43 protein-coding genes (1 of these 43 cut by a window edge) are annotated in these 47,770 nt (G+C 59.1%); 11 read left to right on the forward strand and 32 right to left on the reverse strand.

Annotation, left to right across the window (positions count from 1 at the left end; all coding sequences use genetic code 11):
* Positions 1–731: the 3' end of a MocR-like pyridoxine biosynthesis transcription factor PdxR gene (pdxR, locus tag AC1DIG_RS20760; RefSeq protein ID WP_477768787.1), read on the forward strand. 823 nt of this gene lie to the left of the window's left edge; 731 of the gene's 1,554 nt are visible here — the last part of the coding sequence; its start codon lies beyond the left edge, outside the window; it ends in the stop codon at positions 729–731.
* Between the two features lie 109 nt (positions 732–840).
* On the opposite strand, the gene AC1DIG_RS20765 is transcribed toward pdxR, so the two are convergent.
* From AC1DIG_RS20765 to AC1DIG_RS20790, 6 genes are all read right to left on the reverse strand, one after another.
* Positions 841–1,632: an ABC transporter ATP-binding protein gene (locus AC1DIG_RS20765; protein ID WP_477768788.1), complete on the reverse strand. Its 792-nt coding sequence runs from the start codon at positions 1,630–1,632 to the stop codon at positions 841–843.
* 18 nt (positions 1,633–1,650) lie between these two features.
* Entirely contained in the window at positions 1,651–2,388 is a 738-nt protein-coding gene (locus AC1DIG_RS20770; RefSeq protein WP_054596119.1) for an ABC transporter permease, read from the reverse strand.
* A gap of 21 nt (positions 2,389–2,409) precedes the next feature.
* Entirely contained in the window at positions 2,410–3,126 is a 717-nt protein-coding gene (locus AC1DIG_RS20775; protein WP_054596120.1) for an ABC transporter permease, read from the reverse strand.
* A 67-nt stretch (positions 3,127–3,193) separates the two neighbouring features.
* Complete coding sequence (locus AC1DIG_RS20780) at positions 3,194–3,958, reverse strand: transporter substrate-binding domain-containing protein (RefSeq protein WP_216743725.1); 765 nt, start codon at positions 3,956–3,958, stop codon at positions 3,194–3,196.
* Positions 3,959–4,573: 615 nt separating this feature from the next.
* Positions 4,574–6,112: a histidine ammonia-lyase gene (gene hutH / locus AC1DIG_RS20785; RefSeq protein WP_477768789.1), complete on the reverse strand. Its 1,539-nt coding sequence runs from the start codon at positions 6,110–6,112 to the stop codon at positions 4,574–4,576.
* 460 nt (positions 6,113–6,572) lie between these two features.
* A complete protein-coding gene (locus AC1DIG_RS20790) occupies positions 6,573–8,114 on the reverse strand; it encodes an HAL/PAL/TAL family ammonia-lyase (protein ID WP_477768790.1) in 1,542 nt (513 codons plus the stop codon).
* 92 nt (positions 8,115–8,206) lie between these two features.
* Between AC1DIG_RS20790 and AC1DIG_RS20795 the strand changes: the two genes are divergently transcribed.
* Positions 8,207–9,247 carry a LysR substrate-binding domain-containing protein gene (locus AC1DIG_RS20795; RefSeq protein ID WP_477768791.1) on the forward strand — a complete coding sequence of 347 codons (1,041 nt, stop codon included), beginning with the start codon at positions 8,207–8,209 and terminating at the stop codon, positions 9,245–9,247.
* 388 nt (positions 9,248–9,635) lie between these two features.
* Positions 9,636–10,934, forward strand: a complete 1,299-nt coding sequence (locus AC1DIG_RS20800) for a Wzz/FepE/Etk N-terminal domain-containing protein (RefSeq protein ID WP_477768792.1) — start codon at positions 9,636–9,638, stop codon at positions 10,932–10,934.
* Positions 10,935–11,007: 73 nt separating this feature from the next.
* Here AC1DIG_RS20800 and AC1DIG_RS20805 read toward each other — a convergent pair whose 3' ends face one another.
* Positions 11,008–12,426, reverse strand: coding sequence for an MFS transporter (locus tag AC1DIG_RS20805; protein WP_477768793.1), 1,419 nt, complete (start codon positions 12,424–12,426; stop codon positions 11,008–11,010).
* Positions 12,427–12,560: 134 nt separating this feature from the next.
* Between AC1DIG_RS20805 and AC1DIG_RS20810 the strand changes: the two genes are divergently transcribed.
* Positions 12,561–13,199, forward strand: a complete 639-nt coding sequence (locus tag AC1DIG_RS20810; RefSeq protein WP_477768794.1) for a helix-turn-helix transcriptional regulator — start codon at positions 12,561–12,563, stop codon at positions 13,197–13,199.
* Between the two features lie 16 nt (positions 13,200–13,215).
* Here AC1DIG_RS20810 and AC1DIG_RS20815 read toward each other — a convergent pair whose 3' ends face one another.
* From AC1DIG_RS20815 to AC1DIG_RS20885, 15 genes are all read right to left on the reverse strand, one after another.
* Positions 13,216–13,953 carry a class I SAM-dependent methyltransferase gene (locus tag AC1DIG_RS20815; protein WP_477768795.1) on the reverse strand — a complete coding sequence of 246 codons (738 nt, stop codon included), beginning with the start codon at positions 13,951–13,953 and terminating at the stop codon, positions 13,216–13,218.
* 91 nt (positions 13,954–14,044) lie between these two features.
* Positions 14,045–15,451, reverse strand: coding sequence for an amidase (locus tag AC1DIG_RS20820; protein ID WP_477768796.1), 1,407 nt, complete (start codon positions 15,449–15,451; stop codon positions 14,045–14,047).
* Positions 15,448–16,776 (reverse strand): aspartate aminotransferase family protein, encoded by a 1,329-nt coding sequence (locus AC1DIG_RS20825; protein WP_477768797.1) that lies wholly within the window; start codon positions 16,774–16,776, stop codon positions 15,448–15,450. The genes AC1DIG_RS20820 and AC1DIG_RS20825 overlap by 4 nt, the downstream gene beginning before the upstream one ends.
* Positions 16,766–17,899: an aminotransferase class III-fold pyridoxal phosphate-dependent enzyme gene (locus AC1DIG_RS20830; RefSeq protein WP_477768798.1), complete on the reverse strand. Its 1,134-nt coding sequence runs from the start codon at positions 17,897–17,899 to the stop codon at positions 16,766–16,768. Before AC1DIG_RS20830 ends, AC1DIG_RS20825 begins: the two co-directional genes overlap by 11 nt.
* Positions 17,899–18,768, reverse strand: coding sequence for a TauD/TfdA family dioxygenase (locus AC1DIG_RS20835; RefSeq protein WP_477768799.1), 870 nt, complete (start codon positions 18,766–18,768; stop codon positions 17,899–17,901). Before AC1DIG_RS20835 ends, AC1DIG_RS20830 begins: the two co-directional genes overlap by 1 nt.
* A 12-nt stretch (positions 18,769–18,780) precedes the next feature.
* Positions 18,781–20,313, reverse strand: a complete 1,533-nt coding sequence (locus AC1DIG_RS20840) for an AMP-binding protein (protein WP_477768800.1) — start codon at positions 20,311–20,313, stop codon at positions 18,781–18,783.
* Positions 20,310–20,918 carry a thermostable hemolysin gene (locus tag AC1DIG_RS20845; RefSeq protein ID WP_477768801.1) on the reverse strand — a complete coding sequence of 203 codons (609 nt, stop codon included), beginning with the start codon at positions 20,916–20,918 and terminating at the stop codon, positions 20,310–20,312. Before AC1DIG_RS20845 ends, AC1DIG_RS20840 begins: the two co-directional genes overlap by 4 nt.
* Before the next feature lie 582 nt (positions 20,919–21,500).
* Positions 21,501–22,370, reverse strand: coding sequence for a glutathione S-transferase C-terminal domain-containing protein (locus tag AC1DIG_RS20850; RefSeq protein ID WP_477768802.1), 870 nt, complete (start codon positions 22,368–22,370; stop codon positions 21,501–21,503).
* A gap of 1 nt (position 22,371) precedes the next feature.
* Positions 22,372–23,019, reverse strand: a complete 648-nt coding sequence (locus tag AC1DIG_RS20855; protein ID WP_477768803.1) for an FMN-dependent NADH-azoreductase — start codon at positions 23,017–23,019, stop codon at positions 22,372–22,374.
* Positions 23,020–23,240: 221 nt separating this feature from the next.
* Complete coding sequence (locus AC1DIG_RS20860; protein ID WP_477768804.1) at positions 23,241–23,678, reverse strand: PaaI family thioesterase; 438 nt, start codon at positions 23,676–23,678, stop codon at positions 23,241–23,243.
* Between the two features lie 10 nt (positions 23,679–23,688).
* Complete coding sequence (locus tag AC1DIG_RS20865) at positions 23,689–24,765, reverse strand: acyl-CoA dehydrogenase family protein (RefSeq protein ID WP_477768805.1); 1,077 nt, start codon at positions 24,763–24,765, stop codon at positions 23,689–23,691.
* A 10-nt stretch (positions 24,766–24,775) separates the two neighbouring features.
* On the reverse strand, positions 24,776–25,900 hold the full coding sequence (locus AC1DIG_RS20870) for an FAD-dependent monooxygenase (protein ID WP_477768806.1): 1,125 nt from the start codon (positions 25,898–25,900) through the stop codon (positions 24,776–24,778).
* The gene (asnB, locus tag AC1DIG_RS20875) at positions 25,897–27,843 is read right to left on the reverse strand and encodes an asparagine synthase (glutamine-hydrolyzing) (RefSeq protein ID WP_477768807.1); all 1,947 of its coding nucleotides are present in this window, start codon (positions 27,841–27,843) and stop codon (positions 25,897–25,899) included. Before asnB ends, AC1DIG_RS20870 begins: the two co-directional genes overlap by 4 nt.
* Before the next feature lie 99 nt (positions 27,844–27,942).
* On the reverse strand, positions 27,943–28,725 hold the full coding sequence (locus AC1DIG_RS20880; RefSeq protein ID WP_477768808.1) for an enoyl-CoA hydratase-related protein: 783 nt from the start codon (positions 28,723–28,725) through the stop codon (positions 27,943–27,945).
* Entirely contained in the window at positions 28,725–29,924 is a 1,200-nt protein-coding gene (locus AC1DIG_RS20885) for a hydroxymethylglutaryl-CoA synthase (protein ID WP_477768809.1), read from the reverse strand. Before AC1DIG_RS20885 ends, AC1DIG_RS20880 begins: the two co-directional genes overlap by 1 nt.
* Before the next feature lie 822 nt (positions 29,925–30,746).
* On the opposite strand from AC1DIG_RS20885, the gene AC1DIG_RS20890 reads away from it, so the two are divergent.
* Positions 30,747–31,670 (forward strand): LysR family transcriptional regulator, encoded by a 924-nt coding sequence (locus tag AC1DIG_RS20890; protein ID WP_477768810.1) that lies wholly within the window; start codon positions 30,747–30,749, stop codon positions 31,668–31,670.
* 192 nt (positions 31,671–31,862) lie between these two features.
* On the opposite strand, the gene AC1DIG_RS20895 is transcribed toward AC1DIG_RS20890, so the two are convergent.
* From AC1DIG_RS20895 to AC1DIG_RS20910, 4 genes are all read right to left on the reverse strand, one after another.
* Positions 31,863–33,251: a TolC family outer membrane protein gene (locus AC1DIG_RS20895; protein ID WP_477768811.1), complete on the reverse strand. Its 1,389-nt coding sequence runs from the start codon at positions 33,249–33,251 to the stop codon at positions 31,863–31,865.
* Between the two features lie 89 nt (positions 33,252–33,340).
* Complete coding sequence (locus tag AC1DIG_RS20900; RefSeq protein ID WP_477768812.1) at positions 33,341–36,427, reverse strand: MexW/MexI family multidrug efflux RND transporter permease subunit; 3,087 nt, start codon at positions 36,425–36,427, stop codon at positions 33,341–33,343.
* Between the two features lie 46 nt (positions 36,428–36,473).
* On the reverse strand, positions 36,474–37,589 hold the full coding sequence (locus tag AC1DIG_RS20905; protein ID WP_477768813.1) for an efflux RND transporter periplasmic adaptor subunit: 1,116 nt from the start codon (positions 37,587–37,589) through the stop codon (positions 36,474–36,476).
* A gap of 1 nt (position 37,590) precedes the next feature.
* A complete protein-coding gene (locus AC1DIG_RS20910) occupies positions 37,591–38,250 on the reverse strand; it encodes a DsbA family oxidoreductase (protein WP_477768814.1) in 660 nt (219 codons plus the stop codon).
* A gap of 41 nt (positions 38,251–38,291) precedes the next feature.
* On the opposite strand from AC1DIG_RS20910, the gene AC1DIG_RS20915 reads away from it, so the two are divergent.
* The 4 genes from AC1DIG_RS20915 to AC1DIG_RS20930 all read left to right on the forward strand — a co-directional run bounded on the left by AC1DIG_RS20915 (position 38,292) and on the right by AC1DIG_RS20930 (position 40,425).
* On the forward strand, positions 38,292–38,477 hold the full coding sequence (locus tag AC1DIG_RS20915; RefSeq protein ID WP_477768815.1) for a hypothetical protein: 186 nt from the start codon (positions 38,292–38,294) through the stop codon (positions 38,475–38,477).
* Positions 38,478–38,672: 195 nt separating this feature from the next.
* The gene (locus AC1DIG_RS20920) at positions 38,673–38,864 is read left to right on the forward strand and encodes a YegP family protein (RefSeq protein WP_477768816.1); all 192 of its coding nucleotides are present in this window, start codon (positions 38,673–38,675) and stop codon (positions 38,862–38,864) included.
* 153 nt (positions 38,865–39,017) lie between these two features.
* Complete coding sequence (locus tag AC1DIG_RS20925) at positions 39,018–39,962, forward strand: LysR substrate-binding domain-containing protein (protein WP_477768817.1); 945 nt, start codon at positions 39,018–39,020, stop codon at positions 39,960–39,962.
* Between the two features lie 97 nt (positions 39,963–40,059).
* Positions 40,060–40,425, forward strand: a complete 366-nt coding sequence (locus AC1DIG_RS20930; protein ID WP_477768818.1) for a 5-carboxymethyl-2-hydroxymuconate Delta-isomerase — start codon at positions 40,060–40,062, stop codon at positions 40,423–40,425.
* Positions 40,426–40,443: 18 nt separating this feature from the next.
* Here AC1DIG_RS20930 and AC1DIG_RS20935 read toward each other — a convergent pair whose 3' ends face one another.
* The 5 genes from AC1DIG_RS20935 to AC1DIG_RS20955 all read right to left on the reverse strand — a co-directional run bounded on the left by AC1DIG_RS20935 (position 40,444) and on the right by AC1DIG_RS20955 (position 45,035).
* Positions 40,444–41,379 carry a LysR family transcriptional regulator gene (locus AC1DIG_RS20935; RefSeq protein ID WP_477768819.1) on the reverse strand — a complete coding sequence of 312 codons (936 nt, stop codon included), beginning with the start codon at positions 41,377–41,379 and terminating at the stop codon, positions 40,444–40,446.
* A 196-nt stretch (positions 41,380–41,575) separates the two neighbouring features.
* Positions 41,576–42,487 carry a DMT family transporter gene (locus AC1DIG_RS20940; protein ID WP_477768820.1) on the reverse strand — a complete coding sequence of 304 codons (912 nt, stop codon included), beginning with the start codon at positions 42,485–42,487 and terminating at the stop codon, positions 41,576–41,578.
* A 14-nt stretch (positions 42,488–42,501) separates the two neighbouring features.
* A complete protein-coding gene (locus tag AC1DIG_RS20945) occupies positions 42,502–43,686 on the reverse strand; it encodes a cyanate transporter (RefSeq protein WP_477768821.1) in 1,185 nt (394 codons plus the stop codon).
* Positions 43,687–43,867: 181 nt separating this feature from the next.
* Positions 43,868–44,338, reverse strand: coding sequence for a cyanase (gene cynS / locus AC1DIG_RS20950; RefSeq protein WP_477768822.1), 471 nt, complete (start codon positions 44,336–44,338; stop codon positions 43,868–43,870).
* 37 nt (positions 44,339–44,375) lie between these two features.
* Positions 44,376–45,035, reverse strand: coding sequence for a carbonic anhydrase (locus tag AC1DIG_RS20955; protein WP_477768823.1), 660 nt, complete (start codon positions 45,033–45,035; stop codon positions 44,376–44,378).
* 109 nt (positions 45,036–45,144) lie between these two features.
* Here AC1DIG_RS20955 and cynR point away from each other — a divergent pair, with 109 nt between their 5' ends.
* Complete coding sequence (gene cynR, locus AC1DIG_RS20960) at positions 45,145–46,017, forward strand: transcriptional regulator CynR (protein WP_477768824.1); 873 nt, start codon at positions 45,145–45,147, stop codon at positions 46,015–46,017.
* On the opposite strand, the gene AC1DIG_RS20965 is transcribed toward cynR, so the two are convergent.
* Positions 46,011–46,796: a transporter substrate-binding domain-containing protein gene (locus AC1DIG_RS20965; protein ID WP_477768825.1), complete on the reverse strand. Its 786-nt coding sequence runs from the start codon at positions 46,794–46,796 to the stop codon at positions 46,011–46,013. The genes cynR and AC1DIG_RS20965 overlap by 7 nt on opposite strands.
* Before the next feature lie 282 nt (positions 46,797–47,078).
* Here AC1DIG_RS20965 and tssI point away from each other — a divergent pair.
* The coding region (tssI, locus tag AC1DIG_RS20970; protein ID WP_477768826.1) for a type VI secretion system tip protein TssI/VgrG at positions 47,079–47,770 on the forward strand (692 nt) is incomplete at its 3' end.

Here is a 47,770-nt window from a genome sequence, read left to right on the forward strand (position 1 = left end):
TGGGGGTGACTCTCTCGGTGTCGCGGCGCCTGGCCCTGCTGGACTGGGCCAGCCGGACCGATGCCTGGGTGGTGGAGGACGACTACGACAGCGAATTCAACTACAACAGCGCGCCATTGGCAGCCCTCAAGGCCCTGGACCGCGATGACCGGGTGATCTACTGCGGCAGCTTCAACAAGACGTTGTTCGCCGGGCTGCGCGTCGGTTTCATGCTGGTTCCCGGGGCGTTGCGCAATCGCCTGCTGGCGACCCTGCAGACCACCGGCCGCTCCGTTGGGGTCACCGAGCAGGCGGCGCTGGCGGAATACATGAGGAGCGGGGCGTTCGTGCGTTACCTGCGCTCGGCGCGCCAGGCTTATCAGGAGCGCCGTGACGCGCTGCTGGCCTGCCTGGAGGAACAGGCGCCGGGAGGTTATTCGGTTTCCGGGCAACATGCCGGTCTGCACTTCGTCCTGGTGTTGCCGGCGGGCAGCGACGAATCCGACTTCTGTCGCCGTGCCAACGCCATCGGGCTTACCTTGCAACCAGTCAGCGAGTTCTGTCAGGAGGTGCGACGGCCGGCGGCGGTGATGATCGGGTTCACCGCCCTGAGCCTGTCGCAGATCCGCTTCAGTGGCCGCAAGCTCGGGCAACTGCTGGCCGGGCAGGCGGAACTTCTCGCATCAGGCTCGGGCGTCGTCGATTCTGGCTGCCGGCGTGCTACTGAAGGCTTCCGGCGCTTTGGCGTATGACAAATCACCGGATGCTGTACGCAATACATGAAAAGCCCCGTAGCTGAACACGCTATGGGGCTTTTTCGGTTTTGGGTTTATGGCTTGGCGTGCTCTCCGCGGGCGGTGCTTATTCGGCACTTCTCTCATGATGGCTGGAGACGAATTGCCGAAAGCGTTCGGTGGGCAGGCCTTCGAATAGTTCCGTCGGTGTGCCCTGCACATCGATCAGACCGCCATGCATGAACACCACCCGATTTGACACGTGTCGGGCAAAGCCCATTTCGTGCGTGACCACCAGCATGGTGCGACCTTCTTCGGCCAGAGAGCGCATTACGCGCAACACCTCTCCAACGAGTTCAGGGTCAAGTGCCGAGGTTGGTTCGTCGAACAACATGACTTGTGGATTCATTGCCAGTGCGCGGGCTATCGCTACGCGTTGCTGCTGACCACCGGACAGGTGCGCCGGGTAATAGTCGCGGCGCTCATACAGGCCGACCTTGTGCAGCAGGGCTTCTGCTTCCTCAACGCATTCGGCACGGGAACGTTTGAGAACCCGCATCGGGCCTTCGATGACGTTTTGCAGCACCGTCATGTGCGACCAGAGGTTGAAGCTCTGGAACACCATACCCAGGCAACTGCGCATGCGCTCGACCTGGCGGCTGTTGCTTGGTGTCTGGCGGCCGTCGGCATGCTGCTTCATTTCGATCACTTCACCATTGACGCTGATGATGCCTTGATCGGGTGTTTCCAGGAGGTTGATGCAACGCAGGAAGGTACTTTTACCTGATCCACTTGCACCGAGGATCGAGATCACGTCGCCCTTGTGGGCCTCCAGGGAAATGCCCTTGAGGACATGTGCGCTGCCGAAGGACTTCTGAATGTTAGTTACCGACAAGGCTGAAGCGGGCTGAGTGCTCATGGCATGCTCCGTATCAAATCAGGAATGGGAAGGCAGCGAGGGGCTGGCTTTTTTGATGGCGTCAACTGGCCGCTCACGCAAGTGCGGCGAGAGGCGATACTCGAGCCAGGCGACAGCACGGACGACCAGGAAATTCAGCACCAGATAGATCAGGGCTGCGCAAATGAACACTTCCATCGTGCGATAGGTACGCTGGATGATCTGTTGCGCGACACCAGTGACGTCCCACACAGTCACCAGGCTAGCCAGAGCCGTGGACTTGACCAGCAAAATGGCTTCGGTGGAGTAGGCGGGCAGGGCCTGGCGCAGGGTGACCGGAGCAATGATCCGGAGTAGCAGTTCCCAGGGCGACATGCCCACGGCCTTGCCCGCCTCGATCTGTCCCTGTGGCACGCTAAGCAGCCCACCGCGAATAATTTCGGCGGTGTAACCGGCGGTACACAAGGCCAGTGAAAGCACCGCGCAGCCATAGGGTGATTTGAGCAGTACCCAGGCGAAGCTATCGCGAATGGCCGGGAACTGGCCCAACCCGTAGTAAATCAGGAACATTTGAATCAGCAGCGGCGTACCGCGAAACAACATAATGTAGAACCGCGCCGGATAGCTGAAAAACCACCAGCGGCTGACCCGCAGGCTGACAATGCCGACCGACAGGGTAAGGCCGATCACCAATGAGCTGAAAAACAGCGTCAGCGTTGTGGGCAGCGCTGCCAAAAGCTTGAGCATGGTGTCAGCGAGGAACGGAAAATCGATCATACGTAGCGCTCCCGACTCGAACTAGACTGGACTGCGCTGCCGCGTGCGACGCACACGAGCCTCAGCCATATTGAAAAGCCGACCGGACAAGCCGGTTAGAATGAGGTACACGGCGCCCCCGATGATGTAGAACGTGAAATATTGACGAGTGGAACCGGCCGCGACCTGGCTGGCACGCATCAATTCCACCAGGCCGATGACTGAAATCAGCGCCGAGTCTTTCAGGCTCATTTGCCAGACATTTCCCAGCCCGGGCAGCGCAAATCGCAGCACCTGGGGGACCAGAATACGTTTGAAGCGCATCGCACGGGACATGCCTATGGCCAGGCCGGCTTCCAGTTCGCCCCGCGATACCGCGAGAAAAGCGCCACGGTAGACTTCAGCCTGATAGGAGCCGGAAATCAGCCCGACTGCCAACGCGCCGACCAGAAAAGGCGGCACGTCGATGTAGCCTTCACCCCCGAACCAGTGGCCAACCGCCGTCACCACACTGGCTCCGCCAAAGTAGAACAGGTAGATCACCAGCAACTCGGGGATCCCCCTGAACAGTATCGAATACAGATCCCCCAGCCAGCGCAAACTGCGTCGACGGGATAGCTTGGCAGCCGCGACCAGGCTGCCAAATACCGCACCCACCAGCAGCGCTGCCAGGGTCAATATCACGGTCATGCCCGCTGCCTTGAGCAGCGCCATTCCCCAGCCTGAGTCACCAAAACTGAGTAGCTGCAAGAGGTTCATAGAGGCTCCCATTCTTGAGAAGGTTTAAGCAGCCCGGCAACCTTCACGGTGCCGGGCAATTCAGGGGTCAAGACTTAGGTGTGAGGTCTACTTTGAACCACTTCTCGCTAAGTGTCTTGATCGTGCCGTCAGCCATGGCTTCCTTGAGAGCTGCGTCGAACTTGGCTTTGAGCTCAGGGTCTGTCTGGCGGAAGCCCAGAGCTTCCCCTTCACCCCAGATCGGGCCTTTGATGACCGGGCCGGTAAAGGCCAGCGGTTTGTTCTCCGGCTTGTCCATCACCGAATTGAAAAAGGTCACGTCATCGAAAGCGACGTCAATGCGGCCGGCCAGCAGATCGAGAATGGCTTCGGCCGAGCTGCCGTATTCACGAATGGTCGCCACATCCTTGAAGTTCTGATCTATGAATGACGTGTAAATGGTGCCGGAGGCGATACCAATGGTCTTGCCCTTGAGTGCCTTGCGCAGCTCTTCAACGCCGGCGCGTACTTCCTTGGCATCGGTACCCAGAGTGATGGCGGCTTCGGCACCGGTTTTGCCCGGCAACAGATCGGCTTTCAGCGAGACGAAACTGGCAGGTGTCTGAGCGTAAGGAATCGAGAAGGCCATTACCTTTTGGCGCTCTTCGTTGATGACAATGGCGTCCATCAGCATGTCAAATTTACCGGCATTGAGGCTGGCGATCATCCCGTCCCAGTTCTGTACGACAATGTTGCACTTGAGCTTCATGCGCGGACAGATGATGTCCATCAGCTCCGGTTCGAAGCCGCCAATTTTTCCGCCTGGCAGAGTCACGTTCCAGGGCTCATAGGCGCCCTCGGTTGCAATATTCACCGAAGTCCATTCTTTGGCCTGCAGTGCCGGAGCACAGGCGAGAACCATTGCACTGAGCGCCACAGAACCCAACCAGCTTGATTTCTTCGACATCTTTATAATTCCTGCCTAATCAATGGAGTGTTGCGATCTGATCCGGCTCAGGCCGAATCTCCTGTGCGGGTATGCACATCTTTTTTTGTGCACACCGGACAAAGCAGTAAAAAACAGCCCAGGCAGCGGGCGAGCAAGCCCGTGCATGGCATTGCGTTACAAGCGAAATAGTGGCGGGTGCAAAGAGGTTCTCACGACTCTTACGCACACATACTTACTTGTACATACAAGAGTATGCAATCAAGCGGCCAACTTAATGGATCGCTGTCCTATAAGGCTCAAGGTTTTGCTGGAATGGCTTTGGGACAAGGGTTTGGCAGGAGGCAATTTTTTTTGAGAGATTTTTCGAAGGTGTGACGGCCGTTACTTGAACGTGGAATTGCGCCATGCCGGGGCGCTCGGTAACAAACTGAGAGATGTTGGTGCGCGATGGGGAACGATTGGGTGAGTGCTTTTGTGGCGATTATCCGCCGCAGCCACTTATGAATGGCTGCGGCTTGGCACGCTGTTTGGGAATCGATTTTAGTGCAGGCTCGGTAAAGCGGTTTGCAGCAATTGCGGGTCTTTCAAAATGCTGGCTGCACTGGCGATATCTGGCGCCAGCCAGCGGTCCTGGTCATAGGCCGGAACGCGCTCGCGCAGCAGCCGCCAAGCGACCTCCGTGCCGGCACCGAAGCATGGCCCCTTGAGAAAGTCGGCCTTGAGAAATTCGAAAGCCTGGGCCGCCAGCAGATACTCGATAGCGAGGATCTGCGTGCAGTTTTCCAGCGCCCGATGCAGCTTCAGGGCAGCGTTGGTGCCCATGCTCAGGTGGTCTTCCTGCAGGCCCGATGTGACGTAGTTGTCGAGCACCGCCGGTTGCGCCAACTGACGATTTTCCGCACACAGGGACGCGGCAACGTACTGGACGATCATCATTCCAGAGTTAACCCCAGGGTTGCTCACCAGAAAGGCCGGCAAGCCACTGACGTGCGGGTTGATCAAACGGTCCAGGCGACGCTCGGCGATCGAGCCGATCTCTGCCATGGCGATCGCCAGCAAGTCGGCAGCCAAGGCCACCGACTGGCCGTGCGGGTTGGCCTGAGACATCACCCGGTAGTTATCCGGTGTACCCAGAAGCAGCGGGTTGTCGGTGGCAGAGTTGAGTTCGGTTTCGATCTGCCGGGTCGCGTGGTCAAGTTGATCACGGGCCGCGCCATGTACTTGCGGGATCGAACGGATGCTCAGTGCATCTTGAGTACGAATGCCCTTGCTGCTGGCAATCACTTCACTGCCATCAAGCAGGCCGCGCAAGTTGATGCCGACTTGCTGCATTCCCGGATGCGGCTTGAGGGCGATGATTTCAGCATCGAATGCGTCGATCTGACCGCGCTGGGCTTCGAAGCTCATGGCACCGATCACGTCTGCCCACTGGATCAAGCGAGTTGCATCGGCGAGGGCGAGGCAGCTCAGGCCGGTCATGCACGGCGTACCGTTGACCAGGCACAGCCCGTCTTTCGCGCCCAACTGCACCGGCTTCAAGCCTTCTTCAGCCAAAGCTTGCTGCGCAGGGACGATCTGCCCGCGATAACTGACCTGGCCGACCCCCAGCAGACTGATGCCGATATGCGCCATGTGAGTCAGGTAGCCGACCGAACCCTGGGACGGTACTTGTGGGGTAATCCCGCGATTGAGCAAGGCCAATAGCGCTTCGACCACTTGCCGATGCAGACCGGATTTGCCGTGGCTGTAGTTTATGATCGCCGCGCACATGATCGACCGCGTCTGCTCATCGGTCAGTGGTGCACCGACGCCACAAGCATGGCTAAGCAATGTATTGCGCGACAACTGGCTCAGTTGTTCGCCTTGCAGCGAGACATTGCAGAGCGCACCCAAACCAGTATTGACGCCATACGCGCGCTCGCCGCTGACGACGATGTGCTGGACGATGGCCTGGGCGTTGTCGATCCGCGCCCAGGTTTGAGCCGACAATTCAAGCACAGCACCGTGCCGGGCAACTGCAACCACATCCTGCCAACGCAGCGGCGCATCGGCGATAACAATTTTTTTAGCCTGTGACATGTGAAGCCTCACGCAAGGGTTGTTGTCGAGTTGAACCTGTGGCCAGGGACTTGGTCCCTGGCCACATTGGATGCACGTCGTCCAGAAAACTCATTTCAAGCCAGGTGCAGCAGGGCGCTGTACGAAACGATCCACATAGTGGTCGGGGTTTTTGCGGCTCTTACGCACACATATTTACTTGTACATACAAGATCATGCAATCAAGCGGCCAACTTATTGGATCACTGTTCAATCAAGCTTAGGACTTGGCTGGAACACTTTTGGGGCAAGGGTTTGGTGGCAGGCGATTTTTTTGAGAGCTTTTGCGATGGTGTGATGGCTGTTACTTGAGCATGGAATTACGCCACGCCGGGACGCTCGGTAACAATTGGGTGTGCTTTGGAAACAGCCCTTCGGTCGTCAAGGTGCAGCGAACCGCATACCCTTGACAGCCAAAGGACAGCCTTGGAGTGCAACATATTTACTTCAGGTTTTTCAGCACCGTGGCAAGTACCTCACCGCTCCGTACCTGTTCGGTGACACTCACCATGTCCGAATAGAATGCACGATCGTTGTCGGCTACCGGTACTCGGCTGCGCACCAGATCATAAACCGCCTTGGTGACGCTGGAGGCCTTGTGTACATCATGGAAGTCCAACGCCTGACAACCCACCAGCAATTCAATCGCCAGTACGGACTCCAGCTTTTCGGAAACCTTGTAAGCCTTGATGGCGGCGTTGTAAGCGAGGCTGACCAGATCCTCCTGGTTGCCGCAGGTCGAGAAGCTGTCGACAGAGGAGGGGAATGACAGGGTTTTCATTTCCGCATACAGGCCAGCCGCCGTGTATTGAAGGATCATGTACCCGCTGTTAAGGCCCGGGTTGCGCACCAGGAATGCCGGCATTTCACTGAAGTGTGAGTTGACCATGCGGTCGATACGGCGCTCGGAAATCTTCGCCAGGTTGGCCAGCGCTACGCATAACGTATCCGCTGACATACCAATATAGGTGCCGTCGAAGTTGGCGCCTGAGATGGCAATGCCATCGCCGTCGTCAAGAGGGTAGATGACCGGGTTGTCGCCCGAGGAGTGAATTTCGTTCTCGATATTTTCGCGTGCGTAATCAATGAATTTTTTCGAAGCTCCATGCACCTGAGGAATGGCACGCAGGCTGTAGGCGTCCTGAAGCCGGTAATCGATGTTTTCGGCGATCAGTTGGCTATCGTGCAGCATCGCCTTTATATCCTTGGCGGTTTGCGCCTGCTCTTTGTGTGCTTTGACCGAGTGATAACGAGGGTCGAATGCGCGAATCGTGCCCTTTAACACTTCAAGCGAAAGCGCCGCGGCGACATCGGCAAGGGAGGCTGTCTGCATGGCGTTGTAGAGTGCCAGTATCGCGATGGCGGTCACGGACGTGGTGCCATTGAGCAGGGCCAGTCCTTCTTTGCACTGCAGGTCTGTCGGCTGCAGGCCAACCTGTTCAAGCGCGGTGGCGCCGTCCACCCATTCGCCGCCGTTGACCCTGGCTTTGCCTTCGCCAAGCAGTACCAATGCCAGGTGCCCCTCGACTGCCAAATAGCCCACCGAACCTTCGCCTGGCGCAAACGGAACGACTTCGTTGTTGAGCAGGCCTGCAATCAGCTCTAGCAACTCCAGGCGCACCCCCGAAAAACCTTTACCCAGGCTGACCAGAATCATCAACTGGATAGCACGAACCTGCTCACGCTTGAGCGGCTCGCCCACTGCGACGGCGTGGGAGCGCACGATGTTGACCTGGAGTTCCTTGGCATTCTGCGCAGAAATCACATGCCGAACGTTATCGCCAAACCCCGTGGTCACTCCATAGACCAAGCGATTCTCATCGAGGAAACGCTCAACCAAACCCCGGGATTTTTTCACGCGGTTCTTGTAGGTCTCGGAAAACGACACCCTGGCTGAATAACGGGAAACAGCGACGAACTCTTCGATGGAAGGTTCTCTATCGCCGAGGACGACCTGAGTGATTTGCTGAGGATGAGTTTTCATTGCGAACTCCCAAGAAACGAACTGATTGAGGGGGCTGGGCCGACTGAGCCATCGCTCGATTGAGCGTGCAAGAAGACTAAAGTGATTGTTGAGTGAAGAAAATATGGCAATTTCTGTTAGTTTTATTAGAATTTCTAAACTTAAAACGCTTTCGGGACCTTCGCATCGTCATGAGTCGTTTACCGCCGTTACGAGCCCTCCAAATATTTGAAACCGTCGGTCACTGCGGCGGTGTATCCCAAGCCGCAAAGCGATTGAACATTTCTGTGGGCGCTGTGAGTCAGCAGATGAAGTTGCTTGATGAGGCGCTGGGCATGAGCTTGACGGTCAAGGAGGGACAGCGTTTGCGGCTGAACGCCATTGGCCAGCGTTTTCATGCGCGGTGTTCTATAGCCTTTGAAGAGTTGAGAGCCGCCGTTTCCGAAGTAGAGCGGTCGAAAAACCCCAACCATTTGTATGTCAGTGGCCTGCCTTCTCTAATGACCAGGTGGCTGGCGCCTCTCACCTACGAATGGCAGCATGAGAATGGCGATCTCGACATCTATCTGGATGGCACGCTGGCGGATACGTCAGAGGAGGAAAACGCAGATTTTCGTATCGGTTATGGCGAACCTGGCAACTATGCCGAGCATAGCGTTGTACTGTTCCGCGATTGTGTGGTGCCGGCATGTTCACCGACACTTTTAGGTCATACAGGCCATGTGGAGCATGCCGGCGACCTGCTTCAATACCCACTCATCCGTATCGATTCGCGGCCGAAATTTGATTCGCCCCCCTCTTGGGCCGAATGGTTTGAGCTGGAAGGCGTCGCCGTCGAGCAGGCGATAGCCATACGTCGCAGTTTTTCTTCGTCGAGCATGGCTATTCAAGCCGCCATCGATCACCAAGGCATAGTACTGGCGCAGTATTCGATGATTGCCCGTGACATCGATGAAGGGCGCTTGATCATTCCCTGGCAGCGAGCCATGCCTCTTCCTTCGCCGTATTACCTGAGTTGGCACCCGAACACTTTGCAGAAAACCCAATGTCGGGCATTTCAACGCTGGCTGATTGGCCGAGGGAGAGCACAAGAGGAAATTTCTGATTCCTTGATTCGACGTGATGTTGTTCACGCCGGGGTGTCGTCGAGTTAACAGACCTTCCAGTCAGCGCGCTGCTCAAAGACATAGAGCGCGCGATGGATATTGGCTTTGGCAAATGCATGGAAAAAGCCCTCGTAACTGAAAGGTTGCGGGGGCTTTTTCGTTTCCGCTTCGACACGATATCCGCCATGCGATCCCTGGCTGATTGCATGGGTATGTGCCAAAAATACGCCTTGTAGGTTTTTGTATCAAAGAACATGCAGTTAGGGAAAAAATATGCCATCATTTTGACATGTGATGGATCCCTTACAAAAAACTCTTGGATACGCGGCTGACTTGCCTGATGGGAAAGCCTCGCTCAAAGATCAAGCGATATAGCTGTGTTCGTAAGTTTTTGTGAGAAGGATGCTCGAGTTTTAATTAAGGACTGATTTTGACAATGAACGAACATACCAGATTTCCAACAGTGTCTAGCTCGGATGAAGTCGACTTGATTGAGGTGTTTCGAGCAATTTGGAAACAAAAATATATAGTGGCGGGGTGCGTAGCTTTATTTGGATTGTTAGCACTGGTTTATTGTTTTATTGCCGCTCAGGAATATCAGGTCAGTAGCGTATTGCGCCCGGCAGCCATCAACGAACTTGATATGTTGAATCGATCAGGGGTTTACAAGCTCCCCCCAAGTGAAGCGCTTTCGAAAGTGGGGATAGCGCTTGAATCTTACGAAACGCGCCTGAACTTTTTTCGCGCCAATGAGGAGCTTTTCAATAAGTTTAAAGTACCGGGTATGACGCTGGAGCAAAGCTTTGAGGCGTTTAACCGTAACTCGATAGCGCTGACCCTCCCGGATCCTAAAAAAAATGATCTGCTGAGCGCTTTCATTCGGTTGGAGTTGACGTATCCAAAAGATATTAATGGTGTAGAGATTCTCAACGGGTTTGTTAACTTTGCAATCGCTGCTGAACGTCAGAAAATTGGCATCGACCTAAAAGTGATTATTGATAATCGACTGCGCGAGCTCAATGAAAAACTCGAGGCCGCCCGTTCCGCTTACAACACTGAAAAAGAGGCGAAAATAGCGTCCCTGCTTGAGGTGGACACGCTTAAGCGTGCTCAGTTGCAGGACGAGCTCAAGGCCTTGCGCCTACAGTTGAAAACTGCACGCAGTGATCGGGTAGCTCAATTAAATGAGGCGATCAGCATTGCCAAGGCACTGGGCATAAAGAAGCCCGCGACACCCTCATCTTTGGCAGACTCTGAACGCCCCGGCTCAGGCAGTGTGATGCGCACTGAAGTCAACAGCCAGCAAATCCCGCTTTACTTTATGGGCACTGACGCGCTTGAAGCGGAACGTGTGATTTTGCAGCAGCGAAAGTCGGATGATTTCACCGAGAAGCGTATCGCGGAGATTGCCAAAGAGTTGCAGTTGCTTCAGGTTAACCGCCAAGTGGAGGTGCTGAATCAGCGTGCAAATGAAGATGTCTTCCTGCACGACGTGGAGCCTCTGCGCTCTGAAATAGCTCGTTTGCGTAACTTTAATGTCGACATGAGTAATGTCAAACTGGTGACCATTGACCAACAGGCATTGCAGCCGTTGGGCCCTGTCAAACCAAAGAAAGTACTGGTCCTTGTATTGGGTTTGATGCTGGGTATGCTCGTTGGGGTGGCTTTGGTAGTTATTCGACATTTTGCTACGGCGCGACGCACCCGTACGGGCATCATGGACGTTATTCGCTGAAGGGCTTTTGGTTTTCCAAATACAATAAAGAACCCCGGCCAATGCCGGGGTTTTTTATTGTCGTTGGAACGGCTTAGGCCGTTGCAAGGCTCGGCCGAATCCGCGCCGAACGAACCGCGGTCACCAGCGCCAGAATCGGCGCAATGGTGAACAGCGCAAATAGCCAGCGAGCGGCGTTTGCAGTGCCTTCCATGTTGCTCGGGTCGTTGAGCCCAGCCATGTTGGCGATCATCCCGGCCAGTGCGGCGCCGAGTGCGGTGGCGAACAGTTGTACGGTGGTGATGGACGATGCTGCCGAGTCCTGGTCTTCGGCCGAGGCCACTTGCAGGACCCGGGTCAGCAGGTGTGGCCAGCCGATGCCGATGCCGAATCCCACCAGGGTCAGGGCAATGCAGATCGGGGTGAGCAGTGCCCAGTCTCCGCCACTGTTGAAGGGGGTAGCGACGGCCAGGATGATCAGCCCGACCAGCACGAACACCGGGCCGCTGATGATTGCGCGGCGTACGCCACGTTCGCGCCAGCCGGAGCTCATCACTTCAGACAACGTCCAGCCAGCCGCCATGAGGGCCGCCAGGTAGCCGGAAATCAGCGGTGTCTGCCCGTGCAGGGTTTGCAGGAAATACGGTACGAAGATCTCGCTGGTCATACCGATCACCAACAGCCCCATGGTCGCGTACAGCGCACAGAGTGGAGTATTGAACCGCAAGGCATCCTTGGGCAGCAGGCGGGTCAGGGTGCTGGATTCATGGCGAACCAGGAAAAACACCAGCAGCAGGCAGAGGCCTATGCCAAGCAGGTTCCAGGTCGGAAGCGACGAGGCGCTGCCGGCGCATACCGAGAGCACCGCGGCGGCCAGCAGGAACAGTTGCAGCAAGGGCAAACGGCCCACGGCCGGTTGGTTCATGTCCCGTTTTGGCAACACGTTGCTGGTCAGCAGGACGTACGCCAATGTCACCGGGACCAGCGAACCAAAGGCTAAACGCCAGGCATCCATTTCAGCAAAGATGCCGCCGATGGCTGGGCCGATCAGGGTGGCGATCCCCCACATGCCCGAGACCAGGGCCATGGCCCGAGGCCAGAGGCGTTCTTCGAACACCAGCTGAATCATCGAGTAGCACAAGGCGAACATCAAACCGCCGCCCAGACCTTGAACCGCGCGACCGACCAGCATCACCGGCATACTCGGCGCCAGTGCACAGATGAGGCTGCCGGCGAGGAAAAATAACGCGGCTATTGCATAGGAAACGCGTGGCCCTGTGCGTTGCAGGACTTTGGCCGTGAGTGCGGAGCCGAGGATCGATGCGACGACGAACAGTGTGGTGTTCCAGGCGTACAGGTCGAGCCCGCCGATTTCCTTGACCACTGAGGGCAGGATCGTCGTGGCGATGTAGATATTGATCGCGTGCAGCGCAACGCCTCCTGACAGAGCGATGGATCGCGCGGCGTTTTTTCCGGAGAGTAAATCGCTCCAGCTGCTTTCTTCCGTAGACATACAACCTCCTGCTGTGACTCGCGACCCGGCGGATTGCGAGAGTCAATTGCCTGATTTCAAGGCTTGGGTTAGATTTACCAAGTAAATTCTTTAAATATTGAAGCTGCGGGGTCCGTTGTTTGTCAAGAAAATACTTGGAAAACCAGACTGAAGAGTCGATGTCGCCCGCCGACCGACTGCTTCACATGCTCAAGACCCGCGGCCCGCAGCTGGCGGCCGATGCCGGACGCGCGCTGGGCACCACGGGGGAAGCGGCGCGCCAGCAGTTCGTCAAGCTGGCCGCCAGTGGCCTGGTGGAGGCTCAGTCCGAGGCCCGAGGCGTCGGGCGCCCGTCGCAGGTCTGGCACCTGACGGCGGCCGGCCATGCACGGTTTCCCGATACCCATTCGGAACTGACCGTGCAGCTCTTGCAGACCGTGCGCGAGACCTTCGGGCCCGAGGCCATCGATCGTCTGATCGATGTTCGCGAGCAGCAGAGTCGCACCTTGTACCTGCAAGAACTGGCCAGCGCCGAGACCCTTCAGGAACGGGTCAAACGCCTTGCTGCCCTGCGTGCCCGTGAAGGCTATATGGCCGAGTGGAGCGAGCAACCGGACGGGGCGTTCGTGTTTATCGAGAACCATTGTCCGATCTGCGCGGCGGCGGCCGCGTGCCAGGGTTTCTGCCGTGCCGAACTGAATGTGTTCGAGCACGTTCTGCAAGCCAGGGTCGAGCGCGTGGAGCACATTCTGATGAATGCCCGCCGTTGTGCTTATCGCATCACTCCGGTCTGAAGAGCCCCCGAGTGACTCATTTGCGGCACACCAGCCCCACCTGATCGCAATTGCGCTGGAAGTCGTACCAGTACTCTTCACCAAATTCGTCCAGATGCTTTTGCGGGATCATCGGGACAACCCATTCGAAGTGACTGAAACCGGCTCGTCGAATGGCCCGCTCGTAGACCTCACGGCTGAGGCGATAGAAGTGGAAGGGCACCGGTGGCTCGGTGACGAACTGCGCATCACAGGAGAAACCGCCCTCTATCGGCTCTTCACTGAGGATGGTCAGGCCGTAGCGGGTGAAGTTGCAGATCCCCAGGCGGAAGTCCGGGTTCGAGGTGTAGGCAATCAACCGACCGCCAGGCAGCAGGCTGTCGTGGATATTGACCAGCATCCGCACCAGGGTTTCTTCGCTGTCGGCGTAGCACAGCAGCCAGACAGCACTGACCAGATCGAAGCTGCCCAGGTGAGGCATCAGGGCCACGTCATGCACGTAGTACCGCAGGTTCGGCAGGTCCTGGCTGTCATTGATCGCCAGCTTGATCATTTCGCTTGAAATGTCGACACCCACCACTTCGTCGGCCCCGCGCTCGATCATTTGCCGGGCGAAGAATCCATGGCCGCAGGCCAGGTCGAGCACTCGCTTGTTGTTCACGTCGCCGAGCATGTGGAAGAAGGTATTGACCTCCACCTCTCGCTCGCTGGCCGTGCTGATGGCCTGGTCAAACTTTTCGCCGATACCATCGTAGATCGCCACATAACTATTCATGGTGCGGGTTTCCTGGGGAGTAGGGAGATACAGCAAAGTCCGGCAACCGCTGCCGGGGATGAGGTCCGGCAACGGTTGCAGCGGGGGAAGGTTACTGAGCGGGAATCACCGCCTGCCATTTGGGCAAGGCGGCCTCCAGGCGCTTGCCGAACTCGATCAGCCGCGCTTCCTGCCAGTGCGGGGCGACGATCTGGATACCGATCGGCAAACCGCTGGCTTCATCGACCCCGGCCCGAATCACCAGTACTGGTGATCCGGACAGGCTGAACGGGAACACGTAGTCATACTGGTGACGATCGTCCATGGAGCGGCCATGCTCGAATGCGACCGTCGGGTGGACCGGCGTGATCAGCAGGTCATGCGTTCTGAAGAACGCCGCCAACTGATAGCGCATGCGATCGAGGTTGTTCCAGTCGAGCTTCACCTGGTCGATGCTGCATTCGATTTCCTCGCTCCTGGCCAGCAGGCTGTTGAGGGCCGGGGTGAAGGACTTTTTGCCAATGTCGCTGAACAACTGTTTCCAGCCCCTGGCCGAATCGCCGCCAGTGATGAACAGACGCCACAGCACATCGCAGGACTCTTCGAGCATCGGCGGTTGCTCGTCGCTGAGGCTGGCGACAATCTTGCCGGTCAGCTCGCGTACCGTATCCAGCGTGCGGGTGACGGCGGGCGAGGGTGAAACCCGTGAGGTTTCATACAGGAAGGCTACCCGCAGTTGGTCCAGCGGTTTATCCGGACCTTGCCAGGGCACGTCAACGGTGTCCGGGTCGTGCCCGTCGGGGCCGGCGATCAGTCGGCCCATGACTTCGACGTCGGCGACATAACGACCCATCACCCCGAAGCTGGAGGTGTGATGGAAGAGTCCGGAGCGTTCGCGTGGAAACTGTCCGGTCAACGGTACTCGGCCTTGTGTCAGTTTGAAGCCGCAAACCCCGTTGAAGTGCGCCGGGATCCGCACGCTGCCGCTGGCATCCGACGCCAGCCCGGCCGGGGAAATCCCGGCGGCAATGGCGGCGCCTTCGCCACCACTGCTGCCGCCGGCCGAACGGTTCAGGTCGTGAGGGTTGCGGGTCAGGCCGTAGACGAAATTGTCGGTTTCAAAGGCCATGCACAGCTCGGGGACGTTGGTCAGCCCGATGATGATTGCCCCCGCGGCGCGCAGACGGGCGACGGCAGTGGCATCGTTCTGACTGGTGTGACCGAGAAACTCGGTGAGCCCGCGCGACAACCGATAACCTTCGACATGCAACACGTCCTTGATGGTGATCGGCACACCGTGCAAAGGCCCCAGAGGCTGGCCCCGGGAAACCGCGGCGTCGGCCTCGCGGGCCTGCGCCAGGATCGCCTCGTCGGTGTGTTTCTGGATCACCGCGTTGATGGCGGGATTGCGTTCGTGCAAAGCCTGCAAGTAGTGCCGGGTGATGGCTTCGCTGGTCAGGGTTGAATGACGGATCAGCGAGGCCATTTCAACCAGGGATAGATCGTCCACCCGAATCATTGGTCTGCGCTCCGTGGGGTCATGGCGTAGGGGATGCGGTAGAGGTTGCGGATGATCGGCGTCATCAGTTTGAGCATCCAGCGCGGCTTGCTGGCAACGGCCTCGAGAGATTCTTCCAGGGCCTTGAGGACCTGGCTGATTTCCTCGGTGCTGATGGTCAGCGGTGGATAGAAACGCAGCACTGGTGCCGAGGCTTTTTCGTTCATCGAGTGCCCGGAATGCACGCCGCGCTTGGTCAGTTCCATGCTGATCAGGTTTTCCCAGACTGCGCCCTTGAGGCGTAAACCGGTCATCAGGCCAATCGCTGGCGCGTCGCTGACGATCTGCGGGTAGGCTTCGGCCAGTAGCTGCAATCCCCGGCACAGCTGTGTGCTGGCGGCCTGGGACTTTTCGATCAGTTGGCCTTCTTCAATCGCACGGATCGCGGCCAGGGCCGTTTCGCAGGCATAGGGCAAGCCGCCCTGGCCACAGACCTGATCTTCAAGAGGGTCGAGTGGCTGCTGGTCGATCAGGGCGCGGCTGTACATCACCGCCGCGATGGCTGCATAGCCGCCGGTCAAGCCCTTGGACAGCACCATGATGTCGGGCACCACGTTGTCGTAATCGACGGCGAACCATTTGCCGCAGCGACCGAACGCAGTCTGGATTTCATCGGCGATCATCAGGCAGCCGTGGGCGCTGCACAACTCGCGGATCCGCGTGTTGTAGCCGGCTTCGGGCAACGTCAGGTGGGCACCGCCGAGGATCGGCTCGATGTAGACCGCCGCCACCTGGTCGGTGATGGCGTGTTCCAGGGCAGCGAAGTCGCCGTACGGAATGAAGTCGACCGTCAGGCGGTTCAGGCCATGCTGGTTGCTCTGGTACTGCTGGCCGAGGATCGCCATGGTGGTCAGGGTTTTGCCATGGTAGGCATTGCGCATGACCACGATCCGTTTGCGCGGCAACTGCCGTTTGAGCACGTAGCGCAAGGTTTGCTCGATGGCTTCGGCACCGGTCATGGTGTAGCGCACATCGCCCCACTCGCCGGGCGCCAGACGCTTGAGGGTCTCGCTCAACTGGTGCTGCGAGTTGTGGGTCAGCCCCTCGGGTTGCCAGGCCATCCGGTTCAGCTGACGCTGGCTGGCATACTTGACCTGAGGGTTCTGGTGACCGACTAGGAATATTCCATAGCTGCACGCACAATCGATGAAGTGCTTGCCGCGATGGTCGGTGACGATCGCCCCTTCGGCAGAGCGTTCGATGCCGGTATTGGCAATGCGATAAAGCTTGGCCGCCGAAGGCGTCCAGTGTTTGTAGCAGTCATCCACCAGGCGATTAAGCAGCATGTTGCAAGGTCCTTTTTATCAGGCGTGCGGCGTCGACGACGCGCTCCGTGCGCGCGACCAATGGGCAACGCAAGAGCAGTTCGCGCCCGCTTGGCCGGCGAATATGCACACCGGCGGCGTACAGTGCCTGTTGCGCCTCGACGGCTTGCTCGGTGCTGGCCAGCGGTACCTTGACGATGCCACCGATGGCCCTTGCGTTGAGGTCGGCCAGTTCGGTGGCCAGCACCTTGCCGTTGTCGAGACTGCGCTGGTCCAGTCGCTGTTCCTGCGCATAGCGCAGGGCGGTCTGTGCCGCGATGCACGATGGCGGGTTACCCGCCGTGGTGCTCCCGTGTTTGGCCGGTGTGGCTTTGCCGTAGGCCTTGTAGGCCAGCGCATGGCTGCAGGTGTAGGTGCCGATGGGGATGCAGCCGCCGCCCAGGCTTTTGCCCAGGACAACGATGTCCGGGCGCGCACCGGACAGGCTCTGCGACAGCAGATGCCCGACGCTGCCCAGGCAGGTGTCGACGTCATTGAACAGGGTCACAATTCGCTGGCTGTTGGCGATCCGTTCCAGGCTGGCGATCAGCATCGGGTCGACCGCTTCCAGCAGTCCGTTGGCAGCCGTGCGCAACGGGCCGTAGCACAGGGCAAAACAGTCCTGCCAGATCGCCATGTCAGGCAGGTCGTGCACCGAGTCGACGTGCACCACCTTGATCCCCAGAAACTCCCCGGACTCCGGATAAAGCTCGGGGGCGCTCAGGTAGCGCCCATAAGACAACGAGCCATACGCCACGCCCCCCACGGCGATCACCGTACGCCGATGGGGGTTGATCGAACGCGCGAGTTTCAGCGCACCTTCAAACGCCTCGTCGCCAGAGTTGCAGACATACGAGTTCTCCAGCCCTTCGGGCATGAACTCGCTGAGTTGCTTGCACAACTCGATCAACGGCTCGGACAACAGGACACGGTTGGACAGACCGATTTTATCGACCTGCCGACTCACGGCCTGCACCACCTCGGGTACTTGCAGGCCGAACCCGCCACTGAGGTCAATCAGTTGATGGCCGCGGTTGTCGATGAAGCTTTCATACTGGCCTTCGACGGCCCAGGTCTGCCCCGGGTGATTCGTCAGGGCGGCCATTACCGATAGCTCAGCGCATTGAAGATGCGACGCTGGTCATCGATGATCGCTTGCCGGCCGTGCATGACCCGACGGTTGTCGATCATCACCAGGTCCTGGTCCTGCCAACCCACGGTGTGGGTATTGCGTTCGGTGACTTCGGTGATTTCCGCCAGCAGGTCGGCGGAAATCTCTTCGCCGTTCTCGAAGTCGATCACCGGTTTTTCGTAGTTGAAGGACGGCCCGAGAATGCTGTTGGCAAAGGCCGGGTGCTCACAGAAACTGGAGACCTGGCACGCCGGGACGCTGTAGGCATAGGCCACGCAATCGGTGCCTGGGTTGTATTCCATCCGGGTATTGGGATCCTGGCCGATGATCTCGCTCAGGTGCTCGAAGCTGGCGTCTTCCAGCTGCTGGATTTCCGGTTTGTAGTAGCAGACGATCTTGCGCCACTTTTCGCCCGGCACCGTGCGGCGGTAGCGGATACGGCTGCTCTCGAAGCGCTGGCGGGCCTCTTCACTGAGTTCCTGGTAGACCTTCACTCCATCGCACAAGGTAGTTTGCGAACCTTTGGTGGGGGCGATCTCGCAGAAGAACCACGTCAGGTCCGGCCAGATCGGCGCGTTGCCGTTTTCGCAATGCAGGCCTACGGCATCGGTGCCGGCGTCCACCAGTTGTGCGACGCCTTTGGCGATCACCCGGCCCGGGTCCAGGCTCAGGCGCGAGCTGTGTTTTTTCACGAAGGTGCCGAACTCGTCCAGCGACTGGATGCAGTTGCGGAAGATAATCACGCCGGCGTTCGAAAGCTCTTCGAAAACCGTCGCAGTGTCGGCGTTCAAGGCATACGCGCGATCGGTGATGACACTGGCCTGATAAATGGATTGAGTCATGTCGCTAGTCCTTTAGTGAGTACATGTCTGACGATGCAGGTCGGTGGCGTGGGCTCTACGGGCCGGGCCGTTGAGGGTATAGAGGCTTTGCAACTGCGGGGCGTCCGGCGCCAGTGGCCAGATGGCCTGCGGCAGCTCGACTTCCGAGAAGCGCTGTTGCGCCCAGTCCTGGGTGTGCTGGTGATCGAATTGCGGTCCGACGCTGAGCACGATCGCCAGCTGACCGTCTGCGGTCATGAACATCAGCGCATCGTTCACGCCGGTTTGCTCTTTGAACTCCAGCTCGATTTGCTCCGGAGAAACATTGCGACCGTTGGGCAGGCAGATGATGTTTTTCTCGCGTCCGGTGATGAACAGGAAACCCTCGTCATCGAACTCGCCGAGATCGCCGGTGCGCAGCCAGCCATCCTCGGTGAAGGAACAGGCGCTCGGATCGACCCACGAGTAGCCCTGGAACATCGAGGTGCTTTTGATTTCTACCCGTTGCTGATCCGTCACCCGGACCTGAACGTGCGGCAAGGGTTTGCCGACGCTGCCCAGCTTGCTGTTGGCCGGGGTGTTGACGCTCACCACCGAACCGTTCTCGCTCAGCCCGTAACCTTGATGAACCTGAATACCCTGCGCGCTCAGGCGCTGCAGTTTTTCGCTGCTGATCGGAGCGCCACCGGCGGTGATGTACAGCTCGTTGCGCAACAACGACAGCAGCTCCGTGTCGGTGTTCTGCTCGGCCACTTCAAGGAGCACGTCGAGCATGATCGGCGGTACGGTCACCGCGCTCGCACGGGTTCTGAGCAGTTGCGCCAGAATCGCCGAGGTGTTGTAGCCGGCCTCGCCGATCAGCGGCGTTTGCTCGTCGAGGAAGTACACCGTGCCGCCGGACAGCAGCGGCAGGTAGACCGCCGTGATCTGCTCGATCAACAGGCTCAACGGCACCACCGACAGGTAGCGTTTCTGAAAGGAGGCCGGAACCACGCCGAGTAGCGATTGCAGCACGGCGCTCAGGCCAGCCAGGCTTTGCTTTACGCCTTTGGGCTTGCTGGTGGTGCCGGAGGTGTGGATGACTTTGCAGGTCCATTCGGCATCGGCGCTGTCGATGAAGCTTGGGCCTGCCGGCACCGGAACCGGGGTCTCGAGTACGCTGGGCACGTGGACTACGCGGCTGGCGTTCAGGTCGATTTCCCAGCGCTTTTCCAGTGTCTCCCGGCCTTTGTCATCGACCAGGAAGCCCGAGCATTCGAAAGCCAGGTGTTCGGCCTGGTATTTGCTGAAGCCCAACGGCAGCGGCAAGGAGGTGAAGCCGAAGAGCAGACAGGCGAAGTCGGCGATGACCCAGTCGCTGCTGTTGCGCATGACGATGCCGATGGTGCGCTTTTCGTCGGTGAACTGACGGTTCATGTGTTGCCCAAGCTGCCGGGCATGCTCCAGCACCTGGGTGTAGGTCAGGCGGCGCCCACCCGTGCCGTCTGCCGCAGGAATATCGACGACGCAGACCGCATCCGGTGTGCGTTGGGCCTGGGCCAGCAAGTCTTCGACGAAATGCGTCATGCTGCTTGCTCGCTCTGCACGTCGAGTCGGAAAACGGTCTTGAGGACGGTCTCGTGATAGTGACGCTTCATCTCGCCCAGCTTGATGTAGCCGGTGATGGGCGTCTGCTCGTAGTAGGAGCCCCATTCGACTTCCGCTTGGGGGGTCATGCGTTGCGGGTCGGCATCGCAGATCTTGTGGACCTTGACGTTGCAGTAGCCCATCGATTTGATCAATTGGGGTGTGCAGGTGCACAGCACGTAGCGTGCCCCCATGCACCAGGTCACCATCGAGAGCATGTTGAACAGGGTCTGGCCGGCAGTCGAATTGATCGACGCGGTATTACCGATTTCGACGATGGCGTCGCGTTCGATCCGGGTGTTGGTGATTCTTGAAAGCGTCTCCTCGGACGGTGAGTCCAGATAACATTCGGACAATAGAGGGCCTGATTTGGCGAAACTAAAACCGGCACACGACTGAATGGAGTCATTGTTATCGAATACGATTAAAAAGTACTCGGGAGATGGCTCGATGATGGCGTTAAAGGCTTTCATGTACCGACGTTTTACAAAGTCAACGGCGGACTTCCAGAGTTGGGTGTTGCGTTTGGCTACTTGAGTACGCATGTAAGTTTTCCTTTCTTTTCTGCGTGAGTCGATAAACGGATTGTTGAGTTGTCTGGTTGTTCTGGTACACGAGTGCTAATTGATCTTGTTGTTATTGATGGCAACAGGGGCTCTTCCATGGCGCCTGTAACAGCCTGGTGTAATCAGCTGATTTGCCCTGTTCTTCGAAGGCGTTCGTTCACACCGGGAGGCCTGTTGTTTTTAGACTTCCACTCGTACCCACAGCTAAAGCCACAGCAGTCTGTGGGACTTTCTGGTCGGGAACGATGGTTGGCGTAGTTCGGTGTATCAGTGAAAAGTGAGTCCTTTCGAAGTGGTCATTAGACAGCGTCCTGCTGAGATTCAATTTTTCTCATAAGTGGCTTGATTGTTTAAAGTGAATTAATTGGCCGGTACCTATTCAGAATCTTCATGTGAAGCATGACACCGCTGCCGGGTGCTTCTTTCACGGGCAAAAAAACAAATAAAAACAGGGTGTTGATTATCGCGTCTTAGTTATATGACAGAACAAATACAGGCGAGGGGGAATATCGGAGGATATGAGTCCGGGCTGGGCCCGGACTCGGAGGGGGGGATATTCGATCAGGCGGGGTGTGCCAGCCAGGCCAGTTGCGGGCCGTCGGGAACGATTCGTGTCGGGTTGATGTGGTTGTGGGAGTAGTAGTAATGCAGCTTGATGTGTTCCATGTCGATGGTGCGCCGAACGTCTTCGCGTTGGGTCATCCGGCACAGGTAGTCGTACAGGGCCGGGTAGTCTTGCAACGGGCGCAGATTGGCCTTGAAGTGCAGGCAATACACGGCCTCGAAACGAATCAGCGTGGGTAACAGGAACAGGTCGGACAGTGTCAGGCGGTTGCCGAACAGGTAGCGCTGGTCAGTGATACGCGCTTCCAGTTCGTCCATGGCGTTGAAGAACACAGTAAACGCCTCGCTGTAACTCTGCTGGTCGCTGGCAAACCCCATGTTGTAAACCATGCGATTGACGCGCGTGTGCAACCAGTCGTTGAGGCTCGCGATTTCGTCGCTCAGGTCGTCGGGCACCAGTTCCATGGGCGTCTTCGCCAGCGGCAACAACCGGGTCGCCATCTGCCAGGCGAGGTCTGCGGAATCGTTATGGACGATCCGCTCCTGGTGTTTGTCCCACAGCACGGGCACCGATTGATTGCCGGTGAAGCCGGGGCGGGAATGTTCATACAGGGTGGAGAGCAGGGACACTTCTTCGTGCAGAGGGTCCTGGTCCACGCTGTCGAATTCCCAACCCCGGTCATGGCGGCGAGCGGCAACCGACGAGACATCCAGCACACCCTCAAGCCCCAGTACGCTCATGACCAGATAGGCACGGTGCGAAAAGGGGCAAGCCTGCGAGATGTACAAATGGTAACGGTCGGTTTCGGCCACGAGTTCCGAGAGAAACAGCTGATCGTTGAGGGTGTTGTTCACCGCTTTGGTCATGTTACCTCCCTTGCGAACCAACCATTTTCAGGCGAGGTCGTTCGCCCAGTTCGTTGATCGCCTGGTCGATCTCGTGGCGCGCTTGCTTGAGACCCTTGGCCAGGCTTTCTTCACCCATGCCCAGGCCTTCGGCGTAGACGTATTTGATCTGGGTCAGGCCGATGAAACCGAGGATCTGCGACAGCCACAGGGCCAGGGTGTCCGGGCCATTGCTGTAGATGCCGCCGCTGGCGGTCAGGACGTACACCGGTTTGCTGTCGATCAGGCCGACAGGACCGGTTTCGTTGTATTTGAAGGTCACGCCGGAGATGACCAGATGATCGATGTAGGCGTGGATCAGCGAAGGTGCGCCGAAGTTGTAGCGCGGCAGGCCGATGACGATGCGGTCGGCTTCGTTGATTTCTTCGATCAGTTCGTTCGACAGACTCAGGGCCTGGTGCCCTTCATCGTCGCTTGGCTCGCGGCCGTACAGCGCGGCCATGGTGTTGCCATTGAGGTGGGCAATCGGTGTCTTGGCGATGTCGCGAACGACGATGGAGGATTCAGGAATGACTTCTTTGAGCTGGTCCAGGAAGTAGTCCACCAGTTGCCCGGAAAAACCACCATCGGTTTTGATCGACGAACGTATCACCAGTATTTTTTGACTCATGGCTTTCTCTCTCACGTAATGCAGCGGCTGTTTGAGAGGAAGTTTTGAACAATCGGAGAGGCAGGAATAGCGCATAAATTCAGGTTCACCCACCCATGCCATTCATGTATTTCTCAAGGCCCTTCTTGCAGGGGCTTTGTCGGTGTTTTGGGGCGTGAACGTTGACGCAACTGAAGTGTTGGAGGAGAGCTGGAAAGCCCCGGGAGCGGGGCTTTCGAGGGTTACCACTGATGCTTTAGGCGGAACTTGCTTAATTGCGCAGAAGCGATTTTAGTTCGGGTCTGATCGCTGTTTATTTTCCAAGCGGCCGCTTGAGTAAAAATCAGGTTTCGGCCGTTTCTTACAACTTCGGCCTCAATGATTACTTCGCTGTGCAGGGGCGTGGCAGACATCAACATGCTATTGAAACTGTTGGTCAGCGCATATTCATCGGGCCCGAGCAGCGGCAGAGTGGCAAGCATGCTCACCACATCCAGCATCGAGTAAATGACCCCGCCGTGGAGCGTGTGGCTGAGGTTGTCGATGGCCTCGCTGACCACCAGTCGACATTGGCAGAACCCTTCTCGTTGCTCCACCAGGCGCAAACCGCAGTAGCGCTGGTAGGCGTGTTCCAGCAGCGCACTGGAATGGGCGGCGGCGTGTTCGCTGATTTGGCTCATGTCCCTGCTCCTATAAAGATCGTCCGATGATGTCCAGCATGATTTCGTGGGTGCCGCCGCCGATGGCCAGCAGGCGCGCGTCGCGATGGATTCGCTCCACCAGGGCCGGTTCGATGCAGCCGTGGGCGCCATGCACTTGCACCGCGCCACGAGCGATCTTCTCCAGCACGGCGACCGCCTGGTTCTTGGCGATGGCTACCCGGCGTGGATCGAGAGAGCCCTCGGCCATCCAGTTCACGGCCGATTCGACATAGTGCTGCGCCACCACGAGTTCCGCGTGGTACTCGGCCAGCCGTTGGCGGATCACCGATTTGTCGAAGAGCGGCTTACCCCCCACCTGACGCTGTTTGCACCAGTCGATGCCGGCTTGCAGCGCCATGTCGGCGGAGGTGATGGCCATCACCGCGAGATTCAGGCGTTCCTGCAGCAGGCTGTTTTGCAAGATGCGACCGACCCCTGAGCCTTGAGTGAGACGGACCACCGGGGTGTTCTCAAAATGCAGGTCGGTCAAGGGCAGACACCGCCAGCCGAGGCAGCGCAGCGAGGTGCGCTGGATGCCGGGGGCATGGCCTTCGGCGAGAAACAGCGCCAGACCGTCCGGCGAATGCGCGATCAATAACAGCCAGTCCGCGCGTTCACCGTTGCAGACGAAGGCCTTGGTGCCGGTCAGTCGGTATTGCCCGTTTTCAAGGACGGCGCGACAACTCATGCCGCGCAGGTCCGAACCGGCCTGGGGTTCGGTCAGCGCCAGGGAAATACTGCATTCACCGCTCAACACCGCCGGCACCACACTGCTCGCAAGCTCTGGGGCACAGAGTTGCAGCGCCTTGAGGCTGACAAAGTGTGAAGCCAGGCCCATGGTGATGCCCTGCGCGCCGCTGCGGGTCAGCTCCTGCACCAGGATCGCCACGGCGCGTGGATCATCAGGCAATCGGGTCTGGTCCTGACCCAGTGCCAACAGGCCGGTAAGGCCTGCGCGCTGGTACAGTGCCGGCGGGTAGCCGCCCAGGGTTTCCCACTCGGCGACATGGGGCGTGATGTGTTCCGCGACAAAATGTGCGACCCGCTTGCGAAAGAGTTCGCTCATGGCAGTTCCCTCAAAAAACCGTGGTCAGGGCCAGGTCCTGGAAGCGGTTGACGATGGGGGAGATGCGCGTCGGAGTCATGGCGCGGTCTTCCTCGAAGTAATACAGGTCCGTCATGTCGCTCATCACCTTGAGCATCGACCGTGAGCGTTCCGCGGCGCGAATCTCGTAGCGTTGCAGGGCGCTGTCGAGGTTGTCGTCGCAATGGCCGATCAGCGCCTGGGCCAGCATGAAGCCGTTCTCCAGACCCAGGGTCAGGCCATAGCCGAGGGTCGGCAGCATCGCGTGGATACTGTCGCCGAGCATCACCACCCGTGAACGATGCCAGGCGCCGTCGCCGGTCAGGGCGGTCATCTTGTGGGTGAGGATGTCCGACTCCTCGGTGGCGGCAATCATCTGCACCACCTCGCTCGGCAGCTCGGCGAACAGTTTCAGCAAGCCGGCCCGATCATGCAGGGGCTGGTGATGATGCTGATACGCGGCGAACCAGTAGCGATAGTTGCTGTGGGCATCCAACGGGTAGGTCACCACCCGCGAGAAGGCCGAGGTGAAGATCTGGCAGCGATCGGACTTGAGCAGCTCCGAGCCGAAATCCACCATGCCGCGGCTGGCCACCAGCCCGGTGTCGTAAGGTGCAAGGTTCGGGTTGATGAATTCGCGCACGGTGGAGCCGACGCCGTCGGCACCGATCACCAGGTCGAAGTCTTCCTCGCTGTTGTCGCTGAAGCTCACCCGGGTCTTTTGCCCCAGATCCTGCAAGCGGTTGCAGCCCATCTGAAAGCGCACGACGCCGTCGCCCAGTTCCTGCAACAGCAGGCGGAACAGCTCGGTACGCCGAAACATCATCGCCGGTGCGGGGATCCCCAGCCCGCTCGGTCGCACTGGCTGGCTGTGGATCAACCGGCCTTCGCGTGAGTAGGTGTCGAGGAACTCGATCGCCTTGCCGTGCTCGAGGAACTCGCGGTTATTGAACAAAAAGCGCAGCACTTGCACGCCTTGGGGCCAGACGTAGATCCCGGTGCCCGAGTCGCGAGGACCCAGGCTGCGTTCATACACCGTACAGGACAGCCCGAAGCGTTTGAGCATCAGCGCACAGGCGAGGCCATTGAGGCCTGCGCCAATGATCGCGATTTTCATGCCGCGACTCCTCGTGCCCACTGCGGGTTGACCGTGGCTTGCATCTTGTAGCGGCGCTGCAACAGGCAGAGGCTGGTCAGCTCCATCAGCATCGGATCGAGCAGGCCCTGTTCCAGCGCTGTCAGGCCAGGCAGGCGATCGAGCAACTGACGGACTTTCGCCGCATCGAAGAACGGCAGGTTGTCCAGCTCGCTACCGTGCAGCACGTCCTGCACCAGTTGATACAGACGACCTTGCTGCTGCAGCGTGGCCGGTGGCGCGCGGAAGTAGTGCTTCTTGCGCTCATACAAGGCTTGCGGCAGGTAAGGGCGCATGGCTTCGCGGAAGATGAACTTCTCGGTCGAGCCACGGACTTTCATCCAGACCGGCATCTTGCAGGCCAGCTCGACCACGTGGTGATCGAGCAGCGGCACGCGGCCTTCGATGCTGTTGGCCATTTCCATGCGATCGCCCAGGGTGGTCAGCACGAAGTTCGGCAGGTACGACTTGGCCCACAGGTACATCGATTTGTGCACCGGGTCGCGACCTTCGAGCTGGTTGTGGTCGAGGCGGTCGAAGAACTGGCGATATGGGTCGATCCCGCTGAAGTGATCGCGGAAGTCGCTGCTGTACAGGCTTTCCAGCGCCTTGAACCAGCCGGCCTGATTGTCCAGCCAGGACACGCCGTGGTTGAGCTGATTGATCATCCAGTGGATGTCATCCGGCATCTCGGAACGGGTGTAGCCCTGTTCATTTTCCTGGATGCGCTGGCGCAGCTTGCTGATGACCTGCGGGTCCTGGCGCTCGACGTTGTACAGCAGCATGTCACGACGGAAGTGCGGGTAACCGGCGAACACTTCATCGGCGCCTTCACCGGTGAGCACGACTTTCATGCCGGCCTTGCGAACTTCCTGGCTGAGGATGTACTTGGCCACGCCGTGGGCATTGAAGAACGGGGTTTCGTTGTGCCACAGCGCCTGTTCGAAATTGTCCGCCAGGTCATCCTGGGTAATTTCGATGGTGTGGAAGCGTGCGCCGTTGTGCTCGGCGGCCAGGCGGGCGAAACGGTTTTCGTCGTAGTCTTCCATGTCGGTGAACGACAGGTTGAACGCATCCAGCGGCTTGCCCGTCAGCTGCGTGGCGAGCCCGAGCATCGCCGAGGAATCGATGCCGCCGCTCAGGTAGACACCGATTGGCACGTCGGCACGCAGGCGCAGGCGCACCGATTCTTCGACGGCCGAGCGAATTGCCTCGATCATGCCCTGTTCGTCGGTAGGGTCCGGCGCATCCTTGCGGGCGAACTCCATGTCCCAGTAACGGCCGCCCTGCATGCCGCCGTTATCCACCAGCACCCAGCAACCGGGTTTGACGCTGCGCACGCCCTTGAATAGGGTGTGGTCGCGCAGGTAGAACGCGCGGCTGGCGTAAGCGTCTTCATCCCACTCGCAAGGCACGCCGGCCGCGAGGATGGCTTTGACTTCCGAGGCGAAATACCAGGTGCCTTCGTGTTGGGTGTAGAACAGCGGCTTGATGCCCAGACGATCACGCACCGCCAGCATCAGGCGACGCTGACGGTCGAACAGCACGAACGCGAACTCGCCGCGCAGGCGTTTCAAGCCGGCCATGCCGTAGCGACGGTACAGGTGCAAGGCGATTTCGCTGTCGGATTCGGTCTTGAAGACGCAGCCTTCGGCTTCCAGTTCCAGGCGAATGCGCTCGTGGTCATAGAGTTCGCCGTTGACCACGATCACCAGGTCGCCTTCGTCGGCAACGATGGGTTGTGCGCCGTTGTCGAGACCGATGATGCTCAAGCGCGTATGGCCCAGTGCTGCACGTCCAGCCGGGTCGCGCCAGACACTACTTTCGTCCGGACCGCGGTGGTTGATGCTCTGAAGGGCGTCGGCCATGGCCTGTTCGGACATGACTCCTGGAGCGGCTTGATACATACCGATGAAACCACACATAAAAATTTTTCCTTTAGAAAATCAATAATGTTGGCGACGCTTCACTGCGTCTGCTCCGTGCCCGTGGACCGTGTGTTCACGCACGGTCCGGGCGATGTTTCAGAGGGCCCAATCAGGTTTGCGATTGTTGAAGAACGCATTCAGGCCGGCCTGTCCTTCGGCGGAGGTGCGGACCTTGGCGATCAGGCGAAGGTTGTCGGGTTGCTCTTGCAACAGACCGTCGTGCTTGCCCAGCCGGCGCAGCATGGTTTTGATTTCGCGGCAGGCTTGCGGCCCGCCTTTGTGGATATGCCCAAGCCACTGATCGCGACTGCTGTGCAGTGCCGAGGTCGCGGTCTGTCGATGCACCAGGCCGAGGTGCACGGCGCTGGCGGTATCGAAAATCTCGGCCGAGAGCATGTAGTGCCGCGCCTGGCGCAGACCGATGGCGCGGACCACGTAGGGACTGATCAATGCGGGGACCAATCCCAGGCGGGCCTCGCTGAACGAGAACCGCGCATCGCTGCTGGCCAACACATAGTCGGCGCAACTGATCAATCCCAGGGCGCCGCCGAACACCGAGCCCTTGGCCAGGGCGAGCACCGGAACCGGGAACTCGTCGAGGCGCTGCAGCACGATGGCCAGGCGTTCGGCATCGTCCAGGTTCTGCGCGTGACTGAACTCCAGGCTGCGGCGCATCCAGTGCAGGTCTGCGCCGGTGCAGAAGTGCGGTCCCTCGCCATCGAGCACCAGGGCCCGAAGGTCATCCCGGCTGGCGAGTTGTTCGAGGTGCTCGGCCAACTGCAGCAACAGCGCTTCGTTCAGCGCGTTGCCGGCATGGGGCCTGTTCAGTGTCAGACAAGCTACGTCCGGAGTGATCCAGCTCAGCAAAACCTCACTCATTACGCGACTCTCAAGGCTTGCTGGGTGTTGTCTTCATACAGCCGGCGATAGCCTTCGGTACCGGCGAAGCGATAGCTGGCGCTGCTGATGCGTGGGGTTTGATAGGTTTCGGCATCGCTGTGTTTGTCGCCATAGAACCAGTCGGTGTACTGCGCGTGTTCCAGTTGTGTGCGGCGTTCGAGCATGTTGGCGTGGAAGCGCTTGCGCGAATGCTTGGCATAGCCCTTGACCAGCGTGCCGGAGAAGAACTCGCCGACGCTGCCGGAGCCGTAGCTGAACAGGCCGATGTGCTTGCCAGAGAGGTCTTGCGCGTTGTTTTCCAGCAGTGACAGCAGGGCGATGTACAGCGAGGCGGTGTAGCAATTGCCGATGGCTTTACCGTAGATCTGGCTGTCGGCGTAGCTGCTTTCGCCGAGTGCGGCGGCTGCGGCTGGCTCCAGGGTTTCGAACACCGAAAAGGCTTTCTTGGCCATTTTGGTGAACGGCTGGTGGAAGCACAGGTAGCTCAAGTCGGTGAGCGCCAGGCCACCGTCATTGCGGTAGTTCTGCCAGGAATGCTTGAGCGATTCCATGTAGATATCGATCGACAGCTTGCCGTCGACAAACGCGGTGGAGGCGAAGTTCGGACGCCAGAAATCCATGACATCCAGGCTGTATTTACCCTGGTGCGGGTGAATTTCCAGAATGCGCGGGTCCTTGGCGATGATCATCGCGATAGCCCCCGCGCCTTGGGTGCATTCGCCTTCCGAGTCCTGTTTGTAGCGGGCGATATCCGAGGCAATCAGCAGGATTTTTTCGTTTGGACGCTGGCGTACCAGTGCACAGGCCATCTGCAGGCCGGCGGTCGCGCCGTAGCATGCCTGTTTGAATTCGATGACTCGGCAATCGGCTTTGAGCCCCAGCATCCGGTGCACGAAAAGTCCGGCGGACTTGGACTGGTCGATACCACTCTCGGTGGCCAGGATCACGGTCGAAATGGACGCTTTCAGCTCGTCGGTCAACAGCGGTTGGGTGGCATTGGCGGCCATGCTGACGATGTCTTCGTCAGGCGCTGGAACCGCCATGAATTCCTGACCGATACCCACCAGGTATTTGTTGGGATCAATGTTATGCCGCACGGCAAGTTCGTGAAGCGGGAAGAAGTGCTCCGGTACATACAGCCCAATGTCATCGATGCCGATCTTCATGTTCAATTCCATGATCTTTTATTCCATAGGTGAGGTGTTGGTGTTCTGCAGTGCGGCGTCGATTTATCAAGTAATCAAATGACGACAAATTATTGCCGTAACCCTCTCAAACGGGAAAAGCGAAATATTCCGATTGGATCCAGTACCTCCCTTCATGTTTTTCATTACGCTTATGCATGTGATTGTTTTTAGGCGGCAATCGGCCATCATGGACAGTTGTGATGCAGGCTTTATTCATATAAAAAAATCGGTGATTCTGCTGCGCACGGCAGTGATGTGACTGTTTTATGAACAGCAGTAGAGGCTGGATGTGACAGAAAAGTTATAAAGTTATGCTTAAGGTATCGGCCGGTTTGCCTCTGAAAAAAACAAGGTTTTTGGCTCTGGCAAGGGCTTTTGGGGCGCACGTACTAAAGAAGGGAATGATGGAGGAGTTGGAGGGTTTTAAATAATAAGGCAATAGACTACGCACTCTCGGGAGTGACCAGTCAGTCGTCGGAAAGTTTAAAGGGGCTGTGTTTTTTAAAATGGTCTATGGTGATGATTTGTTTTTTCTATATCAGGCTCCTGGAACGTCGTGCGATAGCAGTATTTGGAACGCGAGTACTAGTGTTCGCGACCGGTAACAGTGATAAAGGTAAAGAGCGGGTTTGGAAAAGTGAATTAAGTTGAGCCAACCCAGTCATTGTTTTCATGTGTTCCAACACGACACGGATCGACAGTGGGCACGCACGAATCGAGGGTGCCGATGGAGTAGGGTGAGAGGGTTTTTTGTGGTAAAACGCCACGTCGCATTAGCGCTGATGTTTACCTGATACGGACAAGGAGGTTCGAATGTTTTCCAAGATCAGTCTCGACCAGTGGCAGGCTTTTGTTTCTACGGTTGAGTGTGGCGGTTTCCAGCAGGCCGGCGAGCACATGTTCAAGTCGCAGTCGGCCATCAGCCATTCGGTCAACCGCATGGAAGCCCTGCTGGGTCAGGAACTGTTCCTGATCGAGGGCCGCAAGGCCGTATTGACGCCTCTGGGCCAGGCCCTGTTGCCTCAGGCCAAGCACTTGCTGGGCTCGGCGCAAAAGCTTGAGCGACTGGCCAATCAGTACCAGCCAGGGCTGTTTACCGAGCACGCGCTGGCAGTCGACATGCTGTTTCCCGCCGATTTGCTGGAGCAGGCGCTGTTCCGATTCTCCTCTGTCTTGCAAGGGCACCGAATCCGGCTGTACGAAACGGCGTTGTCCGGTGCACGCGAACTGCTGGAAGACGGCAAGGTCGAGCTGGGCATCGCCAGCAGTCTGCCGGCGGGTTATATGCAGGAATTCCTGCTCAACGTCTCGCTGCTGTGCGTCGTGGCGTCCGATCACTCACTGGCCCATTTCAACGGCGAGTTGAGCCTTACCGACATGAAAGACTACCGGCAAATCGTGATTCGCGATTCGGGCATGCGCACCTCGCAGAACAGCGGCTGGCTCGGTACGTCGCAGCGCTGGACGGTGAGCAACCTGAGCACCGCGCTGACCTTTGTCGAGCGAGGCCTGGGTTTCGCCTGGCTGCCGGAGCACATGGTCAGCGAGAAGCTGGCGAGCGGTCAGTTGCAAACAGTGCCGCTGTGTCATCAGCGTGAACGCGAAGTGCCGATGTATATGGGCTTCCCGGAAGAGTACAAGCTCAACCCGGAAGTCCGCTTGATGACCGACATCATTCGCGAGCTGTGCCAGGGCATCAAGAGCGACAAGTCCGAGACCCTGGCCCTGGCGCTCTGAAACCGTAATTCAAGCCGTTACACGACCCTGTAGCAGCTGGCGCAGCCTGCGTTCGGCTGCGAAGCAGTCGTAAAATCAGACACCACGTTTTTTCAGATTAACCGTGGAGGCAGGATTTACGGCCGCTGCGCAGCCGAACGCAGGCTGCGCCAGCTGCTACAGGGGGATGCGTTGAGCCTGAAGCATGACTGCCTAGAGTGTCTTCACGCCTTGCTGCGCCAGGTCGGCCGGCAGGAAGTCCTTGTCGGGGTCGTAATCGGGTTTCAGGTACTGCGCCAGACTTTGCAGGTCGGCGGGGCTCAAGGTTCCGGCCGCCAGCTTCAGGCGCAGGCCGCTGAGGATGTAGCTGTAGCGGGCCAGGTTGTAATCGCGCACCGCGTTGTACAGATCGCGTTGGGCGGACAGGATGTCGACGATGTTGCGGTTACCCACTTCATAGCCGACTTCTGTCGCGTGCAACGCGCCCTGGCTGGAGATGATGGTCTGGCGCAAGGCGCGCACCTGCTCGCGCTCGCTGTTGACCGAACGAAAGGCATTGCGTGAGGCCTCGACCACCTCCCGTTGCAGGCTGGTCTGGTCGTATTCGCTTTCGTCGAAACGGTGATAAGCCTCGCGAACCCGAGAGCTGGTGCGCCCACCGCTGTACAGCGGCAGCTTGAAGTTCAGCAGCACCGAACTCTGTTTCTCGTTACCGCCGCGTTGGCCGAACCCTGGCGGGTTGTCCATCACATCGGCGTCGCCCTCGGCATACCCCAATTGCAGCCCCAAGGTGGGCAAGTGTTCGGCCTTTTGGCTGCGCAGGTTTTCCTGTGCCGCCTGGGTTCTCGCCTGGCTGGCACGCAGGCGCAGGTTTTGCGTCAGCGCCTGGTCAACCCAGGACTGGGCTTCGTTGGGTATTGGAGGCTCGACGGGGAGGGTATGGCGGATGCCGATCAAGGGCGCCTGTGGCTGGCCGGTCAGGCGATTCAGTGCCTGGTAAGCATCGTCGCTCAGGCGCTGGGCATTGATCACGCTGGCATGGGAACGGTCGTAGCTGGCCTGCGCCGACAGCACATCGTTCTGGTCCGAGAGGCCGGCGTCGTAGCGTTGCCGGGTCTGGTTCAACTGACGCTCAAAGGCGCGCAACTCGGCTTTGGTGGCGGCCAGGGTGTCTTCGGCCAGCAGCGTGTCGAAATAGGCCTGGGCGGTCTTCAGCACCAGTTCCTGCTGGACGGTGGAGAAGTCCAGTTTGGCCTGTTCGCTCAGGGCGTTCGCGGACTTGAGGTTGAACCAGTGCGCGGCATCGAACAGTGGCTGGTTCAAGGTCACGCGGTACAGGCTGCCGTTGCGGGTATCGACATCGTGCAGGTTGGTCCGGGTGCTGCCGTTCAGGGCTTGCAGGTCAATCTGTGGCAACAGGTCGGCGCGTGCCTGGGGCACGGCTTCGCGGCGGGCGAAGTAGTCTTCCTGGGCGGCGGCCATTTCGCTGTTGTGCTCCACGACCTGGCTGTACACCGACATCAGTGTGCTGCGCGAAGACGTTTCAACGGCGTTGGCCTGGGCGGCGAAGATCAGCAGGGTGATCAAGGACAATCTGAACATGACGGGTACTCTTTTTCGGCCAGCCTGTCCCGCAGAACCCGGTGCGGGTTCTGGGGCAGGTGGCAAGGTGAAAACGGTTGGGGGCGGAATCAGTTCGTCAGGGCGTGGCTGACCTGGCTGAGTTCCTGATTGCGGGCCGAGTGCTGGGCAGCTCGGTGATCCTTGGCCAGGTAGGTGTAAACGGTGGGCAGGATGAACAGGGTGAACAACGTGCCCACCAGCATCCCGACCACAATCACCAGACCCAGGCTGAAGCGGCTGTGGGCGCCCGCGCCGCTGGCCAGCAGCAGCGGGATCAGCCCCACCACCATGGCGGCGGTGGTCATCAGAATCGGCCGCAAACGGATCAGCGCCGCCTGCTCGATGGCTGTGCGCCGGTCGAGTTGCTGGCTCTGTTGCAGTTCGTTGGCGAACTCGACCATCAGGATCCCGTGCTTGCTGATCAGGCCGATCAGCGTCACCAACCCGATCTGGGTATAGATGTTGACGGTGGCGTAGCCCAGGTACAGCGGAATCAACGCGCCGCAGATCGACAACGGCACACTGATCAGAATCACCAACGGGTCGCGCAGGCTTTCGAATTGCGCCGCCAGCACCAGGTAGATCACCAGGATCGCGAAGGCGAAGGTGATCATCAACGCGCTGCCTTCCTGAACGAATTGGCGGGCATCCGACAACCAGTCATGGGTGAAGCCGGCGGGCAATGTCTGGGCTTGTGCGGTCAGGAACTTCACCGCATCGCCGATACTGACGCCGGGTGCCGGAACCGCTTGCAGGGTGGCCGAGTTGAGCTGGTTGAACTGGGTCAGCTTGTTCGCCTCCACTGCCATCTCGAAACTGACCAGCGTCGACAGCGGAATGTGCGCGCCATTGGCCGCCTCGACGTATTGGCCCACCAGCAATTCGCCGGACATGCGCTGATTGCGCGGCACCTGCGGGATCACATCGTAGGCTCGACCATTGAGGGCGAAGCGGTTGATGTAGTTTTCGCCCACCAGTACCGCCAGCGAATCGCCGATCGCCTGCATGCTGATCCCGAGATCGTTGGCCTTGGTGCGGTCGATCTTGATGTTCACCAGCGGGCTGTTGAAGTCCAGGTCGCTGTCGACGACAGCGAACAGTCCGCTGGCGCGCGCGGCTTGCTTGATGCGTTCCAGTTCCTCGAACACCACGCGGTGATCCTGGGAGCTCTGAATCACCATCTGCACCGGCAGGCCACCGGTGGAACCCGGCAACGATGGCAACTGGAAGGCGAAGATGCTCATGCCTTCGATCTCGTTCGCTTCCTGCTGCACCTGGGCCTGAATGGTGTCGGCGCTGCGGCTGCGTTTGTCCCACTCGCTGAGGTTGGCGCCGCCGAATGCACTGCGGGGGCCGTCGTTGCCGACCACGACCCAGGTCATGTCGGTTTCCGGGTAGGTGCCCAGCAAGGTGTCGAGTTTGCGCGAGTAGGTTTCGGTGTAGTCGATGTTGGCGTATTGCGGGGCCTTGGCCACCGCCAGCACCTGCGCCTGGTCTTCGCCGGGGGCGAGTTCACGCTGGGCGTTGAGGTAGAGGAACGGCAGGCTGGCGAACACCAGCAGGGCAATCACCGCGGTGATCCACGAGTGGTGCAGCGAGAAGTCCAGCACCCGGCCGTACTTGTCGCCCAGCCAGTGGAAGAACCGTTCCGCGCCACGGGCCATCACGCCTTCGTTGGACTTGCTGGTGAGCAGCAGCGAACTCATCAGCGGCGACAGCGTCAAGGCGACGATCCCGGAGACGATCACCGCCCCCGCGAGGGTGAAGGCGAACTCTTTGAACAGTGCGCCGGTGAGTCCGCCCATCAGGCCGATCGGTGCGTAGACCGCCGCCAGGGTGATGGTCATGGCGATCACCGGACCACAGATTTCCCGTGCGCCGACCATCGCCGCATGCAGCGGTGACTTGCCTGACTCGATATGCCGGTGGACGTTCTCCACCACCACGATGGCGTCGTCGACCACCAGCCCGATTGCCAGCACCATCGACAGCAATGTCAGCAGGTTAATGCTGAAGCCGAACAGGTGCATCATCGCCGCCGCACCGACCAGCGACAGCGGAATCGTCACCAGTGGAATCAGTACCGTGCGCATCGAACCGAGGAACAGGAAAATCACCACGGCCACGATCACCACCGCTTCGAGCAAGGTGCGCATCACTTCGTCGATGGACGCCTTGATAAAACGCGCGACCTCGAAAACGATGTTCATGGTCATGCCCGGCGGCAGGGTTTTCTGCACCTGGGGCATCATGTCCTCAACCCCTTTGACGATGGTCAGCGGGTTGCCGCTGGGCGTCGGGTGCAGGCCGATGAAGACGCTTTTTTCACCGTCCATGATGCCGCTGGTTTCATAGGCGGTGGCGCCCAGCTCGGCGGTGCCGATGTCACTCAGGCGGATCAGCGTGTCGCCCTTGCTCTTGATCACCAGTTGGCGAAACTGCTCGACGCTGGTCAGGTCGGTGTTGATGTTGATGTTCGCCGAAACGTACGCGCCCTTGGTCTGGCCGGGGGCTGCCTGGAAGTTGTTCTTGCGGATCGCCTCGGCCACGTCGCTGGCGGAGATATTGCGCGCCGCCATGCGCACCGGGTCCAGCCACAGGCGCATGGCCAGGGTCTGACCGCCGAGCACTTCGGCATTGGCGACGCCGTCGATGGACGAATACAACGGCTGGATCACCCGCGACAGGTAATCGGTAATGGCCGGCAGGCCGATATCCTTGCTGGAGAAGCCGACGTAGATCACCGCCGTACCTTCACCGGACGACTTGGCGATCACCGAGTCATAGGCACCTTCGGGCAGGCGGTATTTCACCTGATTGACCGCCGCCATGATTTCCGTCAGCGCCTTGTTGGAGTCGGCGTTGAGTTTCAGGCGGATGCTGATCAGGCTCTTGCCCTGGGTCGAGCTGGACGTCAGGTAATCGACCCCGTCCACCGAGGCCACGGCCTGGGAAATCGGTTGGGTGACGAAACCCTGCATCAGCGACGATCGGGCGCCGGGATAGCTGGTGGTGACGGTGATGGTCGCGCTTTCCAGCGCCGGATACTGGCGTATCGGCAGCTTGAGCAGGGCCAGCACGCCGAGCATCACGATCAGCGCGCTGACCACCAGCGTCAGCACGGGGCGACGAATAAACAGGTCGGTGAATTTCATACCGGGACAGAGCCTTCTTCAGTTGCTCGTTGGCGAAGGGAACGCTTCATTGTTTTTGCGCCATATCCAGCAGCGGGCCGTTGTTCTGGGCCATGGCATCCTCGGTGATGCGTACCGGCATGCCGTTGCTCAGCTTGATCTGGCCGGAAATCACCACGCGATCCCCGGGTTTGATCGCATCGAGTACGACGATGCGATCTCGATGGCGCGGGCCGACCTTGACGAACACCTGCTCGACTTTCAGTTGGCCGTCGTTGTCGCGCACCACGAACAGCGAGTTGCCGTAGGCGGTGTAGTTGATCGCGGTTTCCGGCACGGTCAGGGCGGTGGTTGGGTTGGGCAGTGAAATCGTGACGTCGGCGAACATCCCCGGTTTGAGCAACAGCTCAGGGTTGTCCAGCGTGGCCTGGACCTGCATCGAGCGGGCGCCCGGATCGATCTGCTGTTCGAGGGTGCTGACGGTGGCCTTGAACAACCGGTCCGGGTAGGCGTCGACGCGCAGGTGAACCTCTTGGCCCGGTTGCAACTGGGCAGCGGTCTGTTCCGGCATCGGGAAGTTGACGAACAGGCGCGAAAGATCGGTCAGGGTCACGACCGGGTCACCGGGGTTGAGGTACTGCCCCAGGTTGGCCCGACGAATCCCCAGGACTCCGGCGAACGGTGCGCGGATGGTCTTCTGGTTGATCACTGCCTGGACGCTGGCGATGTCCCCGCGCACCTGGTCAAAGTTGGCCTGGGCCTGGTCCAGTTGCGATTGCGTGGAGGCCAGCAGCAAGACTTTGCGGGTACGTTCCAGGGCCAACCGGGCGTTCTTGGCCTGGGCCTGGAGCTTGCTCATGTCACCTTGTTCGCGTTCGTCATTGAGCTTGATCAGCACCTGGCCGGCGCTGACGCTTTTGCCGGAAGTGAAGTTCAGTTGCACGATCCGCCCGCCGACTTCCGGCGAGACCTGGACCTGATTCACTGCTTCGAGGGTGCCGACGCCGGACAACTCCACCGGGATCGGGCCGGAAATCACGCTGGCCACGGCCACCGGAGTCAGTGCAGCCACTGATGCAGCGGGCTTGTCGGTCTTGCCGCTGGCGAGCAGCGGGGTGAAGGCGGCAATCCCGATCGCCGCTGCCAGCGCCGTGCCGCCGCTGAGCCAATAAGTCATTTTCATCTCAGTTGTCCTCGACGATCGGCAGGTTGTCGGCAGTGGCTTGCTGGATTTGTTTGAAGTTGCCGCGCAGCATGTCCAGCGACAGCGCCCCCGGTATTACCCACAGTCCCTCGACCACCAGGCTCGGCACCGAGCTGATGTTCAGGGCGCGGCCTCGGGCGAGGTCGTTTTCCAGATCGCTCAGCGCGTGCTGTTCCAGGTACTGGGCGAAGTAATCCGCGCTGAAGCCTTGCTCTTCGGCCACTTCGAGGATGGTCTGCAGGCTGCCGATATTGCGGCTCTCTACCAGGTGGGCGATTTGCAGGCGGTCAAACATCAGTTCGTGGGCCTTGGGACCGGCCAGGGACTGGGCGGTCTGACAGGCCTTGGCGGCCAGCAAACCCGAGGGGTATTCAAAATCCTGTTGGCGCATGCCTTCGATATTGATGCGCTTGACCTCTTCGGCTTTGGCGCACTGTTCCCAGTGCTGGAGGATCACTTCCTTGGCCTTGGGCATCGAACCGAAACGCTGGATCATCTGTGCGTTGTTCGATTGCAGGACGAAACTGCGGTGCTGGATATCCAGATCGAACTCTTCGCTCAAGGCTTTCAAACGCGGGCCCAGAACAAAGCACCAGCCACACACAACATCATGAAAATATTCAACTTTTAGAGACGGCATGGGGGGAATTCCTGAAATCAGTGAGATGGCAGGACTATCCCTTGGCGGGCGATGAACAAAAAAGCGACTTTTTTGAGGTATATCCACCCATGGTGCTCATCATCGGGCGGATAGCTGTCGTAGCAGACAGGTATGGGGGCGGTGCAAAGACGGAGCGATCTTGTTTGTTCCGTGCTTTTTTTGAGCGGATCGGGATGAATGCGGCCCAGGCGCTGTATGAAAAATAAGTACGATTTCTTGAAAAGTGACGGTGTTCAGTCAGCTTTTTTACTGGCCTCAGTGACTGTTGGCTTTCGTCGGGGCGGAGAGTTTTTTGGGTAATGTCTGCTTACTGTTGATCGCCGTTAAATCTTGAATCACTCGTCTACTCTGCGTGCACAGACCAGGAGTCTGTCGTTATCAGCAGTCGCAAGGAGCGAACCATGTACTTTGAGATCTACAGGCAGTCGCGAGGCACCCCGCTTACCGGGAAGGGCCAATGGCGCTGGCGTTTAAGGGCGGCCAATCACGAGACGGTTGCCAGCGGCGAGTCATACGTCAACAAGGCGGATTGCTTGCACGTGATCGACTTGATCAAAAGCGTCCACAACGAAACGTCGGTGAAGGAAATCTAGGCTGTGTGTTGAAACGGGGCTGCTCAGCATGTCGGGCAGCTTCGTGTCGCAGGTCCTGATGGCGGGGGGCGAACAGGTAATCCTTCTTGCCGATAGACGGCGCTCCCCACAGCTTCATAAACTGTCGCCAGTCTTGAAGACCGGAGGCAGCTGATGAACCGCAATGAACTGCGTAAGGCCGACATCAATTTGATGGTGGTGTTCGAGACGCTGATGCTCGAGCGCAACGTGACGCGAGTCGCAGAGAAGCTGTTTCTCGGGCAACCGACCATCAGCTCGGCACTCAACCGTTTGCGGGCAATGTTCAACGATCCGCTGTTTATCCGGGTCGGTCACCGTATGGAGCCGACGGCGCGGGCCGAGGAGCTGATTCAACACCTCTCGCCGGCGCTGGACGCGTTGTCCTCGGCGTTGAGCCTGACCCATCACTTCGATCCTGCCAGCAGCACCATGACCTTTCGCATCGGTTTGTCCGATGACGTCGAATTCGGTCTGTTGCCTCCGCTGTTGCGCGCATTGCGCCAGGAAGCGCCGCAAGTGGTGTTCGTGGTTCAGCATGTCGATTACTGGCGGATCCCGGACTTGCTCGCGTCCGGTGACATCACGGTCGGCATCAGCCAGACCCGAGGCCTGCCGGCCAATGCCAAGCGCAAACTGTTGCGGCACATTCTGCCCTGCATACTGCGCGCCGATGCCTGCGATACGCCGCTGACCCTCGACGAGTACTGTTCGCGGCCGCATGTGCTGGTTTCGCACACGGCCAATGTCAGTGGTTATGCCGATGAGTGGCTGGCCGAGATCGGTCGCAAACGCCAGGTGGTGCTCTCGGTGCCGCAATACAGTGCCTTGCCGGCCCTGCTCGCGGGGACTGACCTGATTGCCAGCCTGCCGGACTACGCGGCAGCGGCGATGGCCGCCTCGGGTCAGTTGTTCATGGAACCGTTCCCGTTCAAGACGCCGACCCTGGACCTGTCCATGGTCTGGCTGAGTCACGTCGATACCGACCCCGCCGAACGTTGGCTGCGTGCACGGCTCGAAGCCTTCATGAGCGAGCGTGGTGTGTCCGGGATACAGAGCGACAAGTTGCTCGGACGCTAACCGACGGCAGTTTGCTTGCCCGGCATTTCGCGGGGAAGGGCGGGGGCGCTCTATGGTATATCTACGCCCCTTCGTTCAGTCCTCAAGGAGCATCGCAATGCCTCACCTGCACATGGAATACACCGCCAACCTGCAGAACCTCAATGTCGATGTGGCGTTGCTGCGCTTGAACAACGCATTGGTGGCGTCCGGGCAGTTTTCCGCAGAGTACGATATCAAGAGCCGTGCGGTGCAGGTTGGTGCGTTCCGGGTTGGTACCGGGCTTGGCGAGCGTGGTTTTGTGCATGTGAAGCTGGCGTTGCTGAGCGGGCGCACGCCAGCGATCAAGAAGCAATTGTCCGAAAGCCTGTTGGCGGTGCTGCAGGAGCTCTGCGAATGGCCCGCCAGTGTCGATGTGCAGTTGTGCGTCGAGATTCTGGATATCGATCGCGATTCCTACGCCAAGACGGCCATCAGCCACTGATACCCTGCGCGTTGACCCTCAGGCAAACCCCTGTTCTGTACAAGCCTTGACCACTTGCTCGCGAAGCCAGGTGTTGGCGCTGTCCAGTTCGCGGGTTTGACTCCACTGCATCTCGAGGGTGAACCCTGGTACGCCGTTCGGCGCCTCGCAATGGCTGAAGACCGAGTCTTTGGCCAGCAGGTGCTGGATGCGCCGGGGCATGGTCAGAATGAAGTCAGTCCCGGTGATCAGCTTCAGTGCAGCGCTATAGCTGTTGGCGCGCGCAACGATCTGGCGTTTGTGCGCCTGTTGGGCGAGCCAGCCGTCGACCATGTTGGTGGTGGACGTCCACGGCGTGGGGAACACGTGTCGGCGTTCGACGTAGGCTTTGAGGCTGATGCGAGGCTCCAGCGGCGTCGCCCGTTTATCGAAAACGCACACCAGATCGTCCTCAAGCAACACCTGTGATCTGAAGTCAGTGTGGCTGCGATGAAAGTTCGGGCCGAAGCCGATCACCAGGTCGAGGCTGCCATCGCGCAGCTCTTCGGCTGGGATGTCGGTTTCGAGTTTGTGCACATTGACGATCACCGGCAGGTCGGCGAAGTCGAAGTTCTTCAATATTCGCGGCAGGATCAGTTGCTCGAAGTATTCCGGCGCACAGATATTGAAGGTCACGGCTTGCTGCGTCGGGTCGAATGCCTGAACCCCGGCATGGCACAGGTTGATGCTTTCGAGAATCTTCTGCACGTGTGCGTACATGGTGCCGGCCTTGTAGGTCGGACGCATACCGGTGCGGGTATTGATGAACAACTCGTCCTCGAAACTGGTGCGCAGTTTCTTCAGGCAGTAACTCACCGTGGACTGGCTGACGAACAGCGCTTCAGACACACCGGTGACGCTGCTTTGCTCATACACGGCGATGAACACCATGAGGTCCTGCATGTCGAGCTTTCTAAGCAAGTTACTGTTCAGCATCCGTACTGCCTCACTCCGCTCGTTGCGCAAGTTGTGCGCAAACGTGTGCGAGTGATGCTAACGGAACGATCGTCCTAGGAGAATGCCTCGTAGGATTATTCACGGACAAGTGTGGGACAGAAGTTGTTGCGAATGCGACGTCTGTCGCAATCCGGGCCGAAGGCGGGTGAGCACCTTCAGCCTTCAGCCGCCGTGTTTATGCGGTTGCTGGAAGCGCGCGACGGCTGGACATCACCAGCGCGAGCATCCCGATGGCTACCAGCAAGGCACCCACGACTTCCAGCATCAGCGGTTGCTGTGCCAGCCAGAACCAATGGAACAAGGTGATGAACAACGTGCTGAGGTAGACGTAGGAAATGACCGTGGACGGTGCAATCACCCCGATTGCCCGGTGCAGCAACCAGAAGGTTGCCAGGGTCGCGAACAACGCCAGGTAGACCAGCCAGAACAGGTCGTGAGCCGTCAACAGGGCGCCGGATCGCCAGCCGCCATTGACCAGGCTGAACGCAAACAGGAACAGCGAGCCGAAGAGCATGTTCCAGAACGTCATCACCACAGGCCCGCGGCCCTTGAGGCTGTTGGCCTTGAAGCGCTGACTCAGCGGTGAATAGAGCGCCATCGCCAGGCAGCCAACACCGAACACCGACACCGCGTAGAGCGAAGGGACTTCACCGGGACCTGTGCCCTTGAGGATCAGCAACAGCGCACCGGCCGCCGCAATCAGCATCGGCAACAGGCGGCTTTTCGAGCTGCTGCCAGGTATCAGGAAGGCCTCGAAGCACAGCGTCATCAACGGCACCAGGGTAAACAGGGTGCCGGTATTGACCGCCGAGGTGTAGCGCAGGGCTTCAAATAACGAGCCGAAATACACAGCCAGCAACAGCCCGAGCCAGGCATGACTGACAAGGCCTTTGGCGGTGATCGCGGTGCCGCCGTTGAGCAGCAGCATGGGCAGAAACGCCAATGCCGAAAACAGCAGCCGCAGGCCGGTCAGCAGGATCGGGTCGATGGATTGGCTGACCTCGGCGGCGGCGAAAAACGAGGCGGCAACCAACGCAGCCCAAAGCAACATGCCCGCGTTGGCGGAGGCGAAACTGGTGTGTTTCATCGGTGTGTCCCTGATCAATCAATGTGTTTGGCGTAATGCCGTGGGTCAAAGCGCAACACCATCAGAACCATCAACAGCATCACTGCCGTCAGTGACCACCAGGCCCATTCGAAACTGCCCAGTTGATCGCGAATCATCCCGGCGATCAGCGGCGACACGCCGGCGATCAGATAGCCGATCCCTTGCACGAACGCCGTGAGCCCACCCGCGCGCTGAGGGTTGTCCAGGTGATCCAGCGAGACGATCAGGCTCATGGGAAACAGGCCGCCAATACCCAGGCCCAGCAAACACGGCCAGAGCAGGCTCAGGTGTTGCGGGCTGAGGATCAGCCCGCAGAAACCGGCCATGATCAATCCCAGCAGCACCACCAGAACCAGTCGTTTATCGCGGCTGCGGTTGGCGATGGCTGGCGTCAGCAAGCCGGAGATCACCTCCATGGCCGTCAAAAAGCCTAGCAGCAGGCCGGCGTTCTGCTCGCTCCAGCCTTTTTCGACGTAGTACGGGGCCAGCCAGGCCAGCACGCAGGTGTAGGACGCGGTGCCCAAGCCGAAGAAAATCGCCAGCAGCCAGGCGCGCGAATTGCTGAAAAACGCTTCTTTGCGTTGCACGGTGGCAGGCGTCGCGGGGATGGCGTGACGTTGGCCGTACCAGAGCAACAGGGCGAGCAATGCCAACACCGCCCAGATCGCCAACCCCACACGCCAGCTGCCGGTACGGCTCATCACCAACGGCGCGAACGATGCCGCGATGGCCGCGCCGCCCATGATAGAGGTGACGTAAAGCCCCATGAACAGCGAGACGTTGTCGCTGAAGCGGGATTTGATCAGGGCTGGCATCAAGGCCTGGATCAGCGCAATGCCGATGCCGGCGAGGACTGCGCTGAGGATCAGCTCGGCGGCCGAATCGAGGAACAGCCGCGACACAGTGGCCAGGCCAATGATCAGCAGCGACAGCACCACCGTTCGATGTTCTCCCAGGCGCCGGCTGACGCTCATGCCGAAGAACATCGCCAAGCCCATGGCCATCACCGGCAGCATGGTCAGCAGCGACGCCAGGCTGAAACTCAACGCAATATCGCCGCGAATGGCCGATAACAGCGGGCCGACGGCGGCCATCGACGGGCGCAGGTTCAGGGCGACGAGGATCACGGCGATCATCAGCCAGACAGCGGGACGGGAGGTGGCGCGAACGTTTTCCATAACCATACCTTGAAGGACAAGGTCTGGATTAGGCGGGGCGGGGGGGAAGTCGGCAACTCAGAAAGTGAAGTGTCGTATTTAAAAATTAAATAACAGGCGCGGCGTGCACTTCCCGCGTTGGCAGGCGAGCCCGCACCTGCAGGTCAGTGGCACCTTGCAGGAGCGGGCTATGGCGTTTTTGTCAGAACGGTTTGGTTGGCAGGTATTTGCCGTCCAGAGTGATCACTGCACGGGAGCCGCCGTCCGGATCTTCGACTTTCTTGATGTCCAGTTTGAAGTTGATGGCGCTGATGATGCCATCGCCGAACTGTTCATGGACCAAGGCCTTCAAGGTCGAACCGTACACTTGCAGCATTTCGTAGAAACGGTAGACGGTCGGATCGCTCGGGATACCGCCCTGGATGCTGCCGCGCAGAGGCACGCTTTGCAGCAGGCGGCTGGCGTCCTGGTCCAGTCCGAGTTTGGCGCAGACCACCTCGGCCGCATCGGCCGGCAGCGGGTGCTGGCCAAGCAGGGCGGCGGTGACAAACGCCAGGCTCAGGCCGGTGCCGTCGGTGAGGTCCTGCCACGAGAGGTTTTTACGTGCCTTGGCGTCGATGATGGTATCGGCGAGGGCCAGGCGTGGGGCTTGAGCGAATTGAGATTGCAGCATGGTGATTTCCTCTTTCGGTACGTAAGAAAAATTGGGGTTAGGCAGCGTTTGGCTGTTTGCGAGGCAGTGCACAGGTCGTCGGGTGTTCGGCGAGCGAAACGAAGCGTTGAGTCGCCCCGTCCAGCGCGGCGATCGATCCGCTTTCGATGTCGTAGACCCAGCCGTGCAGGTTCAGGCGACCCTGTTCCAGGGCTAGCGCAACTGAGGGGTGGGTCTTGAGGTTGGCCAGTTGGGCGACCACGTTTTCCCGCACCAGCGAGTCCAGGCGTTCCTCCGCCGAGGCATGAGTGCGGGCGGCGTTGACGACCTTGGCCGACTCGGCGTGCCGCAACCAGTTGGCGACGGCGGGCAGGTGATCAAGGCATTTGCAGGTCGAGATGGCGGTCATTGCGCCGCAGTCGGAGTGTCCGCAGATCACGATGTCGCTGACCCCGAGCACGGCGACCGCATATTCGACGGTGGCCGACACACCGCCCGGCTCCGGGCCGTAGGACGGCACGATATTGCCGGCGTTGCGGATGACGAACATGTCACCGGGTTCTTGCTGGGTCAGCAGCTCCGGGACTACACGGCTGTCGGAACAGGTGACAAACAATGTGCCAGGGCTTTGGGTGGTGGCGAGTTGCTTGAACAGTTCGCTGCGTTCCGGGAACGCATCGCGTTGAAACTTCAGGAAGCCGTCGATGATGTCTTGCATGGCGTGTTCTCCTTGCGTCGTTGATGGGGCAAGGATGAAAGTTTTCAGCTATAGCGTCCAAGACCGGCTTATTATCGTTTCAATAAGTCATGCCTATAGTTGGAGTGCCATGCTGTTACGCCATATTCGCTACCTGCTCGCGGTCGCCGAACACCGCAACTTCACTCGGGCTGCCGAGGCATTGCATGTCTCGCAGCCAACGTTGTCGCAGCAGATCAAGCAACTTGAGGATGTCCTCGGTGCGCCGTTATTCGATCGTTCCGGGCGCACGGTGCGTTTGACCGATGCCGGCGAGGCGTATGTGCGTTATGCGCGGTTGGCCTTGCAAGACCTGGAGGCGGCCAAACGGGCGATGCACGACGTGCAGGACCTGACACGTGGCTCGTTGCGGCTGGCCATGACGCCGACCTTCACCGCTTACCTGATCGGCCCGTTACTGGCGCGTTTCAACAGCCTGTACCCGGGCCTCACCCTGAGCGTCGAGGAGATGACCCAGGACCAGATCGAGGCCGCGCTGGCCGAAGACCGACTGGACCTCGGCATCGCGTTCACCGGCAGTCACCTGGCGGACATCGACAGCCAGACGCTGTTTGCCGAAACCTTGAGCCTGGTCGTCAGTGAGGCGCATCCGGGGTTTGTCCAGCAACAATCACTCGACGCACAGGCGCTGGGCCAGCAGTCGCTGGTGCTGCTCAGTGGCGACTTTGCAACCCGCCAGCACATCGACCTGTATTGCCGACAGCAAGGCATCGCGCCACGCATCGCCATCGAAGCCAACTCCATCAGCGCGATTGTCGAGATCGTTCGTCGCGGGCAACTGGCGACCATTCTCCCCGAGGCTATCGCCCATGAACTGCCGGGGTTGCGCCCGCTGGCGCTGCAACCGGCGTTACCGCAACGCACAGTGGCCTTGCTCAGTCGCAAGGGCGCTTATCGCAGCGCAGCGAGTGAGGCATTCCGGGCGCTGGTCAGTGTTCAGTGACCGGGTGCGGTCGCCAGCCACTGGGCGAGCACCGCATCATAGGCGCCCGTGGCTTTGCTCAGGTGTAGCCACTGATCCACATAGGCCTTCCAGGCGACATCATCGCGAGGGAGCAAGTAGGCTTTCTCGCTGTACTGCAAGTACTGCTCGGGATTGACCGCGCACAACCCGGGTTTTTGCTTCTGCTGATACCGAGCTTCGGAAGCATCGGTGATCATCACGTCGGCCTTGTTTTCCAGCAATTGCTCGAAAATCGTCACGTTGTCCGGGAACAGGGTCAGCGTGGCGTTGGGCAGGTGAGTGCGGGCAAACACTTCGTTGGTACCGCCTGCCGGCTCGATCAACCGCACGGACGACCGGTTGAGCTGTTCGACGGTTTGATAGCGTTGTTTATCTTCGCAACGCACCAGCGGGATTTTTCCGTCGACGCCCAGCGTGTCGCTGAAAGAGGCCTTCTTCTGCCGCTCCAGTGAAACCGAAATACCGCCCATGCCGATATCGCAACGGTCAGCCAGAAAATCCGTCATCAGGTTTTTCCAGGTGGTGGGGACCCATTGCACGTCAACGTTCAGGCTTTTCGCCAGGGACTGGGCCATGGCGATATCGATCCCTTCGTATCCGCCCTCTGCGCGCAGATAGGTGTAAGGCTTGTAATCGCCGGTAGTACAGACCTTCAGATGACCCCGCTCAATCACCTGATCCAGGTGCGAGGGCGCATTTTGGGCAAATGCCTGCACGCTGAACGTGAGCAAGGAGCAGAGCAGTAAACGAGCTTTCATCGGGTCGTCCTTGAGTGTTGTCAGAGGAGGGGAGGTCGACGTCAGTATTTGTTGGCTGGGGGCGATGGTGCAAGTGTGGGGTCATCGAGCCGTCCGACTTGCACTGTCTTTGTTGTTGGCTAACGCAACACTTTGAAACACGGAGCGCTCCGACAGGCGTCAGGGAGCCTTCCTACATTATTCCGCTTGCCAGCTTGTTAGCGTGTCCAGAAGTTCACGCGAGCAAGACCAAGGACGGTTTGGATATCGCGCGTTGTTTCCATTCCGCTAAAGGATAAGCGAATGTCCCAACCGTCCAATACGGCGCACTTTTCACTGCAAGTTCCCGGTGTTCGCAACGACTTCAAGGTACTGGCTTTCGATGGCACTGAAGCCATCAGCAGCCTGTATGCCATTAGGGTGGAGCTGGTCAGCGAATACCCCGATGTCGATTTGGAGAGCCTGCTCAGCCAGCCGGCTTTCCTCCAGTTCGGCCTCAACGGCGAAGGCATTCATGGCTATATCGACGGGGTGCGCGCAGATGATGTCGGCAAGCGCCTGTCCCGCTATCAGCTGATCCTGGTGCCGGCGCTGCACTACTTACAATTCAGTCGTGATCATCGGATTTTCCAGGGCCAGACGGTGCCGAAAATCATCGCTCGGGTACTCAAGGCGCACGGTATTCAGGCCGATGCTTTTACCTTCAACGTCCGCACCAGTCCCGAGCGCGAATACTGCACCCAATACGGGGAAAGTGATTTTGAGTTCGTCCAGCGACTGTGCGCCGAGGACGGTATCGCCTGGCATCACCAGCACTCCCGGGACGGTCATATGCTGGTGTTTACCGATGACCAGACCTTCTTCCCCACGTTGGGCGAAACCCCTTATCAGCAAGACGCCGGCATGCTGGCGGAGCATTCGGTCGTCAGCCAGTTCTCCCAGCGTTTCAGCACCCGTACCAGCAAGGTCACCCACCGGGACTATGACCTGAAGCG

The sequence above is a fragment of the Pseudomonas sp. 05N431 genome (assembly GCF_056397005.1).

Bases quoted from the DNA above. Each gene is read 5' to 3' on its own strand.
- AC1DIG_RS20765 (WP_477768788.1), bottom strand. From the start codon at position 1,632: ATGAGCACTCAGCCCGCTTCAGCCTTGTCGGTAACTAACATTCAGAAG.
- AC1DIG_RS20770 (WP_054596119.1), bottom strand. From the start codon at position 2,388: ATGATCGATTTTCCGTTCCTCGCTGACACCATGCTCAAGCTTTTGGCA.
- AC1DIG_RS20775 (WP_054596120.1), bottom strand. From the start codon at position 3,126: ATGAACCTCTTGCAGCTACTCAGTTTTGGTGACTCAGGCTGGGGAATG.
- hutH (WP_477768789.1), bottom strand. From the start codon at position 6,112: ATGTCACAGGCTAAAAAAATTGTTATCGCCGATGCGCCGCTGCGTTGG.
- AC1DIG_RS20790 (WP_477768790.1), bottom strand. From the start codon at position 8,114: ATGAAAACTCATCCTCAGCAAATCACTCAGGTCGTCCTCGGCGATAGA.
- AC1DIG_RS20800 (WP_477768792.1), top strand. From the start codon at position 9,636: ATGAACGAACATACCAGATTTCCAACAGTGTCTAGCTCGGATGAAGTC.
- AC1DIG_RS20805 (WP_477768793.1), bottom strand. From the start codon at position 12,426: ATGTCTACGGAAGAAAGCAGCTGGAGCGATTTACTCTCCGGAAAAAAC.
- AC1DIG_RS20815 (WP_477768795.1), bottom strand. From the start codon at position 13,953: ATGAATAGTTATGTGGCGATCTACGATGGTATCGGCGAAAAGTTTGAC.
- AC1DIG_RS20820 (WP_477768796.1), bottom strand. From the start codon at position 15,451: ATGATTCGGGTGGACGATCTATCCCTGGTTGAAATGGCCTCGCTGATC.
- AC1DIG_RS20825 (WP_477768797.1), bottom strand. From the start codon at position 16,776: ATGCTGCTTAATCGCCTGGTGGATGACTGCTACAAACACTGGACGCCT.
- AC1DIG_RS20830 (WP_477768798.1), bottom strand. From the start codon at position 17,899: ATGGCCGCCCTGACGAATCACCCGGGGCAGACCTGGGCCGTCGAAGGC.
- AC1DIG_RS20835 (WP_477768799.1), bottom strand. From the start codon at position 18,768: ATGACTCAATCCATTTATCAGGCCAGTGTCATCACCGATCGCGCGTAT.
- AC1DIG_RS20840 (WP_477768800.1), bottom strand. From the start codon at position 20,313: ATGACGCATTTCGTCGAAGACTTGCTGGCCCAGGCCCAACGCACACCG.
- AC1DIG_RS20845 (WP_477768801.1), bottom strand. From the start codon at position 20,918: ATGCGTACTCAAGTAGCCAAACGCAACACCCAACTCTGGAAGTCCGCC.
- AC1DIG_RS20850 (WP_477768802.1), bottom strand. From the start codon at position 22,370: ATGACCAAAGCGGTGAACAACACCCTCAACGATCAGCTGTTTCTCTCG.
- AC1DIG_RS20855 (WP_477768803.1), bottom strand. From the start codon at position 23,019: ATGAGTCAAAAAATACTGGTGATACGTTCGTCGATCAAAACCGATGGT.
- AC1DIG_RS20860 (WP_477768804.1), bottom strand. From the start codon at position 23,678: ATGAGCCAAATCAGCGAACACGCCGCCGCCCATTCCAGTGCGCTGCTG.
- AC1DIG_RS20865 (WP_477768805.1), bottom strand. From the start codon at position 24,765: ATGAGCGAACTCTTTCGCAAGCGGGTCGCACATTTTGTCGCGGAACAC.
- AC1DIG_RS20870 (WP_477768806.1), bottom strand. From the start codon at position 25,900: ATGAAAATCGCGATCATTGGCGCAGGCCTCAATGGCCTCGCCTGTGCG.
- asnB (WP_477768807.1), bottom strand. From the start codon at position 27,843: ATGTGTGGTTTCATCGGTATGTATCAAGCCGCTCCAGGAGTCATGTCC.
- AC1DIG_RS20880 (WP_477768808.1), bottom strand. From the start codon at position 28,725: ATGAGTGAGGTTTTGCTGAGCTGGATCACTCCGGACGTAGCTTGTCTG.
- AC1DIG_RS20885 (WP_477768809.1), bottom strand. From the start codon at position 29,924: ATGGAATTGAACATGAAGATCGGCATCGATGACATTGGGCTGTATGTA.
- AC1DIG_RS20890 (WP_477768810.1), top strand. From the start codon at position 30,747: ATGTTTTCCAAGATCAGTCTCGACCAGTGGCAGGCTTTTGTTTCTACG.
- AC1DIG_RS20895 (WP_477768811.1), bottom strand. From the start codon at position 33,251: ATGTTCAGATTGTCCTTGATCACCCTGCTGATCTTCGCCGCCCAGGCC.
- AC1DIG_RS20900 (WP_477768812.1), bottom strand. From the start codon at position 36,427: ATGAAATTCACCGACCTGTTTATTCGTCGCCCCGTGCTGACGCTGGTG.
- AC1DIG_RS20905 (WP_477768813.1), bottom strand. From the start codon at position 37,589: ATGAAAATGACTTATTGGCTCAGCGGCGGCACGGCGCTGGCAGCGGCG.
- AC1DIG_RS20910 (WP_477768814.1), bottom strand. From the start codon at position 38,250: ATGCCGTCTCTAAAAGTTGAATATTTTCATGATGTTGTGTGTGGCTGG.
- AC1DIG_RS20920 (WP_477768816.1), top strand. From the start codon at position 38,673: ATGTACTTTGAGATCTACAGGCAGTCGCGAGGCACCCCGCTTACCGGG.
- AC1DIG_RS20925 (WP_477768817.1), top strand. From the start codon at position 39,018: ATGAACCGCAATGAACTGCGTAAGGCCGACATCAATTTGATGGTGGTG.
- AC1DIG_RS20930 (WP_477768818.1), top strand. From the start codon at position 40,060: ATGCCTCACCTGCACATGGAATACACCGCCAACCTGCAGAACCTCAAT.
- AC1DIG_RS20935 (WP_477768819.1), bottom strand. From the start codon at position 41,379: ATGCTGAACAGTAACTTGCTTAGAAAGCTCGACATGCAGGACCTCATG.
- AC1DIG_RS20940 (WP_477768820.1), bottom strand. From the start codon at position 42,487: ATGAAACACACCAGTTTCGCCTCCGCCAACGCGGGCATGTTGCTTTGG.
- AC1DIG_RS20945 (WP_477768821.1), bottom strand. From the start codon at position 43,686: ATGGAAAACGTTCGCGCCACCTCCCGTCCCGCTGTCTGGCTGATGATC.
- cynS (WP_477768822.1), bottom strand. From the start codon at position 44,338: ATGCTGCAATCTCAATTCGCTCAAGCCCCACGCCTGGCCCTCGCCGAT.
- AC1DIG_RS20955 (WP_477768823.1), bottom strand. From the start codon at position 45,035: ATGCAAGACATCATCGACGGCTTCCTGAAGTTTCAACGCGATGCGTTC.
- cynR (WP_477768824.1), top strand. From the start codon at position 45,145: ATGCTGTTACGCCATATTCGCTACCTGCTCGCGGTCGCCGAACACCGC.
- AC1DIG_RS20965 (WP_477768825.1), bottom strand. From the start codon at position 46,796: ATGAAAGCTCGTTTACTGCTCTGCTCCTTGCTCACGTTCAGCGTGCAG.